The organism is Endozoicomonas sp. SESOKO1 (genome assembly GCF_024606265.1).
Taxonomy (GTDB): Bacteria; Pseudomonadota; Gammaproteobacteria; order Pseudomonadales; family Endozoicomonadaceae; genus Endozoicomonas.
Genome location: NZ_JAHHPP010000002.1, coordinates 1 through 43,413, shown reverse-complemented (window position 1 = coordinate 43,413; position 43,413 = coordinate 1). Strand labels below are relative to the sequence as shown.

Here is a 43,413-nt window from a genome sequence, read left to right as displayed (position 1 = left end):
ATGTAACCCAGCGGAGGCATCCCCCCGATGGCAAATTTGGAAAACAGCCAGCCAGACGCGGCCAGCAGAGTAACCAGCAGAAGTACCAGGTCTGCCTTTATCGTCGTGTTCATCAGAATGCGCCGGGATTTGGATTTCAGGTAAGTCCACGTTCTTTTGGAGCTTGTTGGATTCAGGCGTCCATAGCGGGGATTGTGCGAAATTTTCAGGCCATGTTATCACAACCGAAATAGAGCCGCCTTAAGTAAACAGGCTCCCATCTTACTGAAACTTCATATAAGGCCACAGTGGTGAGAATGACGCCATTGTGAGGGCGTCACTTTGAGAGTGGATCTTCTGACCGGTACTGCTGCTCAACGTCTGGCCAGGAATAGTCGGGGTGTTCCTGCTCCAGCCTGGCCAGTTCTGCTTCAAGAGAAGGCAGCTCTCCTTCAGGAGAGGAGAGGTCAATACCCAGCTCTGAAAGCCCTGCCTCCAGCACAGAAAAGTCAGGCGTATTCGGGAGTTCATCTTCGCCGGGAAGAATACCGTCTTCAGCTGATAGACCCGTCGGGTGCAAGCTGTCAGTGGTCTGGGCAAATTCAGGGCCAGGCCTGGCCGTCAGGGAAGCAAGATCTGCCGAGCTATGATTTTGATGACAGGCAGCAGGCTGTTCTGTATTTTCAGGTGCCATGCCCGCCCCTGCATCCGTTTCAGACTGTGCAAAATGTTCAGCTTCATCTGCATCTGCGGCCGGGTTATCCACAACGGGCTGGGATACCGGTTCTTCATTGTTGGCTTCTGCCGGTTCCTGCGGTAACTCATGGGCGTCGTCAGCAGCACAGTCCCCGGCACTCTCTGGAACCGACTCTTGTGCTGAGGGTACTCCCTGCTGACGAGGAGTCATTTCATCAACCGGCGCAACGGCTGCCAGTGCCTCCGACTCAAGCGCTAACAACTCTTCTGCCTCAAGGGGCTCCAGGTCTGCTGTTTCCAGAGTCTTGGCAGGCAACTCCTTTTTCACCCGTACCCCCAGCGCCAGAAACTGATCCGCCTGGGCAATCAGGTTACCGCGACCGTGCTTCAGTGTGCCCATGGCATCATCATAAGTGGTTCGGGCATTACCCAGCTGGATATCCAGCTTCTCCATCTTCTCGACAAAAATTCGAAGTTTGTCGTACACCTGACGGCCTTTGTCAGCCAGCTTACGGGTATTGGCATTCTGCCGTTCAATGGTCCACAGGTTGGCAACGGTGCGCAGGGTTGCCAGCAGGGTAGTGGGTGTGACAACCACAATGCGCTTCTCAAATGCATCATTGAACAACTTCTGGTCGTACTGGAATGCCGAGATAAATGCAGGCTCTACCGGCATGAACATAAAGACAAAATCCGGTGCCTTGATTTCCGGCAGGCTCGGGTAGTCTTTCTGGTTCAGGCTGTTGATATGGTTGCGGATACTCTGGATATGGCGGGCCATGGCGGCATCACGGTCAGCATCCGTCTCAGCGTTGACAAAGGCCATGTAGTCCACCAGCGACACTTTGGAGTCGATGATCAGATGTTTGCCTTCTGGCAGGTGGACAATAAAGTCAGGCCGCTTGTTCTGGCCCTCTTCATCCCTGAAATTGGGTTCCCGCTGGTACTCCTGGCCTTTGATCAGGCCACTGCGGTCAAGAATGGTCTCAACCTGCATTTCACCCCAGTTGCCCTGGAGTTTCTTGTCACCCTTGAGTGCCTTGGCCAGGCTCTCGGCATCATCGGTCATCTTGCGGTTAAGCTGGTGCATGGTTTCCAGCTGCTGCTTCAGGGCCGCACGGCTGGCACTGTCTTCCCGGTGAGCCTCTTCAACCTTGTTACGGAATTCACCCAGCTGCTCCCTGAACGGGGCCAGGAGTGAGTGGAGCTGCTCATGGTGTTGATCAGAGAGTACTTTCCCCCTGGCTTCAAAGATTTCGTGCGCCAGGTGTTTGAACTCCTGCTTGAGGGCTTCCTTGTTTTCCTGAAGCTGAATGAGGGCTTTCTGGTTCTGTGCCTGTTGTTCTTCAAGACGGGTTTCCAGCTCCTTTACCCGCTGCTCAGCCTGACTTCGGCCAGAGCGCTCAGCAGTCAGCTCTTTAACCCGCTCCTGAAGGTCCCGGCTTTTTTCCGCTTCACGCTTGCGCTCTGAAATCAGCATGGCCTCCAGCCGCCCGGCCTTGATCTGATGCTGACTGACCAGCTCACTGAGACGTGATGTCTCCTTGTGCAGCAGGGCTTTTCCGGCGTCCAGCTGCTCCTGCATAACGATTGTCTGTTCGGCCAGCTCATCCTGCAGGTCGGCTTTCTGCTCTATCAGCTGGGCAATCTGCAGATGCTGGGCATCCACTTCCCGCTCCATTTGCAATTTAAGGCTTTGCTGGGTCTGTCGGCAGACAAACCACGCCATTGCAAACGACAGCAGTGAAGCAACAGCAACTACGACGAGGGCAGTAAGCGTCATGAAACGATCTCTCAGGAATTACACGGAAAAACACTTGGACAGGTTCGTCGAGAAAAAAGTTCAGGTCAATAGCAAAAAATCTTGCCAAAGACCTGACTTACAGCATTTATAGCTGAAAAAATGGTTGCAACAGCCGTGGAACCAGACCTTTAAAGCGCAGAGGGCCATCCGTTGCAATAAGGCAGATACAGCCTTCATGGGTATCGGCAACCGGCTGATGGCTCATATCCGGGTCAACATCGGCCACATCGCCGAGCGAGAAGCGCCCCAGCTCATCGCTGTAGGAACCCTTGAGAACCAGGGTCAGCTCAGAGCCACTGTGACCGTGGGACGGCATGAAGGTACCCGGGGCAATTTTCAGCAGTCGCAGCTTGCCCTGGGAGGCTGGCAGAATAAACTGCTTCATGCCCGGAGCCATTGTGCGCCAGTGAAGGTCGCTGAACCACTGGCCAATCATAGGGCGCAGAGGGGCTGGTATATCGCCATCAGATAGATCGTCTGATATTATCGGTGTTTCGGAACAAACCTCCGCCACCGGCTCGTCCAACATGGCCAACATTGAGTCCCGGGAACGTTTGGATATCGACTTCACCGGCTCCTGCTCCATCAGCCCAAAACCGATCTGTTCAGCGTCCGCAACCTTGTCGTGACAGTGGTCACACACCGCCAGATGGCAGGCAACAACCATGGAAAGCGCATCCGGCAGGCTGCAGGCACCGTAGCTGAGCAGGGTACTGTCATCAGGGTGATGATTGCAGTTCATGACTCACCTCCAATGCGAACCCGCAATTTATCAAACGCCAGCCTGAGACCGGACTTCACACTGCCAATGGGCATGTCCATGTCTTCAGCAATTTCGCGATGGGATTTTCCTTCGTAATACACTTTATAAACCAATTGAGCCTGTTGCTGAGGCAGGGCACCCAGGGCGTCTTTTAAACGCCCTGAATCACAGGCCGCCATGCTGGGCGTGTAACCTGCCTCGGGATAACTGTTCAGCGGGGAGAGCATGTCAGGCTTCTCTTTACGAAGCCGATCGATCCACAGATTTCTGGCGATTCGGAAAATCCATGTGGATGCTGTTGCTTTGGCAGGGTCGTAACTGGCAGTCTTGCGCCATACCGACAACAGGGTTTCCTGAACCAGCTCTTCTGCCAGTTCTTCATTCGCCCCTTTTCTGACCAGAAAGCTTTTCAGCCGCGGTGCAAAATAGTCGTAAAGCTGCATAAACAGCTGTTTGTCGCGACTTTTCGCCAGATCAACAAGGATGAGCCTGAAGTCCTGCTTTTGCGCTGCCTGATCAGGTTTGAATTCCATAGAGGTTTCAACAAGCCGAAGATGTACCATAGTTCTTCAATTTTCTTGTACATGGCTGCCTTTACGTAAAACGAGCTGATAAGGATCTTTTTAAGTGAAGGCGGCCACTGTTCTTCATAATACCTTCATTAACCGACCTGCATAGCTTTTCTTTATAATTTCACCCCTGAATTTCCAGTGGCTGAATAAATAGAAGCTTTGTTGCGGGACAAAGCATTGGATGGGAGATAACCAACTTATCAGGACCTGTTGATGTATCGTTGCCTGTTCAGCGGGAAACGTATTCTGGTTCAGAGGCTGCCGGGGGATCTTCGTAGCGATCATTCCTGAGTTGTTGAGTGCTGCGTCCATGCAGTCGTGGGATCGAAACGGATTACTCTGGATGTTCCGTGTGATACAAGCCCTACAGCAGCTGTGGGAGACGGAGATTTTCCAGGTCAGGCTTATTACGCCCAACCCAATCCATCAAGCCATAAGCGCTATTTATATCTGGTAGGCCTGTGACCGTTTTCACCCATAAAATACCCACCTCTTTGGCAAATATCTTGCTGGCAGGAATACGTGAAGATGATTCATATTTGCTCTGTGTCTGAAGAGCCAGCGGGTTTATGCCACTGGAACCCTGGGCATCGGATACAACGTTAGAATCCAGCTGACCACCATCAGGTGTCACAGAATCAGTGACATCAGGCACCTCAAAACGAACAACGCGGTGCGGTTTAAACCGCTCCACTTCCTGCAGAACGCTTTGCGGCTGCATTCTCAAATCAATTCCGAAGGGGATACCAAAACCAGCTTCTGCTGATGTAGCTTCTTCAGCGCTCGCACCCAGGGCTTTTAGTACTGGTGCGACCAGGGTAAAACCAATATTTTCCAAAACGCCATGGTTATCACCTGCTGAACCATGTGCAAAATGAACCATATTCCCAGCCAGACTTTCATTTACAGACCAGTGAACTTCATAAAACTTACTTCCCTGCTTTAAGCCCTCAGGCATCCGGAGATCTGCCCCAATAGGGCTGTACTGGTCACGAACACTGCTGCGTCGGTATATTTCACGATGGTAATCAGGCATCAGGCTTTGAAGTTCTACTTTAAAGCTGGCACCGTGAAAATCGCTCTCATCAGGTGCAAAAGCATATACCTGCACCAGTTTTATCTTTTCAGGCCAGTTATTACTGTCATTAAAAGCTTCTATCATCCTTCCCCGGATCTCAGAAGGCAGGGATTTAAGAGGAATATCAGTACTGGTAACAAGGGATTTTATTTTCTCAGAAGAAGGCTTAATGCCAAGACTGGCGTTGAGAATGCGCCTATCATCAAAAATTGTCGTTTTCGTATATCCCAACTGACTGGCAAATGATGCCAGGCTATCTCCATGGGTAATGACAGGTCTGATCTTCATAGGCTCTGGGAACAGAGGAACATGTTGCCTGACCAGCGGCTGTGTTACAGCTTGTGAGGATACTGTCTGACTGGCCGTTGGTTCTGACTGTGATGAAGCAAACTTGCTTAACAATGCGGCCATATTGCTTGTCGCTGCTGCAAAACCAGCCTGTGAAGCAGTTCCCTTCTTTCCAAATGCTGCCATTTCCTTTTCATAAGCGGCGACCCCTTGTTGAAGCAAAACCTCCGGATGAGCTTCAACAGCAGGCATCTGCCCTTGATCCCCACTTTTCTCAAAACGATTTAACGTTTGATGCTGGTTACCACTCACAGCAGGGTTGGTGCGGGCAGTGGATTGTCCGCTGTTTGCCTCCCCCCCTTCCTGAAGCCCTGTCAATCTGGAGAGCAAAGAGCAGTACATTGTTAGCAGACGATTTCGTTCATCCCGATGACCCAGACCCTTTACGTGGAGTATTTTTTCATTTATCTGATCCAGAATGCCCTGAATTTCGTCCATGTGCGTTTGGTTGAGGGGGATTGTATCAACGGCTTTCCGCATTTTTTCTGCAACGCTTAAACGACTGTCAGCGTCGGCAATTAAATCATCAATACGGGCTACCACCTCCTCTATCTCTACCCGCTCTCCCCGCTCTCCCCGGGCAGAAGATTGCATTTTTGAAGCAGCTGCCTGTCCGGTCAATCCCGGAGCTTCAAACTTTTCCAGCCTCTCCCTGAAATTGCTCAGTATGGCAAGATTATCATCCCTTCCTTCATCGACAACCAGTAGCGTAACAGCAGCCAATGCTGATCTGGCCTGCTCAACCAGAACCCGGTATGACTCCGGATTGGTGCTAACGTTATGCTCCAGCGCTTTTATTGTCTTTTCTGCTGTTTCAAGCTTGGCGATTAAATGCTGTTTATTTACACTCTTTTGAATATCAGAAAAACTGCTTCTGAGATTGCTTGACTCCCTCATCAATTCAATACGCTGCTCGCCAGAAGGAACCCTGCCGATAGATTCATCCAATTCATCAAGTTTTGTAGAGAAAGAATCAACCTCCTGGGGTGATTTTTGAAACTGGAAACCATTGAGATCACTTTTCAAACCTTTCAAGGTATTAAAAGCAGCAGCAACTGTTAACCACCCAGCAATACTGGCTTTAAATGCGTCCACTCGCTCCCTGAGCACTGCCTTCCCGGACTCAGACTCTGTTGAGCAGAGCTTGTCAATCCGCTTGCATAGATCAACAACATCCCGATCAAAGGCCTGTACTTCACGCTTGTTGTCTGTTTTAGGCTGTTTCTGTGCCAATGACTGCTCCAGCCCGTCTATCTGGCCATGAAACGCATTGATCATGACCTGCTCATTCAAACCCAGCTGTTGTTGCTGCAGGCCATCAAGAGTTGCCTTGGCCTGACCGTATTGATCCTGAAGATTCGCTGGCAGGTTAACACCAAGTTTCGCTATTTCCAGTTGAACCCAGCTCAATTGGTTCTGGAAAGGGTGACTTTGAAAATCCTGCAACACCCCTTGCTGCAAAATAGCAATTTCAGCGTTCAAGGCCGCTAACTTGGTTTCAGCTTGAACTGCATCGTAGTTCGGTGGTGCTGAGGGTGTCATTGTTGGAGCACTCACTGATGGTAATGGTGGATGCCCTTCCATCTTGAACGTTGGGTTTTCAGCAGGTGGCAAGCCCGGCTCCACTGCCAATTGGCGCTCCTGCAACTGACGCTCTTGACCGGGACTGCCACTGGCAGAGTTCTCTGCATCCTTTTTCTGTTGCAATCTGTTCATTTTTCCTACGAAGAAATCCATAGTGACAAAATGAGAATCCCTGGTTTTCTCCCCCTCTTTTACCGGTTTGCGATTCAAAAGATTGTGCAGGTTTTGTGTCAGGGGCAACGTATGGCCTTCCCCGCCCCTGTCCGATGCCTGTTCACATTCATCAATTACTTTTTGGAAAACATTCAGTACTGCACTGGACTTACGATCCTTGAAAGGATCACGGCGACTGAAGTCAATCGGTAATTCATAGGTGTTAAGGACTCTTTCAAGATTACTTTTATTCCAGATCTTGTCGCCATGCTCTCTTTCAGCCTCAGCACAAGTCTGCGTTGTGAGTTCCCTGACCTCCCCCCGCGTCATCCTTTTAAAAAAATCTCTCATATCATAAACAGTGACATCTCTGGAGTTGAACTTTGCCGTTGTCGTATTTGCACCTCCCCCATTACCTGAACCTGATGCACCGCTTGAGGCTGATGCATCTGAAGGCTGTGGAAAATATGCCGGACTCTGGGTAGGAAATTGTGGTGAACTCATACAATAAACTCCTGATAGAATTTTTCTGACGATTTTGATTATTTGGCCAGAGAAAAGTTCAACTATTTTACTTGGATTACTTAGATTACTTAGATAGCTTTTTCATTTGAAAATTTATTTATAGCAGGTCTTTTTTAATTGAAAAGGCTGGTGGATTTTTATTTAAAAACTGAACAATCATTCAATTAAATTCTGGGAACAATAGAATAACCACCAATCAACCGGTATTCTTTTTCATCCCAACAATCCAGAAAACACATGGAATAAAATTTATGATCTTATCTTCACTTTTACACCTGAAATTAATCCACAGGTACTTAACAGTTCTTAATAATTGATCAAATAAAAAGCCAGCTTGAATCAGCTCGATTTTTAACCAGAACTCTCCGCCCTGCCTGTGCAACAGATTAACGCAGTGAGCGTTTTTCCCACGCTTCATTTGCCTGGCTTCTATGATGCCCCCACCGGATGCACACCGGACACAAAAGTTGATACATTTTTTCTCAATTTTTCATATCATTGAGTGAACCGTTATGCCACTCGGATCGTAGATATTCCGGGTATTATTTAACTACTTTGACGAAAGGCTTTCGTAGATAACAAGTACTTATTGGTGACAAAGCCTTTTTATAGCGAATAAAATCAACAGGGAGTCTCATTCGTGTCCACAAAAGGAATGAACATAGCTGTCGTCGGTTCCGGTATTAGCGGACTCTCCTGCGCCTGGTTACTTTCCAGACAACATAACGTTACCTTATTTGAAAAGGATGACCGCTTCGGCGGGCACAGTCATACTGTGTCTGTGGGTGATGAGAAACCGATTCCCGTCGATACGGGCTTTATTGTTTTTAATGAGAAAACCTATCCAAACCTGATCGCTTTTTTCAAACACCTCAAGGTGCCTTTTGTCCCTACGGATATGTCTTTTGCCGTTTCTCTGAACAACGGCTCTACGGAATACGCTGGTACTGATCTATCAGGCTTATTCGCCCAGAAGAGCAACCTGCTCCGTCCGGGGTTCTGGTTAATGCTGGCCGATATTCTGCGTTTCTATCGCAACAGCGAAAAATGGCTGGGCAGCCTTGAGCATGAACAGGGTATCGATGCCTCCTTGACCCTTGGCCAGTTATTGCACCGTGAGCGTTTCAGCCAGCGGTTTATTCATGATCACCTGATTCCCATGGGGGCTGCTATCTGGTCAACACCGGCTGACAAAATGCTGGACTACCCGGCCCTGGCCTTTCTTCGCTTCTGCGCAAACCATGGCCTGCTGCAATTGTCGGATCGTCCTCAATGGCAGACCGTGAAAGGCGGCAGTCGAGAGTACGTGCAGCGGATTATTGATGAGCTGGGTACCTCCGCGCTGACCAATCGCTGTATTCGAAAAATAAAACGTTTTTCTGACCGGGTTCAGTTGACCGATTTCCAGGGTAAAGAGTGGCATTTTGACCACGTGGTCATGGCCTGCCATGCAGACACCACGCTCAGTCTGCTTTCTGAGCCTGATGAGTTTGAACAGCATTTGCTGGGCGCTTTTACCTTTCAACGCAACAAGGCCCTGTTACACAGCGATGAACGACTAATGCCCGAGAACAAAAAGGCCTGGGCCAGCTGGAACTATCTCGGTTCCCATGCATCAGGTCAGGGCAATGGCCAGAGCAATGGCCAGACTAATAAAGAGGGACCTGCGGTTACCTACTGGATGAATAACCTGCAGCATCTCGACGGCCCGCCACTGTTTGTCACTCTGAATCCCGGGCAGGAGCCGGCAACCGATCTGATTCATGGCTGCTATCTTTATGATCACCCGGTATTTGACCGCGCCGCTATTGAAGCCCAGGAGAGAATGTGGGAGCTCCAGGGCAGAAACCGCACCTGGTATTGTGGTGCATGGCTGGGCTATGGCTTCCATGAAGATGGGCTACAGTCCGGCCTTGCCGTTGCGGAAAGCCTTGGGGGCATTCGCCGTCCCTGGCAGGTCAAGGGGGAAAATGACCGTCTTCATCGCCCGGACCTGTTTGGCCACAGTTTTTCCGGCCCGGGTTTAACCGATTCCCAACTGACCCCCTGTGACCCTCAACAGCAGGAATCCTGAGCATGGAATCGCCCTCTGGTTCTTCTATTTACGTCGGCGAATTGATGCACCATCGGTTCAAACCGAAAAAGCATCGTTTCTCCTACCGGGTGGCTTCCTGGTTGCTGGATCTTGATGCCATTGATGCGCTGGATAAGCAGCTGACCCTGTTTTCCGTCAACCGGTTTAATCTTGTGTCTTTCTACCCCCGTGATCATGGTGACGGGTCTGATACACCGTTGCGGGAACAGATCAACCAGTTACTTCACCACCACCATATTGAAACACCGGACAAGGTAAGCCTGCTCTGTTACCCAAGGATGTTCGGCTATACCTTTAACCCATTGGCGGTGTACTTTTGCTACCGGGATCAAAAGCTGACCGCCATCGTCTATGAAGTCAGTAATACTTTCAAAGAACGGCACTCTTATGTAGCGGCTGTCGAGCCTGGAGAGCAGCCAGATGATCGCCGATTGATAGAATGCGATAAGCAGGCTGTTCAGCAAACTATCCAACAACCTATCCAACAACCTATTCAACAACAGGCAGACAAAGCACTTCATGTATCCCCCTTCTTTCCCATGGACTGCTATTACCATTTCCGGATAAGGCCACCCGGGGAGCGTGTCACTCTCGGCATTAACTTGAATAATTCCAACGGCAAGCTGTTTACTGCCGTGTTCAAAGGACTGCGAAAAACCATCACTGATCGTTTTATCGTAAAACAGACCATGCTATTGCCACTGCAAACCCTGAAAGTCATGGCTGCTATCCACTGGGAAGCTTTACGGCTCTGGCTTAAAGGCATCTCGATTTATACACACACTCCAAGAAATTTCTTTTTCAGCCATAGCCGCGCCCATGCGCCCATGGCGAAAGAAAACGATTTTGCGCCCTTCGCATCAATAAAAAGCAAGGAAGCAGAATGTTTCCCACAGAACAATACAGCGAACAGGGAGAAGAACCTATGAATTCCACCAGCTCCACGGAAATAACCACAAAATCATGGTTCCCTGCACTGAGAAATGTGCTTTCCTGGCTGGAAAAACGGTTTATCAAAGCCGGGGTTAGCAGAATTGAGCTGCGCATTGATGGCAATGTGGATGGCAGTGAAGAGGACATAGAAAGTGTTATGGTCGGGCAGTTCCAGTCGGGCATCCCCATTCCCTGTCTGCAGATCCATAATCCTGTCGGTTTAATCCAGCAAGGCAGCCAGGGATTACTGGGCTGGTCAGAGTCTTATATCAATGGCGACTGGAGCACTCCGGACCTGAAAGCCCTGACCGACTGGGCCATGGCCAATGAAGAAAACCTGCAGGACGTGATGGCATCCAACTGGCTCAACCGGATGTTTAACCGGGTGCTGCACAAAATACGCCGTAACAGCCGCTCCGGCAGTCGTCGCAATATTGCCGCCCATTATGACCTGGGCAACGACTTTTATCAGCAATGGCTTGACCCTTCCATGACCTATTCGAGCGCCCTTTACCTGGAGGAGCATGAGGATCTGGAAACGGCACAAAACAATAAATACAACACCATTGTCGACTGGCTGGAACTTCGTCCGGGGCATTCCATTCTTGAGATCGGCTGTGGCTGGGGCGGCTTTGCCCGCACACTGAATCAGCGACATCAAGGTGCTTACCATGGGATCACATTGTCACAGGAACAGCTTGCCTACTCACAGCTCACTCACCAGGAACAGCTGTCTGACAACCTGTCCTGCCAGTTCAGCCTTACGGACTATCGGGATATCCATGAACAGTTTGACCGTATCGTCTCCATCGAAATGATCGAGGCTGTCGGTGAAGAGCACTGGCCGGTCTACTTTGAAAAACTGTACAACAGCCTGAAACCCGGAGGATCTGCGGTGATCCAGGCCATCCTGATTGATGATGCCCGCTTTGGGGAGTATCGCCGTGATGTCGACTTTATCCAGCGTTACATCTTCCCGGGAGGCATGCTACCCAGCGACAGGGTGATCAAAGATCAGGCAGGCAAGGCCGGGTTAGCGATTCGCAACACACTCTCCTTTGGTCTTGACTATGCCAAAACGCTGGATGAGTGGAAACGGCAGTTCCTTGCGGCCTGGCCCACCATTGAAACGCTCGGATTTGATCAGCGCTTTAAACGCATGTGGCAATTTTACCTGGATTACTGCACGACCGGTTTTCAATTCAGGAGTATTGATGTTTGCCTCTACAAACTCACCAAACCTTTGTCAATCGAACCAGGGGGGACAACATCATGCCAGTCGCTTTAACAATAATAAAATACCGGATGCCAGGAAGAGCCTGGCTTCTGACCCTGCTTTTTATGTTGACGGTTATGCTGACGGGGTGCACTTCCATGAATATTGAAGATTATGCAGCGAGTAAACCAGGTCTGAAAATTGAAGACTACTTTGCCGGGAAAACCGTAGCCTGGGGCATGTTTCAGGATCGGTTCGGCAATGTTCAACAGCGCTTCAAGGTGTTGATGACCGGTGAAGTAAACGACGGCGTACTGACCCTGGATGAACAGTTCATCTATTCCGATGGCAGCGAGTCAACCCGTATCTGGAACGTCAACATTATGGGTGACGGGCATTACCTGGGAACGGCCGGAGATATCGTTGGCCAGGCCATTGGCCGCAGTGCCGGCAATGCCTTTAACTTCAAATACCAGATGCGACTGCCCATCCGTGGCCGGGAGTGGGTGGTTACCTTTGATGACTGGATGTTCCTTCAGGAAGATGGCGTACTACTGAATGTGGCAACCATGAGCAAATGGGGTATAAAGCTTGGTACGTTGACTGTCGCTTTTGAAAAACCCGGTTTTGAAAAAGCCGCTAGCCCTGAAAAAGCCAACAAAGAACAACAATAAAGGCAACAGACATGAACGTTAACCAGGATAAAGCACCTTCTGATGCTCCGGTCATCTGGATTACCGGAGCCAGCCAGGGCATTGGTGAGGCGGTGGCCATCGCCATGGCCCGGGAAGGCATGGTCGTAGCGGCCAGTGCCCGAAACGTGGAACGACTGGAAGCACTGGCCAATCAATCCACAGGCTTGAAAGGCAGCATTATTCCCTACCCTCTTGATGTTACCGATCAAACTGCAGTGAATAAAACGGTCCATAAGATCATTGAGAATCACGGTGGTATTGATCAGGCCATTCTGAATGCCGGCACCTATATCTCCGCCCCGGCAACCGGGTTTACCAGCGATGCCGTGCGTCAACAGGTGGAGCTCAACCTGATGGGTGTTTGCCATTGCCTGGAGCCATTGATCGCCTTTATGACAAAGCGAGGCCAGGGAACCATTGCCATTAATGCCTCACTGGCCGGCTATCGTGGGTTGCCAAGGGCAGCGGGCTATGGCGCAACCAAGGCAGCCTTGATCAATATGGCGGAATCACTGAATTCTGAACTGTCTGACGTGGGTATTGATATCAAAATTATCAACCCGGGTTTTGTGAAAACGCCACTGACCAGCAAGAACCAATTCCCCATGCCTTTTCTGATGGAGGTGGATAAGGCTGCGCAGGTGATCGTCAAAGGAATGAAGGGGCGGTCGTTCGAGATTCGGTTCCCCCGCATTTTCGCTGCTATCCTGGGGCTTCTGCGTCGCCTGCCTTACCCCCTGTATTTCTGGTTAATCCGTAAAGCCGGTTGACCATCAATTCACTCAACTCGCTGGACAGTCTGTGGCAAACCCCATAGACTCGGTCGCTGTTGGTTGGGGTGTTCTGCCAGAGTTAATGGCAGAACTGAGATACACCCATAGAACCTGAACCAGATAATGCTGGCGTAGGAAACCGACGGGCCTGAGAGCTGATAAAACCCTGATGTACTAATAATCGTGCAAGCCTGTTAATCAATGCATTTCATTGCCCCGCCAAGGCGCAATATTCTCGACAGGAAACAGAGTTACCCCCCTGCCCGCTTTCCCGCCAGTTCTGATGATATGGAATTTCTCTTGTGGAGCGGCGCGAACTTATGTCTTCTACACCCATTGCATTGACCATTGCCGGTTCAGACAGTGGCGGTGGTGCCGGCATTCAGGCAGACCTGAAAACCTTCTCAGCCCTTGGTGCCTATGGTTGCAGTGTGATCACGGCGCTGACCGCACAGAACACGCTGGGTGTCCAGGGGATTTTTGACGTCTCACCGGCCTTTGTCCGGGAACAGCTGGACTCGGTCTTTTCTGACCTGAACATTTCCGCTGCCAAGGTTGGCATGCTGAGCCAGCCTGAAGTGATTGATACGGTTGCCAGCGCTGTCGGTGATTACCCGCTGAAATACCTGGTGGTTGACCCGGTGATGGTCGCCACCAGCGGTGATGTTCTGCTTCAGGAAGCCGCCATTGATAATCTGCGTCGCAAACTGATCCCCAAAGCCACCCTGATTACTCCCAACCTGCCGGAAGCGGCGGTGCTGCTGAATTGTCCACGACCAGAGTCACTGGACGCCATGATCGCCATGGTTGACCCATTGATGGAGCTGGGCGCCAGTGCCGTGTTGCTCAAAGGCGGGCACCTTTCCTCAGACAAAGGCAATAGCCAGGCTGTCGACCTGTTCCATGACGGTCACACCCTGCACAAACTTGAGTCTCCATGGGTTGACACCCGAAATACCCACGGCACAGGCTGTACATTGTCGTCTGCCGTCACCGCGTTGCTGGCCGGGGGTTATCCTCTGATCGATGCCGTTCGGTCTGCCAAGGAGTACATTGCCGGTGCCATTGCCCATGCTGACAACCTGAACATCGGTTCTGGCCACGGTCCGGTCCATCATTTTTACCGGACCTGGTCATAGAGAATACCGCAACGCATGTTTGATGTGATTATTCGCCGGGCCAGCCTGAGATTTGGCGAGCACTGTGTTTTTACCAACCTCAACCTGACCCTTAAGGGAGGCCAGTGGACCTGCCTTCTGGGCGGCAGCGGTGTGGGTAAAACCAGTCTGCTACGTCTGATTGCCGGCCTGCCTGCGGGCGAGACAACGGGGGAAGTGGTTTGTCAGGACGGCTTTTCGGTTCATCACCGAATCGCCTGGATGGCGCAGCAGGACCTGCTGCTGCCCTGGTTTTCGGTACTGGACAATATCACCCTGGGGCAGCGCCTGCGGCGCAGTCTGGCCGATGTGTTCACAGGACGTCCGCTCCTGTCAGCCGAGGTTAGGGACCAGGCCATGGCCATTCTGGAAAAGGTTGGCCTGAGCGAAAAAGCCCAGGTTCTGCCCCAGAACCTGTCCGGGGGCCAGCGCCAGCGGGTAGCACTGGCCCGGACGCTGATGGAAAACCGGCCACTGGTGTTAATGGACGAACCCTTCGGAGCACTGGATGCCATCACCCGGCTGAATTTACAGGACCTGGCCTGTGAGCTGTTGCAGAACCGTACGGTGCTGTTAATCACCCATGATCCCCTGGAAGCCCTGCGCCTTGGCCATCAGGTTTATCACCTGCGCGGGCATCCGGCCCGGCTGACGGATGCCATTATGCCACCGGGAAAGACACCCCGCTCACTGGCAGATAACGACCTGATGGCATTACAGGGCAAACTGCTGGATCGTTTACGTCATGAGTCGTTTGATGAACCGTCCGGAGAGCCATGAAGCATGAAAGATTCCATCAAACCCTTTGTCGTTCTTACTGGTCTTCTGGTGCTCTGGCATACCCTGGTGGTGGCTTTTGATATGCCATCCTACATCCTTCCCGGGCCATTGTCTGTGGCCAGCAGCATGGTTGACAACGCCAGCCTGCTGTGGGAACACACGCTGGTGACCCTCAGTGAAATGTTACTGGGCCTGTTACTCGGCGTTCTGCTGGGCATTGCCCTGGCGCTGACGCTCGTCTATTTTTCTGCGTTAAGGCCCTGGCTCTTGCCACCGCTGTTGATTACCCAGGCCATTCCGGTCTTTGCCCTCGCACCGATATTGATGCTCTGGTTTGGTTACGGCCTGACGTCAAAAGTGGTGATGACCATTCTGGTGATCTTTTTCCCCGTGGCCACCTGCTGTTATGACGGACTGCGCCATACCCATCAGGGCTGGCTGGATATGGCCCAAACCATGGGCGGCAACCGGCTGGCCATTCTGCGCCATATCCGCTGGCCTGCGGCACTGCCAGCCCTGGCTTCCGGACTGCGGGTCGCCGTTGTGGTGGCACCCATTGGTGCCGTTGTCGGGGAATGGGTTGGCTCCAGCGCTGGCCTTGGTTACCTCATGCTTCAGGCCAATGCACGACTCTGGGTTGACCAGATGTTTGCCGCGCTGACCGTACTGGCCTTCTGCTCCGTCACCCTTTACTACACCACCGACCGTCTTTTGCGCAGACTCATTCCGTGGCAACCGGAAACTTCTCAGGAATAAAAAAATGAAAAAAATGATAAAACACTCTGTTTTATGGGCAATGGCATGGATGCTGTCCATCAGCCTGCAGGCCAGCGACCAGGTAGCCAATACCCAGCCAGCCGGGGAGCTTAAAGAGCTGACCCTGATGCTGGAATGGTTTGTCAATCCTGATCACGGCCCGATCATCATTGCACGTCAGAATGGCTACTTCAAAGACCAGGGGCTTAAGGTCAATATCCAGGAGCCGGCGGACCCCAACCTTCCTCCCAAACTGGTGGCGGCAGAAAAAGTGGATCTTGCCGTTTACTATCAGCCCAGCATGATTCACGGGGTGGCCAACGGCCTGCCCCTTGCCTGGGCCGGCACCCTGGTGGCCACACCACTGGACGGCCTGCTGGTTCTGGATGATAGCCCGATCAAATCCCTGAAGGATATGAAGGGCAAAACCATCGGTTTGAATATTGGCGGTATCGAGAATGCGTTTCTGAACACACTCTTTGAACCTTATGGGTTTGGTGCCGGGGATGTAAAACTGGTCAATGTGGGCTGGAACCTCTCCTCTTCCCTGATGAGTGGCCGGGTGGATGCCATCATGGGCGCGTACCGTAACTTCGAGCTGAACCAGCTGGCGATTGAAGGGCGTAAGGGCCGGATGTTCTATTACGAGGAAAACAATATTCCGCCCTACGATGAACTGATTTTTATCGCCAACAGCGAGAAACACGATAAAGACGCCATTCGTCGTTTTCTCAGGGCGATTGAACTGGGCACACAATATATTGTGAATAACCCGGAAAAATCCTGGGAGATTTTCAGGGATTACAGCCCGGAGAAACTGGATAATGAACTGAACCACCGCGCCTGGTTTGACACCATTTCCCGCTTTGCCCTGCGGCCTGCCGCCAAAGACGCTGGCCGTTACCGGGCCTTTGCCGACTATCTGGAAAAGAATGGGGAGCTTAAGGCCAAAGTAAACACCAGGGACTACATGCTGGATTTCTAATCCGGGATAGACTTCACGGCTATCGTCAAAGTCTGCTTTTTGGGATAGCCACCTGATAATCAGTACAACAACGCAAGCAGTGTTTCGATACGTTTCTTCCTATTGATCCCGACGTCTTTCTCATCCGGTGTTGTCGATAGCCAATGGTTAACACTATGTTCAAAACCATCACGGTAAGGGTGACTTTGTAATTTCGCTTGAAGCTTGTCAGTCAGTGCATGAAGGTCTTGTTGTTGCTCTTTAATCTGTTCGTCAGGCTTTTCTTCAGGCTCTTCTTTAAAGTGCATGGCGATAAACTGTTTGCCTTCATGCAGGGTAGTCAGACATCGCATAAGCAAGCCATAAATACGCTCATCACTATCTTTTGGGCGACCAAAAAGAACGTTTCGGTTTATGTGAAACTCTCCTTTTTTCACTTGCTCTGTCAGCGAATCAAGGTTATCAGCGAGGAGTTTCAGCGTAGTGTTCAGCACTCGAGTTTCTTCAGCAAGCGATAAACACCATACCAACCGCCCAACATCAGGATGGAAAAAACCGGACACGGCTCCACTTTCATCTGACAAGCTGTCGTCAATAGTGATATTGATATCAAGCTTCTGTGCTGTACCCAAACCACCATCGTTAAGACGAATAATGAAGATTTTCGGTAGTCTGATAGCCTTACATCCCCAGATCAACTGGAGCCAGGTACGAATTTCTGAATCCCTGTCGGTGTTAAGTGCTTGCATCTTTTCCACAAGTTTCAGGGCAGACTCTTCTGTTGGGCAAATAATGTCAATATCGTCGAAAGAAGAGCAGCGGTTCTGAAGAAATTCTGCGCATGGCCCGGTAATCCGAAGGGGGAGTTTGCTGTCAGAGTCATTGATCTCCTGAATAATCTCCAGCGCTTTCAGGGTGAGCGCATTTAACGGTGGAGCCTTATTATCCGGAAAACCCGATTCGGCTGTTTTTGACACTGGTTTTGACAAGAAGGGTTTTGAGAATGGTTTTGACAATGACTCCAGGGTTTCAGCCGCACTGGCAGTGACTGCATCTGCGTGGGAACCATCTACCGGTGTCACCCGCTGGCCATGCAACGGCAACCCCCTCAGAGAAAATTCCTCCTTAAAGCGTGCCAGGTGGCTGGCACGCATTCTTTCGACCTTGTGCTCGAAATGCTTTATCGCTGATTCCCACACATTTTCCTGATCTGGCACCCGCTTGAATTCTTGAATGACGTCATCCGGGGTCACTCTTCTGTTGTCGTGCAGAATGTTATTGAAGTACAGTTTTTGCAGGAATGCCCCCCCCCCTGAGGGACGTTTGGTCATTCCTATAGGCGGTAAGCACATCAGCCGAGGTGATTTGACGCCCTTGTAGTGGTTTTTTTTTCCAAAAGGCATCCTCAATACGTTGGCCTTCTTCAGTCAGGGTGGCTGTATCTCCGGGAGACGGATGGTTTGAGATTCCTTTACCGCTGAATGTACCTGTGGAGTGATCAGGAATCCCACTTGAACCGGCTTGTTGGTCGCCAGCATGCTCCAGGTGGGAGTACGTTGATGGCGTTGCTGTTTCTGCTGCTGCTTTCAAAATAAAGCCCTGCCTGTAAGTTGAATTATCAAGTCACTGTTTGACTTCCAACTGACTATTTAGTTCACATCACTTAATGATGTGTCAGCATTAATGTACAAAAAAATATTCAAAAAACCGGGCTTTCGTTTTCAGGAAATGAGTGTGTTCCTGACCCAGATTCCTTGAGGTCAGGCTCAGAACCAGAACAGACAACAGAACCAGAAGAGTCACTACTTGACATCCTCCCGCCCCTAAAGGAGCGGGATTCCTACAGCTAGACGGCGATGCCCCGCCGCAAGAATGTTCTTTGCTGCGTTAATGTCACGCAGGTGTTCAGCTCCGCACTCTGAACAAGTCCATTCTCTTATTCGCAAACCTGCCCTACCTTTCGGACTACTGGACGGAATAGTGCCGCAGCACGAACAAGTTTGGGTGGAGTTAGATTCGTTGACCACTTCATACACAACTGATCGCCCAATGGCTTTATATTCCAATTGTGTTTTGAGCATTGCCCAGCCAGCATCTAAGACAGACTTTGCCATCTTGGTTTTTGCCAGCCTAGAGCTGCTCACATCGCCAACGAAGATTGCCGCATGGTTGTTTGCCAATGCGGTCGTAAATTTGTGGATAGTGTCTTTACGCCGGTTCCTGATCTTGGCGTGGATAGAACGGACACGGGCTTTCTTATTAGCCCTCTGAGCCGCAGAACCAATTTTAAATCCACACTCCTTCTGAATACCGGCGGTTTTCTTTTGAATATCAAACGCAGACAACCAAGCAGGAACTATCGGGCCTTGATCGCTGTAATTGCGATAAGCCGTCATTGATAATTCATTGGCAAGGTTAAACACTTGATTCACTTCAAAAGCCATTTGTCGTAGAACTTTTGCGTGTTTATCCTTAACCCTGACTGATAGCGACTTGGTCTGAATAATCATATATGAAGAACGCTTTATGGAGTCCGAGCTACTTTGCAGGTTCGGCAGGCGGTGCGCCGATTGAAGTTCTCAAACAATACATCGAGCAACAGGATAGACCTCATTAGGAGTCCTATCGGACTCCGAGCTATCCCTCCCAGCACTTAAAGTACTGGGCTTCCCGCTCTTTTCCGGTGAAATAAATGTCACATTTCCTAACTCATCATCTAAAAATTGAACGACTCCGGCTGGCAATGTACTCATCACTCTGTCTGCCCTGCCACCATAGGCAAGCGACAGGAAATCCTGCAGCAGATTCAGCATATTCCTGTTAGTCAGTGATGATGTGGTTCCATCGTAGTAATTTGCCATGACTGAGCCTCGCTCCATCCAATATTTTTCCTCAACATTCCCAATACAGATAGAAAAGGCGATGATTAAGTCTTGCTCTTTTTCGGGGTCTGTTTGAACGGCACCTCGTAAATCTTCAGGTTGCAGGTAATCACCTAATATTTGTTTGCCAAGCAGTTGAACTTTTTTCCCAAGAGGTTCAGGACAGACGAGAAAGTTCCAGTATTCAATGAGTGATTGCTTTACCACATGGTAAGGAGCCAGACTCCTGATCCCGGGTATTCCCCGATTGTGCAAAAACAACAAAAGATGGAGGTATACATGAACAGGCTCTCCGACCAGGCTACCAAAATTTTTACCTAAACCACTGACATGCTGTTTTCTATTGTCAAGCAGCTGGGACAGCGAGGGGAGCTTTCCACGCCTGGCCTCTGAAAATATATTTTTCAGCACTGGAATACGAACCGGATTTATCCGGTAGCTGTCCACTCGATGAAAATCTGTTCCTGTAATTCGTTGAAGTTGAGCAATCTGACCAACCAGCGTTTTCATATGACCTGGCAGTGAAACCGCTGACGCCCTTTTCGACGGAATAACCTGATGCACTGCATAGGAATCAATGGTTCTTTCCGGCGCAGAAGAACTTATCCGGCTCTCTGCAAGGCCTACAACTGGCGGAGACCTGTTCCGGGAAGAGTCAACCAATGGAGGTTCTGACATCCGCCCTGTTCCGGAAATCGGATGCCAGCCAGACGAGTGATAATAAGTATCCATGATGTTAGTGTTTCAAGTTCCGATTTTTTTCCGACGCCACCAACCAGGCATCAAGCTGGTAGTTCAGGCAGGCTATCCGGATGGTTCGCCAATACTCTATTCAATGTTGGCTTTATGGAATGTAATGGCCTGCTGACATAACCATTGCCATTATCAAACATGTGTAACACCCGCTCCTCAAAACTCTGGCCCTGTAACGCTCTTGGCAGGGCATCAATAGATTTTTTGAATTTAGCGATAATACCCCGGCCTTCTTCTTCCAGAGATTCAATCAGGAAGAGTAACTGCTTTATAACCTCCAACTCTCCGGAGTCAACACGGGAATAGTTTTCCTCGGCGCATAACACGTTACAAGACCTCCTTTTTGAATCATATTGAGCCAGCCCCGTAGATTTATACTCTTTCTCGATCAAATCAACCGCCACATTATAATCCACGCAGGCTTTTAACAAATCAAAATCCCCTCTCTTTTTTTGCCAAATGGTATAGCCAGCTATTTTTCGGGTAACCTCTCCCTTTCGTGCGCTGTATTTTTCCGTTTTTATCATCTCCTCCATCTTTGAGATCAAACGACGGAAATAGAAAATAATCCCGGGATAGCAATCTGAAGACAATGACGATTTGCCTTTTTTTCTTATGATTTTAAAAGATACCTTATCAATTTTTTTAAAAGACAGTGATTCATAGAGCTCAAGACGACCTATGTTTTTTTTAACTCCCCCATGAAAGCACTGGCAAATATGCCTCTCGACATTGATAAGCAGTTGCGCAACCTCAGAAATACGCTCGAAGGCACCGGTATTATATTCCTTCCAGGTAACAAATTCTGGATTCAATCGAGTACCAAAACCGGTAAAAAGACTCATGCGGCTACCATCAGGATCTTGCCAGCCCATCCAGAAAGCAAAGCTAGTGAACATGAAATTTTCAACACGTGCTGTCAACGATCGTTCAAAATCATAGTTATTTTTGTACCACTCAGGTGCTTTGTCCGGATCATAAGTAATAATTTTATTGATTATCACCCTGGATGGGGGATCATTACATGGACGACGAAGCTTATCCGATATCTCAAGGATCATCTGGCCAATGGAAAATGGAGAGATCTTCTGTCTGGTTGTTGATGGACTGTCAGTGGCAAAATCCAAAGGGCTACTGTCAGAGTTCAAAGAGTAGTGAGACTTTCTATCAAGAGAAGACGTTCTATCAAGAGAAGACGTTCTATCAAGGAAAGACGCCCGATCAAGAGAGGACATTGTTCCTGTCGAGGCTGAGCCACTAAAAGATCCTTCCCTGGCGCTCGTAGTCGAAGAAGAATCTTCACTGTCACTATCTTCTGCTTCTGCTTCTGCCGCATCAACCGATGCCTGGTTCGCAGGTAAACTTTGGAATCTGATGCTGAAAGGTTTGCTATTAACCTCTTCGTCCAGAGAGGTACAATTCATGGCAGGCAGAATCTTCACGACTACCCTATCCTTTTCAAGGAAAATTTTTTTATCAGGTAAAACACCCGTAAATGTTACTACTTCATCTACGCGGCTAACCTCATGGGATCCCATAGAACCGGAGCTTGTTGCGTAAGGATCCGTTTGAATTGATTTATGAACGGGGGATAGCCCTGAGAGATCGACAAATCCAGTGTAATTGTTAACCGTATCCATAAATGACTTACTCTATCAGCAATCAGAAATCTTTTTACTGTCCCAATACGGTAGTCAATGTTGACTTTATATCCTGTAACGACCTACTGACATAACCGTTACCACTATCAAACATGTGCAACACCCTTTCCTCAAAGCTCTTGCCTTCTATCGCTCTTGGCAAGGCATCAATACAGGTTTTGTAGTCACTGAGAATGGCCCGGCCCTCTTCCTCAAGCGCTTCAATCAGGATGAGTAGCCGCGTTATAACTTTCAGATCTCCGGGTTCAACCTCCAGATTTAAACGTTCACCGGCCCGCCTTTCTGAATCGTATCGAGACAGGTCAGTCAATCGATATTCTCTCTCGATCAACCGGACCGCCAGATTATAGTTTACGCAGGCATTCAACAGATCAAAGTTTCCTCTCTCTTTTTCCAAAATCGTATGGCCAGCAACTTTTCTGGCAATCGATTCTTTATCTACCTGGTATTTTCTTGACTTTGCTGCGTGCTCTAACTTCGATATAAAGTTTCTGAAAAAGAAATAAATTGCAGAAGAGCAATCGGATATAAGTTGTAAATCCCCGCTTCGACTTCTGCTTTCGATTGAGTTTTCATCGCTTTCTATAAAAGACAGTGTTTCATAAAGCCTGAGACGAATGCTGGCATAAGTTTTCGTTGATCCAGTAAAGCATTGGTTAACCTGGCTCTCGGCATTAGCAAGCAAGTACTCTGCTTCACAAAGGCGCTCAAAGGCACTGACGTCATTTTCGAAACAGAAAATAAATTTTGAACTCAACGGATGGCTCGAAAGGTTAGCCGAACCTTTAAAAAGGCTCAAGTCTTTTCCATTAACATCAAGCCAGCCCATACCATTGGCAATACTTTTCAAGACAAAACTTTCAGCTTCAGTTATTAAAAGTTTTATAAACTTGTATTTACTTTTGTACCAACGTGGCACTGTGCTCGAATCATAAGTAATGAGCCTACTCAACATCATTGTGGAAACAGGATCTATACATCGGTGCGGATCACGCCTCATTTCAGCGATCTTGCAGATCTGTCGGCCATTCCTGAATGAGCTGTTGGCAGAATTCAGGGAACTGCTGCCAGAGTCCATAGAATGGCGAGGCTCTTCGCCAAGATATCCGCCAGGAGAAGACGTTTTATCAAGGGAAGACGATGCTACTGCCAGGGCAGAACTGAGACCTTCATTGCAGCTCGCCTCCGAAGATGCCGAATCCTCACTCACTGCTGGCAGGATTGATTGCCTGCTGTCTCGCTGATCAAGAACTGCACAATGACTATCAACTCCGGAATCCTGGGATCCAGCGGCTGTATTCACTGAGATTGACGCCCTGTCCAAATGTGCACATTCGACATAGTCATCCCAGTCAAAGTCTTCTGTACCAACTGCATCTGTCACGTTAACCACGTTATCCGATGCCTGATTCACGGGTAAGCAGTGAAACCGGATGCTGAACGGTTTGATATTGCCTCCTTCCCGGGCGGCAACATTCGAGACAGGAAGTATCTTTACCACTACCCGGCCCTTTTCTATGGAAACTTCTTTATCAGGCAGGCAACCGGTAAACATGACCACTTCATCAACATGGCTAACCTCATAAGGCCCCAGGGATCCGGAGCTTATGGCACAGGGATCCGTTTGGGTTGATTGATGGACAGAAGCCGAGCCAGAAGGACTGACCAACGCCGTGTGATTGATAAACGTATCCATAAATGATGCTTTACCCTGTCAGCATTCAAGTGGCTTTTTCCGCCATAAAGAATAATGGCCACCGGATAATCTGCATATTTTCTTTGTTTTTTTTTGTTAAAACGATTTGATCAATCGGACAGAAAAAGAGTTTCCCGAATCATCCAGGGCCTGTGCATGCTTCCAACAAGCTCTCCCGTTTGCTCCTGAAAAAATAGACACCCTGAATATTATGGGAATTCTGCTGGTGACACTGGTGGGTCACTTCCTGATTGGCCAGTTTTTAACCTGATAATATCTCCATGCCATAACTGCAGGCTTTTTTTTACCATTTCCAGATCCTGTCACGGGATATTTTCGGGTGCTATCCAGTCTGACTGACAAACCCGCAAAAACATTAAGGTAGTGCCTGATATGAACCATGTTCCATCCCGTGCGGCAATAACCATACCCACCGAGCCTTTGCGCTGCGTAATCTGCTTTGATGACCTCTACAAACCGGAAAATCCGGAATTTGCGGGCAGACACGTCGCCATTGCCAAACCCTGCGGGCATAAATTCCACCTTAATTGCCTGGATATCTGGACAGAAAAACATCTGGAGTGTCCTTACGGCCGCAGAACCATCGAGGATATCACGGTAGAAAAACTGACCCTGCCCCCCGAGTGGCAACGCCAGATGATCGACGCGGCAAAGGAAGGTGATATCGGGGTCATACGGGCCCTGCTAAACCGGGGAGCGGACGTGAATGCGGGCCAGGCCGAGGGATATACCCCCCTGGCCTTTGCTGCTGCCAACAAGCACCGCGATGTTGCCCTGCTGCTGGCCAGCAGTGGCGGGTCCGACACAATCGGTCTGAACAATCTGGGCTTTCTGTATATGCGTGGTGGCGAGAACCTTCCGGCAGATCTTTATCAGGCGGAAACCTGGTTGTTAAAAGCCGCCAGGCTGGGGAATGTGTCAGCCATGGACCACCTGGGCTTCCTGTATCAGTTTGGCAGCAGAGACTTTCCGGTAGACCTGCACGAAGCACAGAAATGGTACCTGAAGGCGATTCGCCGGGGGAGTGTTTCAGCCATGAACCACCTGGGATATATGTGCCAGAATGGTGGCCCGGACTTCCCGGCAAATCTTGTCGAAGCGCAGTGGTGGTACCGTCAGGGGGTTGCGCTGGGGGATGCTTCAGCCATGAACAATCTTGGCTTCCTGTTTCTGCATGGTGGCGAGAACCTTCAGGCAGATCTGAATCAGGCCAGGGCCCTGTTGTTCGCGTCGGCTGCGCTGGGGAATGCTTCAGCCATGAATAACCTGGGCTACCTGTACAAGCATGGTGGAGGTGAAGGCTTTGAGGTAGATCTGCGCGAAGCAGAGCGCTGGTATCTTGAGGCCGCTGAGTGGGGGGAAGTTTCAGCCATGAACAATCTGGGCTACCTGTATCAGCATGGTGGCGAGGGCATTGCGACAGATCTGCGCAAAGCAGAGAGTTGGTACCTGAAGGCGGCCAGGCTGGGGAATGCTGCAGCCATGAACAACCTTGGCTGCCTGTATCAGCATGGTGGCGAGGGCATTCCGGCAGATCTGCGCAAGACGGAGTCCTTTTACCTGCAGTCGGCTGAGCTGGGGTACACCCTGGCCATGCAAAACCTGGGTGAACTGTATAAGCATGGTGGCGTAGACTTTCCGGTCGACAAGCTGAAATCCTATACGTGGTTTATCAAGTTAATAAACCAGAATACCTACAAATCAAAGGCAGAGATTGACGGTGTGAATAAACATCAGATTTTCCTGTTACTCAACCAGTTGATCAACCAATTGGAAAACCAGGGATCAACACCTGGAGCGATGTAGTACATGGTTTCAATCCTTTTTTTTCTTTGCCCTGGGGTGAGCCTTATCATACACCGCGGCCAGGTGCTGGAAATCCAGATGGGTATAGATCTGGGTAGTGGAGATATCGCTGTGCCCCAGCAGTTCCTGAATTGAGCGCAGGTCACCGCTGGATTCCAACAGGTGACTGGCAAACGAGTGTCTCAGCATGTGAGGATGTACCCCCACCGGCATGCCCGCTTCCCGGGCAAATTCTTTAATGCGATTCTGAATCTGTCGGGTGCTGATGCGGTTGCCCAATTTTGACAGGAACAGAGCGCTACCACTTTCTTCCCGGACAAACGGTTGCCGAACCGTGAGCCAGTGTTGAATCGCCTGCCGGGCTTTGCTGCCCACCGGGACCATTCGTTCTTTACGGCGTTTTCCAAGCACTTTCACCTGGGAAAACCCGTTGGAAAAGCTGTCAATATTCAGTGCCGCCAACTCGGCCAGACGCAGGCCTGACGAGTAGAAGAGCTCCAGGATGGCCAGGTCACGGCACTTCAGCGGATCACCATCCGCCTGGCCATACTGGTCATCCAACAGTTGATTGACCTGGTCAGCATCCAGGGTCACCGGCAGGGGACGACCGGTTTTCGGTGCCCGAAGCCGTTGCGCCGGGTTATTGGTTACATCGCCCCGGGATAACAGGTATTGGTAAAAACGACGAACTGATGAGATCAGCCGCTGCAGGCTGCGACTGGATAAACCCTCTTCATGCCAGAGTCCCAGCCAGTGCTTTAACTGCTTTTCGGTAATCGTTTCCCACCCCTGAATGTCTGTCGCTGTCGCCTGTTGCATAACACGGGACAGGTCACGCTGATAGGCAGACAGCGTATGGGGCGAGTGCTGCTTTTCATGGCGGAGGTAATCAATAAAAGCGGCCACTGTCGGCTGCAGGCGGCTATTGACCGGGGAATCGGAAGCGGAGTGATTCATGAATGAAGCTGTCGGGCCAGAACCCGACTCAATATATCGCCCAGGTAACTGATAAACAGGGTACCCATGCTGGCCTTGAAATGGTGTTTATCCTGACTGCCCAGCGCCAGAACGCCAAGCTGCTGCGGTTCACTGAAGGCGTAGCTCAGGGGAGCGATGGCCACCGAACCCACATTGCCAGCCTGCTCCTGGAACAGGAAGTCCAGCTCTGCCTGGGTCACCTGCCCGCAAATGGCTTTGCCACTGGTCATGATGGAACCCAGGGCTTCGACGACAACATCCGTATGTTCAACCCGCACTGGCAGGTTCATCGGTTTTTCCCTGAACAGAATCAGCGAATGGAACTCGATACCAAACTCATGGTTAAGGCTGTCACCGATCACTTCCACCAGCTGTTCCAGGTCCTTGCTTTCCAGCAGCGACAACACCAGCAGCCGCATGCGTTCAAAGAGTTTTTCATTCTCTCTGGCATTGTCCGCCAGTCGGGCCAGCTGATGCCGATAGTCCAGCGCCCGCTCGCGCAGCAGGGCCACCTGACGCTCCACCAGCGAAATAGCATCGCCACGTTGATGGGGCAGTGTCAAATCCAGCAACAGGTCGTCACGGCCAACAAAGAAGTCAGGATGGGTTCTCAGATAATCAGCAACCTGCCCGGGGTTCAGGGCCGTCGGCTCACGATGCGTTTCCTGCTGTCCCTTTTCTACTTCGTCTACCTCGACGGTCTGTTCGGTCATTGTCGTTGGTCCTTAGTGGATTTATAGCCCTTAGCGAATCTATAGCCCTTAGCGGATTTATAGCCGCGTGTATCCTTCATAAACGCGGGTTGCTGCGCCGGTCATCATAACCGGACTGCCCTCTCCCGGCCAATAAACCGACAGGCTGCCACCGGGTAAATTCACTTTAACGGTATCGCCCAGCAGACCTTGCAGACGTCCTGCCACCACAGCGGCGCAGGCACCGGTGCCGCAGGCCAGTGTTTCACCAACACCACGCTCAAACACCCGCAGGTTAATTTCATCCGTACTGACAATCTGCATAAATCCGGCGTTACATTTCCGGGGAAAATCCGGGTGTGCTTCAATCATCGGTCCCCAGGTTTCGACGGGAGCCTTGTGCACATCGTCCACCCGGTAAACGCAGTGGGGATTGCCCATGGACACGGCAGAAACCTCGATAACCCGGCCATCAACCATCAGGGGATAAGTCGCTGAGCGCTGCGGTGCATTAAACGGCACCTGTTCAGGGTCCAGCCTTGGCATCCCCATATCCACGCAAACCTCGCCATTGCCCTGAATAGTCAGCTCAATGTTGCCCCCTGCGGTTTGTACCCGGATTTGGTCCCGGCCGACCAGCCGTTTATCCCGGACAAAACGGGCAAAACATCGGGCTCCATTGCCACACTGTTCCACTTCACTGCCGTCGGCATTAAAAATGCGGTAGCGAAAATCCATATCAGGATTGGTCGGGGGCTCAACCAGCAGCAACTGGTCAAAGCCGATCCCAAAACGCCGGTCCGCCAGGCGGCGGATTTTTTCCGGGGGCAGGCGCAGGTTCTGGGACACCATATCGACCACCATAAAGTCGTTACCCAGCCCATGCATCTTGGTGAAATGTAGCAACATAGCTCTCGTTCTTTCTTCGTACTTTATGACGGCAGCAGACTTTCTGAAGCCAATTGCCCGGCAATGGTTTCCCGGCGACGGACCACATAAGATTCAGTGCCATCAACCATGATTTCGGCGGCCCGGTTACGGCTGTTGTAGTTGGAACTCATGACAAAACCGTACGCCCCCGCAGAATACACCGCCAGCAGATCACCTTCCCGGATGGCCAGGTTCCGTGCTTTACCCAGGAAATCACCACTTTCACAGACAGGCCCGACAATGTCGTATACCTGACTGTCCACATCGTCGTGCTGTACCGTATTCACGATGGTGTGCCAGGCACCGTAGATGGCCGGTCTGAGCAGGTCATTCATGGCACCGTCAACAATGGCAAAATGCTTCTGCTCAGCCGTTTTGATCAACTCAACGCGGGTCAGCATAATACCCGCCCGGGCCGCAATGGACCGGCCCGGTTCCACCACCAGCATCACATCACCATAGCCCCGCTCAACCAGCCGCTGTTTGACCGACACCAGGTAATCGGCAGGTGAAGGAATCGTCTCATCCTGGTACTGAACCCCCAGGCCACCGCCAATATCAAGATGTTGCAAATGAATCCCCTGGGCCTGCAACTGATCCATTAACCGCAGCAGGCGATCCAGCGCATCCAGGAAAGGTTCGGTGGTGGTCAGCTGTGAGCCAATATGACAATCAATGCCGACCACCTCAATATGGCTCAATCCAGCAGCGCGGGCATAAACAACAGGTGCCTGGTTAATATCAATACCGAACTTATTATCTTTCAGCCCGGTGGAGATATACGGATGAGTTTTGGCATCAACATCCGGGTTGACCCGCAGGGAGATACGGGCCACTTTATCCATGGCCAGCGCTTCCTCCTGAATACGCTCCAGCTCCTGCTCTGATTCGATATTGAAGCAGTGGACACCCACCTCAAGCGCCCGGCGAATTTCATGCCGTTGCTTGGCCACCCCGGAAAACACCACTTTAGCGGGATCACCGCCCGCAGCGAGCACCCGTTCCAGCTCACCAACAGAGACAATATCAAAACCAGCCCCCAACCGGGCCAGGACATTAAGCACCGCCAGGTTGCCGTTCGCTTTTACCGCATAACAAATCAAATGGGGGCTGTCGGCCATTGCCTGATAATAGGCCTGATAACCGGCTTCCAGGGCTTGTCTGGAGTAAACATATAAAGGCGTACCAAACTGGCTGGCCAACTGTTGAACCGGAATCTCTTCAGCAAACAACTCCTGACCTGTCGCTTCCTCAGAGGGCTGAAAAGTAAACCACTCCATAAGGTGACTGCTCCCCGTTTCACGTTATTTATGATGTAATTAATCAGAACTTCTCTATTCAACGCCTTTTTTTACCGGGTCCTTTGCCACCAGAACAGCCGACGTATCGGCACTGGCCAGTGATGATGCCGGTTGATAAAGGTCACCTTTCTGTCCACAGCCAGTCAGCAGCAGCACGAAAAACGCAGCAGCGGCCAATGCGGAAGTTTTCAGCGGATGGCCAGCAGTGAACAATCTCATAACCTGATCCTTAATTCTGGGTAGTTCACAGTATAACTGTCTAATTACCGATGGCTCTAGTGAAAATGGCTGAGGGCTTTTTCTGCACTTTCTGAAACCTGTTCTTTTAAGGAAGGCCCTGTCAGCAAAGCCGGAAGCAGGCTAAAATTCTTCGATCCCGATCAGATTCCACCGAGACACCCATGAAAGAGCGTCAATACAACCAACTTCTGGATGCCCTGATGCTGGCCATCGAAGACGCCATAGACGATGCCGGGCTGGACATTGACTATGAGACATCAGCAGGCATTCTCACATTAACCTGTGAAGACCACAGTAAAATTATTCTCAGCCGCCAGACACCGCTTCTGCAGCTATGGATGGCCGCCCGCAGTGGTGGCTTCCATTTTGACTATGATGAACAACAGGCTGACTGGCTGCTCAATGGCAGGGGGGAAACCTTTCTCAGTGTACTCAACCGCTGTCTCACCGAACAAACCGGCGAAACGGTGCAGCTGACCCTTTGATGGCGGAACCGCATATTTATTATCAAAATTCCCATGGCATGGCATTCATGGCCTATACTCCAGCCGGTTTGTGACAGCTTCTTCTGGTATTGGCTCTTTACCACCAAGGCAAGATTCAGGAACCAGTAGCATCGGGAGGTCATCACCATGAGTAACCTGTACAAAACGGACTTTTATCAGTGGACCCGTCAGCAAATTGATTTACTGAAAAAAAACAAGTTCCGGGCCCTGGACCTGGAGAACCTGATTGAGGAAGTAGACGACCTTGGTCAGGAAAAGGTCAACACGCTGGAAAATCATCTGACCCGGATACTGGTGCTTCTGCTCAAATGGCAGATTCGCGCATTCAAGGAAGACCTGCACGCGTTAAATCGCTGGTATCGCAGCTGGTTTATGGTCATCGATTACAGCCTGGAAAAAGAACGGGCGATCATTAAACGACTGCTGATGAAGAACCCCAGCCTCTACGGACTGCTGGATGAGTGTCTGCTGGAATGTTACCCCATCGCCTGTCGGGATGCTTCCCGGGAGCTGGAAATACCGGAGGATGAGTTTCCGGATACCAATCCCTGGACCATGGAACAGATCATGACGGATGGGTTTCCGCCGGGGCCGGAGTAGGCCTTAAACCATAAAGAACCCATGAAGAACATCAGCCAATATCCCTATTACAGGCCTGCCAGGCAGGGCCGGATCAGTGCTGCCTGAGCCGGTCAACAATCCACGTTTTAATCAGCGCCTGGCGGCTGATGCCAATTGCGCAGGCTTCTTTATCCAGTTCATTGACAACCCATGCAGGGAAGTCAATGTTAACCCTTTTGGCTTCAAGGTTGGGCCGTTGCGGATGGTCACTGGGCCCATTTAACTATGTTATTCAAGCTTTCATGCAACTCCTTAAGCGTGTTAAGCGTGGCAACACAGATGATCGCAAACGTCAAGGTGGAGCAAGACCGTTCAGAGGAAATGGTAGCTGATGCCAACTCGAACCCCACATCCACAGTGGCCCTCCCACGGTCTGATAACACGGCATCAGCCGATTACTCAGCATCCCTGGTGGCTATTCGAAGTAGCATGACGGTCGGCGATTGGCACCGGTTTGAATGCGAGCTGAAGTCAGCAATGCATAGTAATGACCTGGCCTGTGTCAACAGGATGCTCGACTTGGGCGTTAACCCCAATTTCCTGAACCCTGACGGTATGACCCCTCTGCATGAGGCCATCCTGTTTAACATGCCGGAAAATATTGTCAACACATTGCTGGATCGCGGGGCGGATCCCAATCTCCCTGTAGGCCGGGGGTTGCAACGTGCGCCTTTGCTGTTAGCTGCAGATAAGGGCAACGTCAAGGCCTTCAAATTGTTGCTGAACAGGGGAGTCGACCTGAACGTTCGTGACGAATTGGGTCTCACAGCGCTGCATCTGGCCCCTTGTTCTGGCAACGCGACAGCAATCAACGAGATCCTGAATTGCCTGCTGGAAAGAGGTGCCAATATCAATAAACTTGATAGGCTGGGCCGCACTCCGCTGCTCTATGCGGTACTGGAATGCAAGATTACCGGCGTTGATATTTTACTGCACAAAGGTGCCAATCCAGAAATTCCAGACAATCAGGGTCGGACTCCACTTAACAGTACTATGATTCGATGGTTAAGGAGTGGATACCACTTCCATCCCGAAACTATGGACAAAATCAACGGTATGGTCAGTAGCTTGCTGGCCAATGGCGCCAACCCCAACAAGCCCAATAAGTTGGGCCAAACCCTATTGCATCTTGCGTTGCTTGCGCCGCAAAAATACACGACTGAGATCATTAACATGCTGCTTGCCAATGGTGCCCGTGCCGATATTCCCGATAATTCTGGTAAAACCGCGCTGAAACTTGCCACAGCCAAAGGCGTCGTTGATGTTGTGAAAAATTACACTCCTCCTTATCAACCGATGAGGCTAAAGGCCAGCGCCCGAGCCTGCATTCGTTCACGGCTGATAGAGAACAAGGTGCCACTGGCAAAAGCCCTGGCACCAAATTCTGACTACCTGCCGCTATCCAATCCCATGAGCGCTTATTTACACAACCTGCTGACGCTTTAGGAAATGACGCTTTAGGAAATGGAGAACACCAGTCCATTTCTTTTCGAGGTTATTAAGTGCTAATGTTGATGGATTGGCTACAATACACACAAACAGAAAAAACATACACACAGGTGAGCCATGAGAACCAATATTGTTATTGATGATGAACTGATGCAGGAAGCATTAAATGCCAGCGGACTGACGACCAAGAAAGAAGCGGTAGAGGCGGGTCTGAAAGCACTGATACAGCTGAAAAAGCAGGAAAAAATCAGAGAGTATCGTGGCAAGCTGAACTGGGAAGGTGATCTGGATGATATGAGAACCGACAAATGATGATGGTAGATTCATCGGTCTGGATTGACTATTTCAATGGCATATCCACTGATGCCAGTGACTATCTGGATGCCGCATTAGGCCGACAGAACCTTATTATCGGCGACCTGATTCTTGCAGAAGTATTGCAGGGATTCAGGAGTGAAAAAGATTTTAACAAGGCAAAGTCACTACTGACGTCACTGGACGTTCATAATCTACTGTCTCAGGACTTGGCCATCAAAAGTGCTTCCAACTTCCGCTATCTCAGAAAAAGAGGCATTACAGTACGCAAAACCATTGATGTGATGATTGCTACCTACTGTTTGGAACATGATATTACCCTGCTCCATTCTGATCAGGACTTTTTGCCCTTTTCAGAGCATCTTGGGTTACCAATCCTGCCATAGCCGACCACAGCGACAATCCCTATGGCATCGGGCTGGCTCATTACCGGTTACCTCTACTGGCCGACCTTTTTCAAACGCAACGGTATTAAGTTCTGGCTGATCTTTCTGGAAAAGTTCGGCATGCCCACCGCAGCAGCCAAACTTCCCCCTGGGCAGGCTCAAGACCCCATCGAACGAGAGAAAGCCCTGCAGGCACCGGATGCCATACAAAGCGACAGCGGCGTAGTTATTCCTGATAGCGTGATTATTGAGTTGATCGAAGCGGCCAGATCGGGCACCGCCGACTATGACGCTCTTTGCCAGCGTATGGACAAGGCCATCAGCAAAGTGATCCTCAGCCAGACCATGACCACCGATGATGGCAGCAGTCGTAGCCAGGCGGAAGTTCATCAGGAAGTTCAGGAAGCAGTTATCAAGAGCGATGCTGATCTGATTTGTGAGAGCCTTAACCAGCAGGTGGTGTCTTGGCTCACCGAATGGAATTTCCCCAACGCTACCCCCGCCCCGTGTATGGCGCAAGACAGAGCCAGAAGAAGATCTGATGGCCATGGCCGAACGGGACAACAAGATCAGCACTCTCGGTTTTGAGCCTACTGAGGAATATATTCTGGAGACCCATGGGGAAGGATGGAAGAAGAAAGAAAACAACCCACTGCCACCCATGGGAGCAGGAGCGCCAGAACTGCCTCCGGAGTATTCCGAGATTTCCAGCCTAACCCAGAAGCGGGCTAATCACCGGGCAGATATGCAGTCACTGGCAGATGCCGCTGAATATTTGGGCACCAAGTATCAGGCGATGTATGGCAAACGGGTGGAGCAGTTGCTGAACTATTTGGAGGAAACCGATGATGTGGCTACCTTTCGGCAGAAGCTGGTGGAGATGATGAAGGAACCGCCTGCAGATGAGGCGGTGGAGACTGTTAGGAATGCTTCGTTTTTTGGGAGGTTGATGGGGTTGGTGTCAGGTGAGAATTCAAGATTCAAGACCTGGCACCGGTTTTTGGCACCGGTTTTTAATGACGTCAGGTGGGTGACAATTATGCTGCCACCGTTAACTTAACGCCCAGTGCCTTTAAAAGGCGGTGGACGGTATCCCACTTTGGCTGCACTTTGCCATTAAATGTCTTATACAGGTTTTCCCGGTTTAATCCGGTTTGCCTGGCCATTTCTGCAACCCCTTTATGCTTGACCACATCGCCAAGGGCGATAATAAAGACTTGTGGATCTTCATCAAGATAGGCTTCGGTGAGATAGTCAGCAATCTCATCATCTTGCAACATTGCAACAGGATTGAAAGGTTTCAGTTTCAGACTCATCACTCAATCCTCCAATTGACTCAATAGTGATTTTGCTTTTTTTATGTCTCTGCTTTGGCTGGATTTATCGCCACCACACAGAAGAATAACCATTTCATTTCTAAAAAGTAGCCCACAAACTACATCATAATAAGTAACCAGGTTGTCCAGAATTATCGCTTGAATTGGAGAGACATTTTTAACGTTAACGGTTCGCCCGGAACAACCTGAACTTTTGGGTGCAGTGGTCTATAATCAGACCATTAATAGACCGATAAAAGAGAGAATCCATGGAAACACAAACATTAAGCTACCTGAAACAGAATGCTGCCAAACTGGATGTGGAGGACGGCCCATTACGCATTACCCAGCATGGTTTACCGGTATATCGAATATATTCCGAAAAGGAAGCCTCAATGCGGGATGAGGCAATTGCCCTGCTCAAACTTGCCAATCGTGCTGAGAGAGATATTCGCAACGGGAACACCATGTCGCCGGAAGAGGCTCTCAAGAGGTTGCGGAATGAGTAAGCCCACCGTCGAAATCACTGAAACCGGCTTTCTGACCCTGAGTTTGCTCAAAGGGTATATGAGCGCATTTTATAGTGGGGATGATTTGAACCAGTTGTTGACTGAGCTGATTGAGACATCGACAGCGCTGATTCAGGATGTTGCCATAAGGCCTGTTTGCCCGGAGCTGGCTCTGGTCGGAATTCACGACTACCGTCAGTTAAATCTAATGAAACACTATAAAGTGTTATACCGATTCGATGATCAATCCGGTAAGGGTTACGTCATTGCATTTATGAGACAAAAACAGAGTGCAGAAAAGTTGCTGGTCGACCTGGCTTTGATGTAATGCCCGCCATTGCTTTTTATAGCAAGTATCAGGGTTCAGGGAGAAACGATCGTGCCAGGTAATAAGGCACTAATAGAAGATAGGGTGGTCAAAGTAGAAGTGCCAGGGCTGGCGGTTTATGAGGCTGAGATATAAAGATAGCCACTTGGAAGGTAAAGACAGCCACCACTACTGCCACTTAAACCATAACTATTTCTTATCAAAAATTTAAGCCTTGTAACAACCCCGTACAATCAATTGATTTTTAAGGGATTAATTACAAGGCTCAAAGTTTAAAAAAGCAAGGTTATACTTCGATATTAGAAGTAGTAACGAGCTTGCAGGATCAGCTTGTCATCAACGCTCTCAGTAGTGCCAGCTACTACGCTGTCCTGGAACTCATAAGTACCGGACAGCTGAACTGGACCCTGAGTGTAGACAACTTCAACCGGGATGTACTTGATTTCACCCTTGTTGGCTACTGCAGAGTTAGACTCATCCTTCAGCTGGTTGTAACCACCACCAACTTTGAACATCTCGTTCAGCTGGTAGCTGGCGTACAGTTCCATACCTTGAGCATCAGTAGTAAAGCCCAGGTAATCATCACCCAGATTACGCAGCTCTGCGTAGGTGAAAGCAGCATAGATCTTGTCAGCTTCGAACTTGGCACCGATAACAGCAGACTTTGCTTTCAGTTTGTCAGAACCATTAACTGCAAGAACCAGGTCTTTGACTTCGGCCTGGTTGTAAGCAGCACCAAAACTCAGACCCATTGGCAGATCATAGCTGGCGGCAATAGCGTAAGAGCTATCACGAGTACCAGTAAAAGGAGCTGCAGCAACTGCTCTCTCACCCAGCTGTGCCTGAGCAGAGATGTTCAGACCCATGATGCTGTGGTTGTACTGGATAGCGTCGTCTGCACGAGCTGTACCCAGAGCGTCACCGACGCTAGAGTAAGTACCGACAGTGTTACCACCAGTAGTAGCCATAACGTCAGTCCAGCCAGCAACTGTGTAGTAAGTAGACCACTGCTTACCGTAAGAGATAGAACCGAACTGGTCGTTCTTAGCACCCAGGTAACCCAGACGGTTCGTGAAAACTTCACCGTCAGTTTTAGTCACGTTGAAGCCCCACTCAGCCTTGGCAAAAGCAGTAGTCGCTTCAGTCAGCTTGTGCTCGAAGCCAAAGTTGATACGGCTGCTGTCGCCAGTAGATTTGCCATCAGTCTGGTCAACATAACGCATACCAACGTGACCACCGATGGTCACTTTGTCAGTGCCGTTGTCAACAACAGTAGCGGCCATAGCCTGACCAGCCATGACGGAAGCAACAACAGCTGCAAGAATTTTCTTTTGCATGGAGTTCACTCCTGAAATTGTGTGTGATGTGTGTGCTTTTTGCTATCGCCTTTCTTCTTATGCATGGCACAGGGCAAAAGCCCCCCACCGATGCGAGCGACTTAATTTGGAGGCAATTATTCAAGAGTGTTTGCACTAAGGTCACATTACATAATCGAATCTGCTTATGACTTTTTTTTATGTAAAAGAATAATTATTAATCAGAACATGATAACAAATAATCAAAACCAGGAATAAAGGCCTTGATTAATAAGGGAAAGGAATAAAATACAACGAAGGACGGGATCTAAGATACTCAGACAACAAGATAGGTGGATACCGAAATAATCAACTGAATTAGATATCCCCTGCGATGAAAATTTACATTCCGTTGACGTAAATCAACCCAAAAATAATCAAGGCAAACCCTGAATCCGAAACTTTCCTGAGAGGACTCTCACGGTGCCGGGGCTATCGCAAAACCCGAAAGGGAGCCTCTCCGTGTTCTTCAGGACAGCCTCAGGGGACCGGGTTTAGCTGGCGGGCTGGTCCGGAAGGCGGCCAATGATCTGGATCAGAATTTCTTCAATCTTGTCCAGGCGCTTGTCCTGCTGATCAAAGCGCTGATCTATCTGTCGGAACTGAGCTTTGACTTCTCCCTTGAACTCAGTCAGCTCTTTGCGGGTGTCCTGTTGCTCCTTGAGAATAAGAGCAACCACTTCATGGGTGGCACTGACGACATTTACCAGATCGCGAAAGGCGTGATTAAGTGCTTCCTGCCCCATCTCCAGTTTCTCAACTTTCTCAACTCTCAATTCAAGATTCATATGCATACCTTTCTGGGTTATGGGTTATGAGTTGTGAGTTATGGGTTGTTATTGGAGAGTTCAGGATAGCAGAGAATCACGAAGCGTCACCTGCCGTTAAAACGAGCAATCCATCCCCATCTGCCAGAACCCGATTTCCAGCCGGGTGGCTTCCCGGAAGGTCTGGCAGAGGGAATCCATTCGGCCAGCGTTATAACGGGATTTGGCCAGGCGATCCAGCTGCTCCACCTGCTTTCTGGCACCTTCCAGAAACGCTTCGCCACCATAGGCTTCGATCCAGGCCCAGTAAGGGTTGCCCTCTTTGAGGGTATCGGGGTCGTTCTTCAAACGATACCCGATTTCCGCATAACCGACGGCGCAGGGAGATAACGCCGTGTACAGATCGAGAATATCACCGGCCATTCCCCGCTCCAGCACATAGCGGGTGTAGGCCATATTGGCCCGGGCTTCCGGCAGGCTGACCACATCTTTTTCGGTCAGCCCCCACTCCCGGCAATACGCCAGATGCAGTGTCATTTCCCCCAGGATACCGCTTACAGACGCCGATGCTGAGCGCATATCTTCCAGGTTGTCGGACTTATAAACCGCCAGTGAGTAGGCCTTGGCAAAGTGAATCAGAAACAGATAGTCCTGCTGAAGGTAGTGGCGAAACGAGGCCAGCGGTAACGATCCATCGGCTATTCCCTGGACAAACGGGTGATGGCAGTAGTTATGCCAGTCCTCCCGACAGGCCGCTTTCATGCGCCCATAAAGGCTGTTTTCATCGTTGAGGAAAAAGGTATCTTGGCTCATGGCCGGACTCCGGGAATTATTATCGGGCCGCATCATAGCCCACCAGTGCCTGTTTGCACATTGACAGAAGTTTGATGAAACAGGATAGCGGCATGAAAAAGTCAAGGAACATTATTGCCATGAACAGGGTCTTAGGAGTAGAGAATTCCACCGGAGGTGAATGAATAATGCAGGCAAACACGTCTTATGTTTCATCAACCATCACCACGCTTGACCCCGTGGCTGTTTCCGATGAAATACGAAAATCCGGGAAAGAAGACATCGTTTTTGTTCATATTCCCAAAACCGGTGGCACCAACATCGGTTGCCTGATGAATGCCATCAGTGCGGATTCAGGGAAAGTATTCAACCATCGTTTCTCCGTGCAGCGGCAAGAGGGGGTTTCCCCCAATCTGTTCAGGATGGGCACCATGGGCGGCTATCCTTCCCAGGAAGCGCTTCAAACCGTTAAAACCCACCATCCACCACGGTTTATCAGTGGTCATATGCCCACAGGCCTGATAGAAGAGGGTGGTTTAAAAGGACGATATATCGCATTAGTCCGGGAACCGGTAGAAAGAGCGTTGTCATCCATTAATTTTGATTACCAGCGCGGCTACCTGGCCAAGGAGGATGTTGAAACTTATGCCGCTGCGACCATGATTGATAATTTACAAACCCGGCTAATCGCCGGGAAACAGTTTATGGATGGCGAATGCTCGGAAGATACCTATCAGGAAGCGACCCGAAGGATAGAGAACGACTTTCTGTTTGTCGCACCGACAGAGGCCGCCAGCTCCGTGACGGCACTGCTTGGCACGTTGTACGGTGAGGAAAAAGTAGCTTCTGCCCGCTTTCAGGTAACCGGCAATAAACTCTACCAGGAAAAAATCCCGCCAGAACCCATTAAGTCGATTTTAACGGAACGCAATCAGTTTGATACCCGGCTTTATGATCATGTCGTCAATGAGTGGGCGTTATTCAAAAGCCACCATGTTACCGAGATACCGGCTGGCCATGAAGCAACAGGCACCTACTTAACCTTACCGCCAGACATGTTAGCGACAAAAGCATGGAAAAGACTGACCGCCCGTGAGATTCAGGAACACAACCGCAATGCAGATGATGCACTGATTCGTATTCAACAGCAGTAGGGCAGCCTATTCTCGGAGGCCACCCGGCGATTGGAACCACAAAGCACACAAAGAAGAGCTTTTCTTTTCCTTTTTGCTCTTTGTGTGCTTTGTGGTTCAAATTCAAATCTCTCAACCTATATTAGTCCCTGTATTTACGGGGCTTTTAAGCTTAAGTCAGTGCCATTGTCCCAGGAGCCTGTCCGGTAACAAACGACCTCAGCGACGTGAATAATTGTCGCGCTTGAGTGGTTGTCAGAAAAAATTGCACGGAGCCATCAAGAACTGACTGTTCCATGGCGTTAAACCCGCCTCTGCAGGTTTCTATGCGCCGTTCCCTGTAGGCCAGGTCGCCATCCAGGCCTGCGTTTTTCAGGAAGTTGCCCATTTTTATGCGCCATCTCCTGGCTTTCCCATTGGTAGCCGGGTCTTCTTTAGTATTTTCCTGAATGAACATCATTTCGAGGATGATGTTTTCACCTTTTCCCTCCGTCGGGGAGTTCCGGCTCGGCCGGTATGGCAATGAACTGGTGGCCTGGGCGCTGAGCAATTGGCAGACTTCTTTCCATTGCTGGACCTGTTCGTTATCGGTGCTGAGTTGATCAAGTTGATTTCTAAGGTAACGTGCGCCTTCGGCACCAAAAGCCTGGGCCAGGGCATCTTCCACAACTTGCTCAGGATGACGGTAAAAGTAATCAAACCAACTGCGCCTTGTGTCAGATTCAGGCAGGAGAAGGTCAAGGCCGGGTATTGGCCGCCTGCTATCTTGCTGGGCAACAGACTGGGCATCAGGGCTGTCAGGAGTGGTGTTGAGGACTACTGCCCTGCCCGATTCAAAATACGCTTTCACTTGCGCCGGAGAGAGTTGTAGCGGCCACTTTTCATAATCCACTCCGCGGATTTTAATGGACTTGTCCAGCTCCCATACGGCACCGGATGAAATTTCCTTCCGATCATTCAGCTTATATTGTGGCCCGGACTGTGGTTCATAATTGCTTACGCTGCAGGCAGATGAGGTGAACTCCGTCTTGCGATTCGCTAAAGTAGTGCCAGCCTCTGCCAAGGGGGCTGGCATTTTTTTGTGGGCAGCCAGGACTGTACCAGCTGGTTGTGACACCAGCATTTGGACGGTAGCTGCCTTGAATATGGATGGTTTTGTAGTTGCCTCCGGAAGGGGCTGGTTATACGGAACCGGGGATGAAGTGTTTGCCGGATTGTTAATGGATTCCATAGTGACGGTTCCCCTGGTAGCTCTGGTTGAAATAATGTTTTTTCTTGTACACTCACAGGCTTTGACCGTATTTAAATAGTATTAGTTCCTTTTGCTGGTCGATGTTTCAGGAAGCTCCCGCCATCGCAGGCATGACGTTGGGATTTGGACAAAAGCGGTTATTAGTTCTAGTCTGTCGGGTTTCAAATATCAATCGTTAAAGATTATTGACCCATGAATTCAGGAGATATCAAGGCTAGCGATCCAGGTTCAGAAATTATAGTTATCGCTCAATTGTTGGTGGCCATGGCCAGTTCCGGGCAAACAGCATCGGGCACCACATCCTTGAACAGACAGGTAACCGCTCTGGACAAGCCTTACCACCCGGCTACCCGGAGTAAGCAGGGTGAAGAAAAGTCTTGTACCCAGGACCTCAGCGGGAAAAGGTGCACATTAACCACCCCTGAAAACCAGGTTGCTGGCAGGCAGGGTCAACAGTCTTCAGGGCCAGGTCAGGCAAGTCAATGCTACAATGTTTATCCCCAGAATGTTTATCCCCAGGCCGGATTTGATGGTCAACATTTACAGGCTGATGAACTGCCGTATCAGCAGTCCGGTAGAACAGGCCTCTCATTAAAAGAGAGGAAAGTTTATCAATGTGATTTCGATGGTTGCGGTAAAAAATATACAAGGATTTATAGTCTGAAAAGGCACATACTCATTCATGCGGGGCAAAGGGAAGATACCTATAAATGTTATCTTTCGAATTGCGGTAAAAGATTTGCTCAGGAGTGTGACCTGAAAAAACATCTACACATTCATACGGAGCATAAGCCATTTAAATGTTATCTTTCGAAATGCGATAAAAGGTTTTGCCAAAAGATTGACCTGATAAGACACGAACGCACTCATACCGGTGAGAAGCCGTTTGAATGTGAGGCTGTGGGTTGTGGAAAAAGGTTTAACAGGAAGCATGCCTTGGAAAGACACCAACTTGTTATTCATTTAAAAAAGCACTCAAATCAGTGCAAGCCTGAGTCTTGAAAACTTTCATCAAGCTCTCCGATGCCGCTGGCGGCATTCTGACCCGAATGGTTACCGCAAGCAGCGATCTTCAAACAAGGCCCGGACCGTGCATTGTCCGGGCCTTGTGTATTCACGGTATCATGCCGCAACAGACTGTACAGCTTCACGAACCAGTTGAGCCAGTTCGTCCCACTTGCCTTCGTTAATCAGCTTTCTGTCCACCATCCAGCTGCCTCCGCAGCCTACCACTTCCGGGAGGGCCAGATAGTTGTGGATATTCTCCGGACTGACACCACCGGTCGGCATAAACTGAACCCCAACGTAGGGAGCAGCCATTGCCTTGAGCATCTTCACGCCACCCGATGGTTCTGCCGGGAAAAACTTCAACATCGTCAGGCCCATTTCCAGTGCAGCTTCAATAGTGCTTGGGTTGTTAACGCCAGGAATAATTTCAATCCCCAGTTCCTGACAGGCTTTTACGGTATTGGGGTTGAAACCGGGGGAGACAATAAATGAAGCACCAGCCTCCATCGCCTGCTTCGCCATCTCACCATTCAGTACGGTACCGGCACCAATCAGCATATCCGGCTGGCTGTTGCGCAGCAGGCGGATTGCTTCTATGGCAGCTTCCGAGCGCAGAGTGATTTCGGCAGCCGGGAGACCGTTTTCTGCCAGCACGTGGCCAAGAGGGATAATATCCTCGGCCCGGTCAATAACGATCACCGGGATAATCTTCAGTTCTTTCAGTTTTTCGACAGTCGCAGACATTGCTTTCGCCTTTATTAATAGTTGGGCTTTGGTATTTGTTTGGTATTTGAGAGTTATTGAGCTAACGCATCGGTAGCATGACGGGGAACAATTGCCCCTCGATGCTGAATCACTATCCCGGCCAGGGCATTGCCCCGCTGGCAACACTCAACCAGACTCCGGCCTTCCAGCAGGGCAGACAGGAAACCGCCATTAAAGGAGTCACCGGCGGAGGTGGTATCCACCACATTAGCAACGGGTGTCGTTGGTACCCGTTCGTGTAGCCTGTGATCTTTCGACCAGACCAGGCAGCCTTCTGCGCCCAGCTTGATCACGATATTGCGGGCACCGGCCTTCTGCAAACGAGCCAGTGTCATTTCAGGCGTTTTATCACCCCATACCTGTTGTTCGTCGTCAAAGGTAACCAGGGCAAAATCACAGACCGCAAACAGTTTTGAGTAAATCTCTTTAACGGTTTTCAATTCTTCACCACCAGACCACAGGGCCGGGCGGAAGTTGGTATCAAAGGCGATCCTGACGCCAGCGCCAGAGAGTTCAGCCAGCAGGTTTACCATGGACATTCGATCACCCTCCGGCAGGATCGCCAGAGAGATACCGCTGACCATCACTATATCCATTTTGGCCAGCGCCGTTTTGACAGAGGCAAACTCCGGGTGCTGGAGCAGATAACGGGCTGCGGACTGATTACGCCAGTAAAGGAAGGTTCGTTCTCCCTGCTGATCAACCTGAATCAGGTAAAGCCCCGGGGTACGATGGCTGTCACGCAGTACCAGACTGGTGTTGATATTTTCTTCTTGCCAGCGCTGGAGCATACCGCTACTCAGATTGTCTGTTCCCATGGCGGAGACAAAGTGAATATCCGGGTTTTTCCGGGCGCTGCGACTGAGATATACGGCAGCATTCAGGGTATCGCCACCAAATGTCTGGTGCATGGGGCCGAACGGCTCACCGTTCAGCTCGATCATGCACTCACCAATAATTGCAATCTTATTCAAGGTACACCCGACAGGTAACAGGTATTGAAAGTATGTGGAATTCTAAAGAGTAGAAAATGAATGGCAAATTGAATTTTGCATTATGTGATTTCTTATTGATGTGAAT

40 protein-coding genes, 2 pseudogenes and 1 riboswitch are annotated in these 43,413 nt (G+C 50.0%); of the genes and pseudogenes, 20 read left to right on the top strand and 22 right to left on the bottom strand.

The annotated features are described in order from the left end of the window. Window positions 1-316 precede the first annotated feature (316 nt). The 4 genes from rmuC to KDK13_RS00270 all read right to left on the bottom strand — a co-directional run bounded on the left by rmuC (window position 317) and on the right by KDK13_RS00270 (window position 7,481). Window positions 317-2,458 carry a DNA recombination protein RmuC gene (gene rmuC, locus KDK13_RS00285; RefSeq protein WP_257282723.1) on the bottom strand — a complete coding sequence of 714 codons (2,142 nt, stop codon included), beginning with the start codon at window positions 2,456-2,458 and terminating at the stop codon, window positions 317-319. A gap of 106 nt (window positions 2,459-2,564) precedes the next feature. Continuing rightward, a complete protein-coding gene (locus tag KDK13_RS00280; RefSeq protein WP_257282722.1) occupies window positions 2,565-3,221 on the bottom strand; it encodes a ChrR family anti-sigma-E factor in 657 nt (218 codons plus the stop codon). Beyond that, window positions 3,218-3,775: a sigma-70 family RNA polymerase sigma factor gene (locus KDK13_RS00275; protein ID WP_257282721.1), complete on the bottom strand. Its 558-nt coding sequence runs from the start codon at window positions 3,773-3,775 to the stop codon at window positions 3,218-3,220. The genes KDK13_RS00280 and KDK13_RS00275 overlap by 4 nt, the downstream gene beginning before the upstream one ends. Before the next feature lie 403 nt (window positions 3,776-4,178). Further along, entirely contained in the window at window positions 4,179-7,481 is a 3,303-nt protein-coding gene (locus tag KDK13_RS00270; RefSeq protein WP_257282720.1) for a hypothetical protein, read from the bottom strand. 661 nt (window positions 7,482-8,142) lie between these two features. On the opposite strand from KDK13_RS00270, the gene KDK13_RS00265 reads away from it, so the two are divergent. The 9 genes from KDK13_RS00265 (at window position 8,143) to KDK13_RS00225 (ending at window position 16,892) form a co-directional block, all read left to right on the top strand. Then, window positions 8,143-9,576 (top strand): FAD-dependent oxidoreductase, encoded by a 1,434-nt coding sequence (locus KDK13_RS00265; RefSeq protein WP_257282719.1) that lies wholly within the window; start codon window positions 8,143-8,145, stop codon window positions 9,574-9,576. A 2-nt stretch (window positions 9,577-9,578) separates the two neighbouring features. After that, the gene (locus KDK13_RS00260) at window positions 9,579-10,526 is read left to right on the top strand and encodes a DUF1365 domain-containing protein (protein WP_257282718.1); all 948 of its coding nucleotides are present in this window, start codon (window positions 9,579-9,581) and stop codon (window positions 10,524-10,526) included. Beyond that, window positions 10,523-11,818: a cyclopropane-fatty-acyl-phospholipid synthase family protein gene (locus KDK13_RS00255; protein WP_257282717.1), complete on the top strand. Its 1,296-nt coding sequence runs from the start codon at window positions 10,523-10,525 to the stop codon at window positions 11,816-11,818. The genes KDK13_RS00260 and KDK13_RS00255 overlap by 4 nt, the downstream gene beginning before the upstream one ends. Next, window positions 11,803-12,420, top strand: a complete 618-nt coding sequence (locus tag KDK13_RS00250; protein WP_257282716.1) for a DUF3833 domain-containing protein — start codon at window positions 11,803-11,805, stop codon at window positions 12,418-12,420. The genes KDK13_RS00255 and KDK13_RS00250 overlap by 16 nt, the downstream gene beginning before the upstream one ends. Before the next feature lie 11 nt (window positions 12,421-12,431). Further along, window positions 12,432-13,211 (top strand): SDR family NAD(P)-dependent oxidoreductase, encoded by a 780-nt coding sequence (locus KDK13_RS00245; RefSeq protein ID WP_257282715.1) that lies wholly within the window; start codon window positions 12,432-12,434, stop codon window positions 13,209-13,211. Window positions 13,212-13,265: 54 nt separating this feature from the next. Then, a riboswitch (TPP riboswitch) is annotated at window positions 13,266-13,369 on the top strand. A 165-nt stretch (window positions 13,370-13,534) separates the two neighbouring features. Continuing rightward, window positions 13,535-14,353: a bifunctional hydroxymethylpyrimidine kinase/phosphomethylpyrimidine kinase gene (thiD, locus tag KDK13_RS00240; RefSeq protein ID WP_257282714.1), complete on the top strand. Its 819-nt coding sequence runs from the start codon at window positions 13,535-13,537 to the stop codon at window positions 14,351-14,353. Between the two features lie 15 nt (window positions 14,354-14,368). After that, on the top strand, window positions 14,369-15,151 hold the full coding sequence (locus KDK13_RS00235) for an ABC transporter ATP-binding protein (RefSeq protein WP_257282713.1): 783 nt from the start codon (window positions 14,369-14,371) through the stop codon (window positions 15,149-15,151). A gap of 3 nt (window positions 15,152-15,154) precedes the next feature. Further along, window positions 15,155-15,907, top strand: coding sequence for an ABC transporter permease (locus KDK13_RS00230; RefSeq protein WP_257282712.1), 753 nt, complete (start codon window positions 15,155-15,157; stop codon window positions 15,905-15,907). 4 nt (window positions 15,908-15,911) lie between these two features. Next, on the top strand, window positions 15,912-16,892 hold the full coding sequence (locus KDK13_RS00225) for an ABC transporter substrate-binding protein (RefSeq protein ID WP_257282711.1): 981 nt from the start codon (window positions 15,912-15,914) through the stop codon (window positions 16,890-16,892). A gap of 59 nt (window positions 16,893-16,951) precedes the next feature. Here the strand turns inward: KDK13_RS00225 and KDK13_RS00220 are convergent, their stop codons facing one another. Both KDK13_RS00220 and KDK13_RS00215 read right to left on the bottom strand, forming a co-directional pair. Further along, window positions 16,952-18,202 (bottom strand): hypothetical protein, encoded by a 1,251-nt coding sequence (locus KDK13_RS00220; RefSeq protein ID WP_257282710.1) that lies wholly within the window; start codon window positions 18,200-18,202, stop codon window positions 16,952-16,954. A 492-nt stretch (window positions 18,203-18,694) separates the two neighbouring features. Beyond that, the gene (locus KDK13_RS00215) at window positions 18,695-19,381 is read right to left on the bottom strand and encodes a transposase (protein WP_257282709.1); all 687 of its coding nucleotides are present in this window, start codon (window positions 19,379-19,381) and stop codon (window positions 18,695-18,697) included. 5 nt (window positions 19,382-19,386) lie between these two features. On the opposite strand from KDK13_RS00215, the pseudogene KDK13_RS00210 reads away from it, so the two are divergent. Then, a pseudogene (locus KDK13_RS00210) lies at window positions 19,387-19,488 on the top strand (transposase); the annotation flags it as partial. Here the strand turns inward: KDK13_RS00210 and KDK13_RS00205 are convergent. The 3 genes from KDK13_RS00205 to KDK13_RS00195 form a co-directional block, all read right to left on the bottom strand. After that, window positions 19,451-20,263 (bottom strand): hypothetical protein, encoded by an 813-nt coding sequence (locus tag KDK13_RS00205; RefSeq protein ID WP_257282708.1) that lies wholly within the window; start codon window positions 20,261-20,263, stop codon window positions 19,451-19,453. The pseudogene KDK13_RS00210 and the gene KDK13_RS00205 overlap by 38 nt on opposite strands. 272 nt (window positions 20,264-20,535) lie before the next feature. Then, on the bottom strand, window positions 20,536-22,146 hold the full coding sequence (locus KDK13_RS00200) for a hypothetical protein (protein WP_257282707.1): 1,611 nt from the start codon (window positions 22,144-22,146) through the stop codon (window positions 20,536-20,538). Between the two features lie 34 nt (window positions 22,147-22,180). After that, on the bottom strand, window positions 22,181-23,863 hold the full coding sequence (locus KDK13_RS00195) for a hypothetical protein (RefSeq protein WP_257282706.1): 1,683 nt from the start codon (window positions 23,861-23,863) through the stop codon (window positions 22,181-22,183). Window positions 23,864-24,256: 393 nt separating this feature from the next. Between KDK13_RS00195 and KDK13_RS00190 the strand changes: the two genes are divergently transcribed. Then, entirely contained in the window at window positions 24,257-25,690 is a 1,434-nt protein-coding gene (locus tag KDK13_RS00190) for an RING finger domain-containing protein (RefSeq protein ID WP_257282705.1), read from the top strand. A gap of 9 nt (window positions 25,691-25,699) precedes the next feature. Here KDK13_RS00190 and xerC read toward each other — a convergent pair whose 3' ends face one another. From xerC to KDK13_RS00165, 5 genes are read right to left on the bottom strand one after another with little or no spacing between them, the layout of a single operon-like run. Further along, complete coding sequence (gene xerC, locus KDK13_RS00185; protein WP_257282704.1) at window positions 25,700-26,647, bottom strand: tyrosine recombinase XerC; 948 nt, start codon at window positions 26,645-26,647, stop codon at window positions 25,700-25,702. Then, window positions 26,644-27,381, bottom strand: coding sequence for a DUF484 family protein (locus tag KDK13_RS00180; protein WP_257282703.1), 738 nt, complete (start codon window positions 27,379-27,381; stop codon window positions 26,644-26,646). Before KDK13_RS00180 ends, xerC begins: the two co-directional genes overlap by 4 nt. Before the next feature lie 57 nt (window positions 27,382-27,438). Beyond that, window positions 27,439-28,269: a diaminopimelate epimerase gene (gene dapF / locus KDK13_RS00175; protein WP_257282702.1), complete on the bottom strand. Its 831-nt coding sequence runs from the start codon at window positions 28,267-28,269 to the stop codon at window positions 27,439-27,441. Window positions 28,270-28,292: 23 nt separating this feature from the next. Continuing rightward, on the bottom strand, window positions 28,293-29,570 hold the full coding sequence (lysA, locus tag KDK13_RS00170) for a diaminopimelate decarboxylase (RefSeq protein WP_257282701.1): 1,278 nt from the start codon (window positions 29,568-29,570) through the stop codon (window positions 28,293-28,295). Between the two features lie 54 nt (window positions 29,571-29,624). Then, window positions 29,625-29,810: a lipoprotein gene (locus KDK13_RS00165; protein WP_257282700.1), complete on the bottom strand. Its 186-nt coding sequence runs from the start codon at window positions 29,808-29,810 to the stop codon at window positions 29,625-29,627. 182 nt (window positions 29,811-29,992) lie between these two features. Between KDK13_RS00165 and cyaY the strand changes: the two genes are divergently transcribed. Beyond that, on the top strand, window positions 29,993-30,316 hold the full coding sequence (gene cyaY, locus KDK13_RS00160; RefSeq protein ID WP_257282699.1) for an iron donor protein CyaY: 324 nt from the start codon (window positions 29,993-29,995) through the stop codon (window positions 30,314-30,316). Window positions 30,317-30,463: 147 nt separating this feature from the next. After that, window positions 30,464-30,937, top strand: coding sequence for a DUF29 domain-containing protein (locus tag KDK13_RS00155; protein WP_257282698.1), 474 nt, complete (start codon window positions 30,464-30,466; stop codon window positions 30,935-30,937). A 73-nt stretch (window positions 30,938-31,010) separates the two neighbouring features. Here the strand turns inward: KDK13_RS00155 and KDK13_RS19075 are convergent, their stop codons facing one another. Then, window positions 31,011-31,124, bottom strand: a complete 114-nt coding sequence (locus KDK13_RS19075; protein WP_373692189.1) for a hypothetical protein — start codon at window positions 31,122-31,124, stop codon at window positions 31,011-31,013. A 113-nt stretch (window positions 31,125-31,237) separates the two neighbouring features. Between KDK13_RS19075 and KDK13_RS00145 the strand changes: the two genes are divergently transcribed. The 4 genes and pseudogenes from KDK13_RS00145 (at window position 31,238) to KDK13_RS19070 (ending at window position 34,168) form a co-directional block, all read left to right on the top strand. Next, entirely contained in the window at window positions 31,238-32,404 is a 1,167-nt protein-coding gene (locus KDK13_RS00145) for an ankyrin repeat domain-containing protein (RefSeq protein ID WP_257282696.1), read from the top strand. A gap of 120 nt (window positions 32,405-32,524) precedes the next feature. Next, entirely contained in the window at window positions 32,525-32,719 is a 195-nt protein-coding gene (locus tag KDK13_RS00140) for a type II toxin-antitoxin system VapB family antitoxin (RefSeq protein WP_257265379.1), read from the top strand. Next, the gene (locus KDK13_RS00135) at window positions 32,716-33,108 is read left to right on the top strand and encodes a PIN domain nuclease (protein ID WP_257282695.1); all 393 of its coding nucleotides are present in this window, start codon (window positions 32,716-32,718) and stop codon (window positions 33,106-33,108) included. Before KDK13_RS00140 ends, KDK13_RS00135 begins: the two co-directional genes overlap by 4 nt. Before the next feature lie 21 nt (window positions 33,109-33,129). Continuing rightward, a pseudogene (locus KDK13_RS19070) lies at window positions 33,130-34,168 on the top strand (DUF935 family protein). Here the strand turns inward: KDK13_RS19070 and KDK13_RS00120 are convergent. After that, complete coding sequence (locus KDK13_RS00120) at window positions 34,146-34,424, bottom strand: addiction module antidote protein (RefSeq protein WP_257282692.1); 279 nt, start codon at window positions 34,422-34,424, stop codon at window positions 34,146-34,148. The pseudogene KDK13_RS19070 and the gene KDK13_RS00120 overlap by 23 nt on opposite strands. Window positions 34,425-34,693: 269 nt before the next feature. On the opposite strand from KDK13_RS00120, the gene KDK13_RS00115 reads away from it, so the two are divergent. Both KDK13_RS00115 and KDK13_RS00110 read left to right on the top strand, forming a co-directional pair. After that, a complete protein-coding gene (locus KDK13_RS00115; protein WP_252023919.1) occupies window positions 34,694-34,933 on the top strand; it encodes a type II toxin-antitoxin system Phd/YefM family antitoxin in 240 nt (79 codons plus the stop codon). Then, window positions 34,926-35,261: a hypothetical protein gene (locus tag KDK13_RS00110; protein WP_257282691.1), complete on the top strand. Its 336-nt coding sequence runs from the start codon at window positions 34,926-34,928 to the stop codon at window positions 35,259-35,261. Before KDK13_RS00115 ends, KDK13_RS00110 begins: the two co-directional genes overlap by 8 nt. 299 nt (window positions 35,262-35,560) lie before the next feature. Here KDK13_RS00110 and KDK13_RS00105 read toward each other — a convergent pair whose 3' ends face one another. The 3 genes from KDK13_RS00105 to tenA form a co-directional block, all read right to left on the bottom strand. Further along, a complete protein-coding gene (locus KDK13_RS00105) occupies window positions 35,561-36,598 on the bottom strand; it encodes a porin (RefSeq protein WP_257282690.1) in 1,038 nt (345 codons plus the stop codon). Window positions 36,599-37,110: 512 nt separating this feature from the next. Then, window positions 37,111-37,404 (bottom strand): hypothetical protein, encoded by a 294-nt coding sequence (locus tag KDK13_RS00100; RefSeq protein WP_257282689.1) that lies wholly within the window; start codon window positions 37,402-37,404, stop codon window positions 37,111-37,113. Window positions 37,405-37,500: 96 nt separating this feature from the next. Then, window positions 37,501-38,196: a thiaminase II gene (tenA, locus tag KDK13_RS00095; protein ID WP_257282688.1), complete on the bottom strand. Its 696-nt coding sequence runs from the start codon at window positions 38,194-38,196 to the stop codon at window positions 37,501-37,503. Between the two features lie 167 nt (window positions 38,197-38,363). Between tenA and KDK13_RS00090 the strand changes: the two genes are divergently transcribed. Beyond that, entirely contained in the window at window positions 38,364-39,329 is a 966-nt protein-coding gene (locus tag KDK13_RS00090) for a sulfotransferase domain-containing protein (RefSeq protein WP_257282687.1), read from the top strand. 151 nt (window positions 39,330-39,480) lie between these two features. On the opposite strand, the gene KDK13_RS00085 is transcribed toward KDK13_RS00090, so the two are convergent. From KDK13_RS00085 to KDK13_RS00075, 3 genes are all read right to left on the bottom strand, one after another. Then, on the bottom strand, window positions 39,481-40,539 hold the full coding sequence (locus KDK13_RS00085; RefSeq protein WP_257282686.1) for a hypothetical protein: 1,059 nt from the start codon (window positions 40,537-40,539) through the stop codon (window positions 39,481-39,483). 1,143 nt (window positions 40,540-41,682) lie between these two features. Further along, window positions 41,683-42,312 carry a bifunctional 4-hydroxy-2-oxoglutarate aldolase/2-dehydro-3-deoxy-phosphogluconate aldolase gene (locus KDK13_RS00080; RefSeq protein ID WP_257282685.1) on the bottom strand — a complete coding sequence of 210 codons (630 nt, stop codon included), beginning with the start codon at window positions 42,310-42,312 and terminating at the stop codon, window positions 41,683-41,685. Window positions 42,313-42,365: 53 nt separating this feature from the next. Continuing rightward, window positions 42,366-43,307 (bottom strand): sugar kinase, encoded by a 942-nt coding sequence (locus KDK13_RS00075; RefSeq protein WP_257282684.1) that lies wholly within the window; start codon window positions 43,305-43,307, stop codon window positions 42,366-42,368. Window positions 43,308-43,413: the final 106 nt, after the last annotated feature.

Excerpts from the sequence above, each read along its gene's own strand:
- rmuC (WP_257282723.1), bottom strand. The coding sequence starts at position 2,458 with ATGACGCTTACTGCCCTCGTCGTAGTTGCTGTTGCTTCACTGCTGTCG.
- KDK13_RS00280 (WP_257282722.1), bottom strand. The coding sequence starts at position 3,221 with ATGAACTGCAATCATCACCCTGATGACAGTACCCTGCTCAGCTACGGT.
- KDK13_RS00275 (WP_257282721.1), bottom strand. The coding sequence starts at position 3,775 with ATGGAATTCAAACCTGATCAGGCAGCGCAAAAGCAGGACTTCAGGCTC.
- KDK13_RS00270 (WP_257282720.1), bottom strand. The coding sequence starts at position 7,481 with ATGAGTTCACCACAATTTCCTACCCAGAGTCCGGCATATTTTCCACAG.
- KDK13_RS00260 (WP_257282718.1), top strand. The coding sequence starts at position 9,579 with ATGGAATCGCCCTCTGGTTCTTCTATTTACGTCGGCGAATTGATGCAC.
- KDK13_RS00255 (WP_257282717.1), top strand. The coding sequence starts at position 10,523 with ATGAATTCCACCAGCTCCACGGAAATAACCACAAAATCATGGTTCCCT.
- KDK13_RS00250 (WP_257282716.1), top strand. The coding sequence starts at position 11,803 with ATGCCAGTCGCTTTAACAATAATAAAATACCGGATGCCAGGAAGAGCC.
- KDK13_RS00245 (WP_257282715.1), top strand. The coding sequence starts at position 12,432 with ATGAACGTTAACCAGGATAAAGCACCTTCTGATGCTCCGGTCATCTGG.
- thiD (WP_257282714.1), top strand. The coding sequence starts at position 13,535 with ATGTCTTCTACACCCATTGCATTGACCATTGCCGGTTCAGACAGTGGC.
- KDK13_RS00235 (WP_257282713.1), top strand. The coding sequence starts at position 14,369 with ATGTTTGATGTGATTATTCGCCGGGCCAGCCTGAGATTTGGCGAGCAC.
- KDK13_RS00230 (WP_257282712.1), top strand. The coding sequence starts at position 15,155 with ATGAAAGATTCCATCAAACCCTTTGTCGTTCTTACTGGTCTTCTGGTG.
- KDK13_RS00225 (WP_257282711.1), top strand. The coding sequence starts at position 15,912 with ATGAAAAAAATGATAAAACACTCTGTTTTATGGGCAATGGCATGGATG.
- KDK13_RS00220 (WP_257282710.1), bottom strand. The coding sequence starts at position 18,202 with ATGACCAAACGTCCCTCAGGGGGGGGGGCATTCCTGCAAAAACTGTAC.
- KDK13_RS00215 (WP_257282709.1), bottom strand. The coding sequence starts at position 19,381 with ATGATTATTCAGACCAAGTCGCTATCAGTCAGGGTTAAGGATAAACAC.
- KDK13_RS00205 (WP_257282708.1), bottom strand. The coding sequence starts at position 20,263 with ATGAAAACGCTGGTTGGTCAGATTGCTCAACTTCAACGAATTACAGGA.
- KDK13_RS00200 (WP_257282707.1), bottom strand. The coding sequence starts at position 22,146 with ATGGATACGGTTAACAATTACACTGGATTTGTCGATCTCTCAGGGCTA.
- KDK13_RS00195 (WP_257282706.1), bottom strand. The coding sequence starts at position 23,863 with ATGGATACGTTTATCAATCACACGGCGTTGGTCAGTCCTTCTGGCTCG.
- KDK13_RS00190 (WP_257282705.1), top strand. The coding sequence starts at position 24,257 with ATGAACCATGTTCCATCCCGTGCGGCAATAACCATACCCACCGAGCCT.
- xerC (WP_257282704.1), bottom strand. The coding sequence starts at position 26,647 with ATGAATCACTCCGCTTCCGATTCCCCGGTCAATAGCCGCCTGCAGCCG.
- KDK13_RS00180 (WP_257282703.1), bottom strand. The coding sequence starts at position 27,381 with ATGACCGAACAGACCGTCGAGGTAGACGAAGTAGAAAAGGGACAGCAG.
- dapF (WP_257282702.1), bottom strand. The coding sequence starts at position 28,269 with ATGTTGCTACATTTCACCAAGATGCATGGGCTGGGTAACGACTTTATG.
- lysA (WP_257282701.1), bottom strand. The coding sequence starts at position 29,570 with ATGGAGTGGTTTACTTTTCAGCCCTCTGAGGAAGCGACAGGTCAGGAG.
- KDK13_RS00165 (WP_257282700.1), bottom strand. The coding sequence starts at position 29,810 with ATGAGATTGTTCACTGCTGGCCATCCGCTGAAAACTTCCGCATTGGCC.
- cyaY (WP_257282699.1), top strand. The coding sequence starts at position 29,993 with ATGAAAGAGCGTCAATACAACCAACTTCTGGATGCCCTGATGCTGGCC.
- KDK13_RS00155 (WP_257282698.1), top strand. The coding sequence starts at position 30,464 with ATGAGTAACCTGTACAAAACGGACTTTTATCAGTGGACCCGTCAGCAA.
- KDK13_RS00145 (WP_257282696.1), top strand. The coding sequence starts at position 31,238 with ATGATCGCAAACGTCAAGGTGGAGCAAGACCGTTCAGAGGAAATGGTA.
- KDK13_RS00140 (WP_257265379.1), top strand. The coding sequence starts at position 32,525 with ATGAGAACCAATATTGTTATTGATGATGAACTGATGCAGGAAGCATTA.
- KDK13_RS00135 (WP_257282695.1), top strand. The coding sequence starts at position 32,716 with ATGATGATGGTAGATTCATCGGTCTGGATTGACTATTTCAATGGCATA.
- KDK13_RS00120 (WP_257282692.1), bottom strand. The coding sequence starts at position 34,424 with ATGAGTCTGAAACTGAAACCTTTCAATCCTGTTGCAATGTTGCAAGAT.
- KDK13_RS00115 (WP_252023919.1), top strand. The coding sequence starts at position 34,694 with ATGGAAACACAAACATTAAGCTACCTGAAACAGAATGCTGCCAAACTG.
- KDK13_RS00110 (WP_257282691.1), top strand. The coding sequence starts at position 34,926 with ATGAGTAAGCCCACCGTCGAAATCACTGAAACCGGCTTTCTGACCCTG.
- KDK13_RS00105 (WP_257282690.1), bottom strand. The coding sequence starts at position 36,598 with ATGCAAAAGAAAATTCTTGCAGCTGTTGTTGCTTCCGTCATGGCTGGT.
- KDK13_RS00100 (WP_257282689.1), bottom strand. The coding sequence starts at position 37,404 with ATGAATCTTGAATTGAGAGTTGAGAAAGTTGAGAAACTGGAGATGGGG.
- tenA (WP_257282688.1), bottom strand. The coding sequence starts at position 38,196 with ATGAGCCAAGATACCTTTTTCCTCAACGATGAAAACAGCCTTTATGGG.
- KDK13_RS00090 (WP_257282687.1), top strand. The coding sequence starts at position 38,364 with ATGCAGGCAAACACGTCTTATGTTTCATCAACCATCACCACGCTTGAC.
- KDK13_RS00085 (WP_257282686.1), bottom strand. The coding sequence starts at position 40,539 with ATGGAATCCATTAACAATCCGGCAAACACTTCATCCCCGGTTCCGTAT.
- KDK13_RS00080 (WP_257282685.1), bottom strand. The coding sequence starts at position 42,312 with ATGTCTGCGACTGTCGAAAAACTGAAAGAACTGAAGATTATCCCGGTG.